The 56,365-nt window shown below is 72.7% G+C and carries 50 protein-coding genes (1 of these 50 cut by a window edge); 24 read left to right on the top strand and 26 right to left on the bottom strand.

All coding sequences use genetic code 11. From position 1 onward, the window contains the following. The 3 genes from L3K22_RS10675 to L3K22_RS10665 form a co-directional block, all read left to right on the top strand. On the top strand, nt 1-622 hold the 3' portion of the coding sequence (locus tag L3K22_RS10675) for a thiamine phosphate synthase (protein ID WP_263311371.1). 41 nt of this gene lie to the left of the window's left edge; only the last 622 of its 663 coding nucleotides appear in the window; the start codon falls outside the window, past its left edge; it ends in the stop codon at nt 620-622. 42 nt (nt 623-664) lie between these two features. Next, nucleotides 665-2,116, top strand: a complete 1,452-nt coding sequence (locus tag L3K22_RS10670) for a dihydrolipoyl dehydrogenase family protein (RefSeq protein ID WP_263311370.1) — start codon at nt 665-667, stop codon at nt 2,114-2,116. A 128-nt stretch (nt 2,117-2,244) separates the two neighbouring features. Further along, complete coding sequence (locus tag L3K22_RS10665) at nt 2,245-2,940, top strand: hypothetical protein (protein WP_263311369.1); 696 nt, start codon at nt 2,245-2,247, stop codon at nt 2,938-2,940. An 89-nt stretch (nt 2,941-3,029) separates the two neighbouring features. Here the strand turns inward: L3K22_RS10665 and L3K22_RS10660 are convergent, their stop codons facing one another. From L3K22_RS10660 to L3K22_RS10640, 5 genes are all read right to left on the bottom strand, one after another. Further along, complete coding sequence (locus tag L3K22_RS10660; protein WP_263311368.1) at nt 3,030-3,689, bottom strand: SRPBCC domain-containing protein; 660 nt, start codon at nt 3,687-3,689, stop codon at nt 3,030-3,032. 1 nt (nt 3,690) lies between these two features. Further along, complete coding sequence (locus tag L3K22_RS10655) at nt 3,691-4,161, bottom strand: ArsR/SmtB family transcription factor (RefSeq protein ID WP_263311367.1); 471 nt, start codon at nt 4,159-4,161, stop codon at nt 3,691-3,693. A gap of 346 nt (nt 4,162-4,507) precedes the next feature. Continuing rightward, nucleotides 4,508-5,884 (bottom strand): APC family permease, encoded by a 1,377-nt coding sequence (locus tag L3K22_RS10650; RefSeq protein WP_263311366.1) that lies wholly within the window; start codon nt 5,882-5,884, stop codon nt 4,508-4,510. Beyond that, a complete protein-coding gene (locus L3K22_RS10645) occupies nt 5,881-8,958 on the bottom strand; it encodes an ExeM/NucH family extracellular endonuclease (protein ID WP_263311365.1) in 3,078 nt (1,025 codons plus the stop codon). Before L3K22_RS10645 ends, L3K22_RS10650 begins: the two co-directional genes overlap by 4 nt. A gap of 121 nt (nt 8,959-9,079) precedes the next feature. Beyond that, entirely contained in the window at nt 9,080-11,704 is a 2,625-nt protein-coding gene (locus L3K22_RS10640) for a bifunctional metallophosphatase/5'-nucleotidase (RefSeq protein WP_263311364.1), read from the bottom strand. A 530-nt stretch (nt 11,705-12,234) separates the two neighbouring features. On the opposite strand from L3K22_RS10640, the gene L3K22_RS10635 reads away from it, so the two are divergent. After that, a complete protein-coding gene (locus L3K22_RS10635) occupies nt 12,235-13,674 on the top strand; it encodes an NAD(P)/FAD-dependent oxidoreductase (protein WP_263311363.1) in 1,440 nt (479 codons plus the stop codon). A 16-nt stretch (nt 13,675-13,690) separates the two neighbouring features. Here the strand turns inward: L3K22_RS10635 and L3K22_RS10630 are convergent, their stop codons facing one another. The 3 genes from L3K22_RS10630 to L3K22_RS10620 are packed head-to-tail and all read right to left on the bottom strand — an operon-like array spanning nt 13,691 to nt 18,653. Beyond that, the gene (locus L3K22_RS10630; RefSeq protein WP_263311362.1) at nt 13,691-16,279 is read right to left on the bottom strand and encodes a transglutaminase TgpA family protein; all 2,589 of its coding nucleotides are present in this window, start codon (nt 16,277-16,279) and stop codon (nt 13,691-13,693) included. Then, nucleotides 16,276-17,625, bottom strand: coding sequence for a DUF58 domain-containing protein (locus L3K22_RS10625; protein ID WP_263311361.1), 1,350 nt, complete (start codon nt 17,623-17,625; stop codon nt 16,276-16,278). Before L3K22_RS10625 ends, L3K22_RS10630 begins: the two co-directional genes overlap by 4 nt. Continuing rightward, the gene (locus L3K22_RS10620) at nt 17,622-18,653 is read right to left on the bottom strand and encodes an AAA family ATPase (RefSeq protein WP_263311360.1); all 1,032 of its coding nucleotides are present in this window, start codon (nt 18,651-18,653) and stop codon (nt 17,622-17,624) included. The genes L3K22_RS10625 and L3K22_RS10620 overlap by 4 nt, the downstream gene beginning before the upstream one ends. Before the next feature lie 274 nt (nt 18,654-18,927). On the opposite strand from L3K22_RS10620, the gene L3K22_RS10615 reads away from it, so the two are divergent. After that, nucleotides 18,928-20,058, top strand: a complete 1,131-nt coding sequence (locus L3K22_RS10615; RefSeq protein ID WP_263311359.1) for an MSCRAMM family adhesin SdrC — start codon at nt 18,928-18,930, stop codon at nt 20,056-20,058. A 237-nt stretch (nt 20,059-20,295) separates the two neighbouring features. On the opposite strand, the gene L3K22_RS10610 is transcribed toward L3K22_RS10615, so the two are convergent. Beyond that, on the bottom strand, nt 20,296-21,528 hold the full coding sequence (locus L3K22_RS10610; protein ID WP_263311378.1) for an MFS transporter: 1,233 nt from the start codon (nt 21,526-21,528) through the stop codon (nt 20,296-20,298). Nucleotides 21,529-21,856: 328 nt separating this feature from the next. Here L3K22_RS10610 and L3K22_RS10605 point away from each other — a divergent pair, with 328 nt between their 5' ends. Then, nucleotides 21,857-23,149: a Fic family protein gene (locus L3K22_RS10605; RefSeq protein ID WP_263311358.1), complete on the top strand. Its 1,293-nt coding sequence runs from the start codon at nt 21,857-21,859 to the stop codon at nt 23,147-23,149. Between the two features lie 16 nt (nt 23,150-23,165). On the opposite strand, the gene L3K22_RS10600 is transcribed toward L3K22_RS10605, so the two are convergent. After that, nucleotides 23,166-24,161: a formylglycine-generating enzyme family protein gene (locus L3K22_RS10600; RefSeq protein WP_263311357.1), complete on the bottom strand. Its 996-nt coding sequence runs from the start codon at nt 24,159-24,161 to the stop codon at nt 23,166-23,168. Between the two features lie 52 nt (nt 24,162-24,213). Continuing rightward, on the bottom strand, nt 24,214-24,978 hold the full coding sequence (locus tag L3K22_RS10595) for a TetR/AcrR family transcriptional regulator (RefSeq protein ID WP_263311356.1): 765 nt from the start codon (nt 24,976-24,978) through the stop codon (nt 24,214-24,216). Between the two features lie 162 nt (nt 24,979-25,140). Between L3K22_RS10595 and L3K22_RS10590 the strand changes: the two genes are divergently transcribed. The 4 genes from L3K22_RS10590 to L3K22_RS10575 all read left to right on the top strand — a co-directional run bounded on the left by L3K22_RS10590 (nt 25,141) and on the right by L3K22_RS10575 (nt 29,104). Further along, entirely contained in the window at nt 25,141-25,965 is an 825-nt protein-coding gene (locus L3K22_RS10590; RefSeq protein ID WP_263311355.1) for a sugar phosphate isomerase/epimerase family protein, read from the top strand. Further along, on the top strand, nt 25,962-27,098 hold the full coding sequence (locus tag L3K22_RS10585; RefSeq protein WP_263311354.1) for a Gfo/Idh/MocA family protein: 1,137 nt from the start codon (nt 25,962-25,964) through the stop codon (nt 27,096-27,098). The genes L3K22_RS10590 and L3K22_RS10585 overlap by 4 nt, the downstream gene beginning before the upstream one ends. A gap of 522 nt (nt 27,099-27,620) precedes the next feature. After that, nucleotides 27,621-28,748, top strand: a complete 1,128-nt coding sequence (locus L3K22_RS10580; protein WP_263311353.1) for a patatin-like phospholipase family protein — start codon at nt 27,621-27,623, stop codon at nt 28,746-28,748. Between the two features lie 176 nt (nt 28,749-28,924). Then, entirely contained in the window at nt 28,925-29,104 is a 180-nt protein-coding gene (locus L3K22_RS10575; RefSeq protein WP_263311352.1) for a hypothetical protein, read from the top strand. Nucleotides 29,105-29,214: 110 nt separating this feature from the next. Here L3K22_RS10575 and L3K22_RS10570 read toward each other — a convergent pair whose 3' ends face one another. After that, nucleotides 29,215-29,538: a carbohydrate-binding protein gene (locus tag L3K22_RS10570; protein ID WP_263311351.1), complete on the bottom strand. Its 324-nt coding sequence runs from the start codon at nt 29,536-29,538 to the stop codon at nt 29,215-29,217. Between the two features lie 124 nt (nt 29,539-29,662). Here L3K22_RS10570 and L3K22_RS10565 point away from each other — a divergent pair, with 124 nt between their 5' ends. After that, nucleotides 29,663-29,872 (top strand): ATP-binding protein, encoded by a 210-nt coding sequence (locus tag L3K22_RS10565; protein WP_263311350.1) that lies wholly within the window; start codon nt 29,663-29,665, stop codon nt 29,870-29,872. 116 nt (nt 29,873-29,988) lie between these two features. Here the strand turns inward: L3K22_RS10565 and L3K22_RS10560 are convergent, their stop codons facing one another. Next, nucleotides 29,989-30,459 carry a hypothetical protein gene (locus L3K22_RS10560; protein ID WP_263311349.1) on the bottom strand — a complete coding sequence of 157 codons (471 nt, stop codon included), beginning with the start codon at nt 30,457-30,459 and terminating at the stop codon, nt 29,989-29,991. 99 nt (nt 30,460-30,558) lie between these two features. Then, nucleotides 30,559-31,686 carry a YihY/virulence factor BrkB family protein gene (locus L3K22_RS10555; protein WP_263311348.1) on the bottom strand — a complete coding sequence of 376 codons (1,128 nt, stop codon included), beginning with the start codon at nt 31,684-31,686 and terminating at the stop codon, nt 30,559-30,561. A gap of 471 nt (nt 31,687-32,157) precedes the next feature. Here L3K22_RS10555 and L3K22_RS10550 point away from each other — a divergent pair, with 471 nt between their 5' ends. The 5 genes from L3K22_RS10550 to L3K22_RS10530 all read left to right on the top strand — a co-directional run bounded on the left by L3K22_RS10550 (nt 32,158) and on the right by L3K22_RS10530 (nt 34,548). Continuing rightward, nucleotides 32,158-32,508 carry a phage holin family protein gene (locus L3K22_RS10550; RefSeq protein WP_263311347.1) on the top strand — a complete coding sequence of 117 codons (351 nt, stop codon included), beginning with the start codon at nt 32,158-32,160 and terminating at the stop codon, nt 32,506-32,508. Nucleotide 32,509: 1 nt separating this feature from the next. Further along, entirely contained in the window at nt 32,510-32,893 is a 384-nt protein-coding gene (locus L3K22_RS10545) for a DUF3618 domain-containing protein (protein ID WP_263311346.1), read from the top strand. A gap of 58 nt (nt 32,894-32,951) precedes the next feature. Beyond that, complete coding sequence (locus L3K22_RS10540) at nt 32,952-33,248, top strand: DUF4235 domain-containing protein (RefSeq protein ID WP_133675551.1); 297 nt, start codon at nt 32,952-32,954, stop codon at nt 33,246-33,248. A gap of 50 nt (nt 33,249-33,298) precedes the next feature. Further along, entirely contained in the window at nt 33,299-33,523 is a 225-nt protein-coding gene (locus tag L3K22_RS10535; RefSeq protein WP_263311345.1) for a hypothetical protein, read from the top strand. Nucleotides 33,524-33,699: 176 nt separating this feature from the next. Continuing rightward, nucleotides 33,700-34,548, top strand: a complete 849-nt coding sequence (locus L3K22_RS10530; RefSeq protein WP_263311344.1) for a M23 family metallopeptidase — start codon at nt 33,700-33,702, stop codon at nt 34,546-34,548. Between the two features lie 48 nt (nt 34,549-34,596). Here the strand turns inward: L3K22_RS10530 and L3K22_RS10525 are convergent, their stop codons facing one another. The 3 genes from L3K22_RS10525 to rfbA are packed head-to-tail and all read right to left on the bottom strand — an operon-like array spanning nt 34,597 to nt 37,921. Then, nucleotides 34,597-36,024: a sugar nucleotide-binding protein gene (locus L3K22_RS10525; RefSeq protein ID WP_263311343.1), complete on the bottom strand. Its 1,428-nt coding sequence runs from the start codon at nt 36,022-36,024 to the stop codon at nt 34,597-34,599. Beyond that, nucleotides 36,021-37,034 (bottom strand): dTDP-glucose 4,6-dehydratase, encoded by a 1,014-nt coding sequence (gene rfbB, locus L3K22_RS10520; protein ID WP_263311342.1) that lies wholly within the window; start codon nt 37,032-37,034, stop codon nt 36,021-36,023. The genes L3K22_RS10525 and rfbB overlap by 4 nt, the downstream gene beginning before the upstream one ends. Next, on the bottom strand, nt 37,034-37,921 hold the full coding sequence (gene rfbA, locus L3K22_RS10515) for a glucose-1-phosphate thymidylyltransferase RfbA (RefSeq protein ID WP_263311341.1): 888 nt from the start codon (nt 37,919-37,921) through the stop codon (nt 37,034-37,036). Before rfbA ends, rfbB begins: the two co-directional genes overlap by 1 nt. A gap of 210 nt (nt 37,922-38,131) precedes the next feature. Between rfbA and L3K22_RS10510 the strand changes: the two genes are divergently transcribed. Then, complete coding sequence (locus L3K22_RS10510) at nt 38,132-38,851, top strand: hypothetical protein (RefSeq protein ID WP_263311340.1); 720 nt, start codon at nt 38,132-38,134, stop codon at nt 38,849-38,851. A gap of 58 nt (nt 38,852-38,909) precedes the next feature. Here L3K22_RS10510 and L3K22_RS10505 read toward each other — a convergent pair whose 3' ends face one another. Then, nucleotides 38,910-39,755, bottom strand: coding sequence for a polysaccharide lyase family protein (locus tag L3K22_RS10505; RefSeq protein ID WP_263311339.1), 846 nt, complete (start codon nt 39,753-39,755; stop codon nt 38,910-38,912). A 21-nt stretch (nt 39,756-39,776) separates the two neighbouring features. After that, nucleotides 39,777-41,255, bottom strand: a complete 1,479-nt coding sequence (locus L3K22_RS10500; RefSeq protein ID WP_263311338.1) for an alkaline phosphatase D family protein — start codon at nt 41,253-41,255, stop codon at nt 39,777-39,779. Between the two features lie 204 nt (nt 41,256-41,459). On the opposite strand from L3K22_RS10500, the gene L3K22_RS10495 reads away from it, so the two are divergent. The 3 genes from L3K22_RS10495 (at nt 41,460) to L3K22_RS10485 (ending at nt 43,056) form a co-directional block, all read left to right on the top strand. After that, a complete protein-coding gene (locus L3K22_RS10495; RefSeq protein WP_263311337.1) occupies nt 41,460-42,191 on the top strand; it encodes a GAF and ANTAR domain-containing protein in 732 nt (243 codons plus the stop codon). 261 nt (nt 42,192-42,452) lie between these two features. Further along, nucleotides 42,453-42,590 (top strand): hypothetical protein, encoded by a 138-nt coding sequence (locus L3K22_RS10490; protein ID WP_263311336.1) that lies wholly within the window; start codon nt 42,453-42,455, stop codon nt 42,588-42,590. Between the two features lie 88 nt (nt 42,591-42,678). After that, on the top strand, nt 42,679-43,056 hold the full coding sequence (locus L3K22_RS10485; protein WP_263311335.1) for a hypothetical protein: 378 nt from the start codon (nt 42,679-42,681) through the stop codon (nt 43,054-43,056). A 42-nt stretch (nt 43,057-43,098) separates the two neighbouring features. Here L3K22_RS10485 and L3K22_RS10480 read toward each other — a convergent pair whose 3' ends face one another. Further along, nucleotides 43,099-43,815 (bottom strand): TetR/AcrR family transcriptional regulator, encoded by a 717-nt coding sequence (locus L3K22_RS10480; protein ID WP_263311334.1) that lies wholly within the window; start codon nt 43,813-43,815, stop codon nt 43,099-43,101. A gap of 495 nt (nt 43,816-44,310) precedes the next feature. Here L3K22_RS10480 and L3K22_RS10475 point away from each other — a divergent pair, with 495 nt between their 5' ends. Both L3K22_RS10475 and L3K22_RS10470 read left to right on the top strand, forming a co-directional pair. Continuing rightward, nucleotides 44,311-44,502: a hypothetical protein gene (locus L3K22_RS10475; protein ID WP_263311333.1), complete on the top strand. Its 192-nt coding sequence runs from the start codon at nt 44,311-44,313 to the stop codon at nt 44,500-44,502. A gap of 14 nt (nt 44,503-44,516) precedes the next feature. Further along, a complete protein-coding gene (locus L3K22_RS10470; protein ID WP_263311332.1) occupies nt 44,517-45,293 on the top strand; it encodes an OBAP family protein in 777 nt (258 codons plus the stop codon). A gap of 32 nt (nt 45,294-45,325) precedes the next feature. On the opposite strand, the gene L3K22_RS10465 is transcribed toward L3K22_RS10470, so the two are convergent. Further along, a complete protein-coding gene (locus L3K22_RS10465) occupies nt 45,326-46,822 on the bottom strand; it encodes a sodium:solute symporter (RefSeq protein WP_263311331.1) in 1,497 nt (498 codons plus the stop codon). 406 nt (nt 46,823-47,228) lie between these two features. Further along, nucleotides 47,229-49,199 (bottom strand): RNA polymerase sigma factor, encoded by a 1,971-nt coding sequence (locus L3K22_RS10460; RefSeq protein WP_263311330.1) that lies wholly within the window; start codon nt 49,197-49,199, stop codon nt 47,229-47,231. A gap of 220 nt (nt 49,200-49,419) precedes the next feature. Between L3K22_RS10460 and L3K22_RS10455 the strand changes: the two genes are divergently transcribed. After that, complete coding sequence (locus L3K22_RS10455; protein WP_263311329.1) at nt 49,420-49,887, top strand: hypothetical protein; 468 nt, start codon at nt 49,420-49,422, stop codon at nt 49,885-49,887. A gap of 128 nt (nt 49,888-50,015) precedes the next feature. Then, nucleotides 50,016-51,170, top strand: coding sequence for an adenosine deaminase (locus L3K22_RS10450; RefSeq protein WP_263311328.1), 1,155 nt, complete (start codon nt 50,016-50,018; stop codon nt 51,168-51,170). A gap of 81 nt (nt 51,171-51,251) precedes the next feature. Here the strand turns inward: L3K22_RS10450 and L3K22_RS10445 are convergent, their stop codons facing one another. The 4 genes from L3K22_RS10445 to L3K22_RS10430 form a co-directional block, all read right to left on the bottom strand. After that, entirely contained in the window at nt 51,252-52,517 is a 1,266-nt protein-coding gene (locus L3K22_RS10445; protein ID WP_263311327.1) for a glycosyltransferase family 4 protein, read from the bottom strand. A gap of 128 nt (nt 52,518-52,645) precedes the next feature. Continuing rightward, nucleotides 52,646-53,899: a GHMP family kinase ATP-binding protein gene (locus L3K22_RS10440; protein ID WP_263311326.1), complete on the bottom strand. Its 1,254-nt coding sequence runs from the start codon at nt 53,897-53,899 to the stop codon at nt 52,646-52,648. After that, nucleotides 53,896-54,693, bottom strand: a complete 798-nt coding sequence (locus L3K22_RS10435) for a sugar phosphate nucleotidyltransferase (protein WP_263311325.1) — start codon at nt 54,691-54,693, stop codon at nt 53,896-53,898. Before L3K22_RS10435 ends, L3K22_RS10440 begins: the two co-directional genes overlap by 4 nt. 370 nt (nt 54,694-55,063) lie before the next feature. Beyond that, nucleotides 55,064-56,365 (bottom strand): ROK family protein (locus L3K22_RS10430; RefSeq protein ID WP_263311324.1); only part of this gene is annotated, 1,302 nt, incomplete at its 5' end.

Here is a 56,365-nt window from a genome sequence, read left to right as displayed (position 1 = left end):
CTCCGGCACGGGCCCGCGCACCGTCGAGATCGCCGCCGAGGCCGCGGCGGCCGGGGCCGGGGTCGTGCAGGTGCGGGCGAAGGAGGCGAGCACGCGGGAGCTGCTCGAGCTCGTCCTCGCCGTCGCCGAGGCCGTCCGCACGGCGAATCCCACGACGCGGGTGCTGGTCGACGATCGGGCCGACGTCGCCGCGGCGGCCCGGGCCCGCGGGGCGCACGTGCACGGGGTCCACCTCGGCCAGGACGACCTGCCCGTCCCCGACGCCCGCGCCCTGCTCGGCCACGACGCGGTCATCGGGCTGACCACGGGCACGCTCGACCTGGTCCGCGACTCGGCCGACGTCGCCTTCGACCTCGACTATCTCGGCGCCGGGCCGTTCCGCCGCACCCCCACGAAGGACTCCGGCCGGGAGCCGCTGGGCGTGGACGGCTACCCGGCGCTGGTGCGCGCGACGATACTGCCGATCGTCGCGATCGGGGACATCACCCCGGCCGACGCCCCGGCGCTCTCCCGCACGGGCGTCGCCGGGCTCGCGCTGGTGCGCGCGGTGATGGACTCCCCCGACCCCGCCGCGGCGGTGCGCGAGGTGCTCGACGGGATGGGCAGCCGGACCCGGCGCTGACGAGGCCGTGACAACGCCCGGGCTCCGGCGTAGCGTCGGACCATGACTGCTGATGCTCCCGCCCCCGATGCTGCGACCTCCTTCGACGTGATCGTTCTCGGCGGCGGGGCGGTCGGCGAGAACGTCGCCCAATACGCGACCGAGGGCACCGACCTCACTGCAGCGGTCGTCGAGGGCGAGCTGCTGGGCGGCGAGTGCTCCTACTACGCCTGCATGCCCTCGAAGGCGCTGCTGCGCCCCCTCGCCGTCGCCGACGCCGCCGCGCACCTGCCGGGCATCACCACCCCCGAGGTCGACGCCGAGGCGCTGCTGGCCCGGCGCGATACCTGGGTCTCCCACTACTCCGACGAGGGCCAGGTCTCCTGGGCCGAGGGGGCGGGGCTGCACGTGGTGCGCGGGCACGGCCGGCTCGTCGGCGAGCGCGAGGTCGAGGTCAGCGGGGCCGACGGACGCGCCCCGCAGCGCCTCGTCGCCGAGCGCGCCGTCGTCCTGGCCACCGGATCCGTGCCCAGGATCCCCGCGGAGCTGCGGGACCTCGCGCCGTGGACCTCGCACGATGCGACGGGCGTGGTCGAGGTGCCGGACGAGCTGGTGATCGTCGGCGGCGGCGTGGTCGCGGTCGAGGCCGCGACCTGGATGGCCGCGCTCGGCACCCGGGTCACGATGCTGGCGCGCGGGGACGCGCTGCTGCAAGGACTGGAGCGCTTCGCCGGCCGTCACGTGCTCGAGGCGCTGCGCGGCCTCGGCGTCGACGTGCGTCTGGGGGCCTCCGTGCACTCCGGATCGCGCGAGGGCGCCCGGGAGACGGGGCTGGGACGGGTGCACGGCGGGCGGGTGCAGCTCGAGGTCGAGTCCGACGGCCGTCGCGACACCCTCGAGGCCGACGAGGTCCTCGTCGCGACCGGGCGCCATCCGCGGCTGGACAACGTGGGCCTCGAGACCGTCGGTCTGTCCCCCGAGGACGTCACCGGCGACGGGACGCTGCCGGGCTGGCTGCACGCGGTGGGCGATGCGAGCGGGGAGGCGCAGCTGACCCACTGGGGGAAGTACCGCGCCCGCGTGATCGGGCAGCGGATCCTCGCCGCCGCGACCGGGGAGGCGGCGGAGCCGGTGCCCGACCAGGTGCCGGTGCCGCAGGTCGTGTTCACGGATCCGCAGGTCGCGGCCGTCGGCCTCACCGAGGCGGAGGCCCGCAAGGCCGGACACCGGGTGGTGACCGCGCAGGTGCCCTTCGGCGGGGCGGCCGGCTCCGCGCTGCTGCGCGACGACGTCACCGGCACCGCGCAGATCGTCGTCGACCTGGAGACCCGCACCCTGGTGGGTGCGACGTTCGTCGGCCCCGAGGCCTCCGAGCTGCTGCACGCCGCGACGATCGCGATCGTCGGCGCGGTGCCGGTGCACGTGCTGCGCCATGCGGTGCCGAGCTACCCGGCCGCCTCGGAGCTGTGGCTGCGGCTGCTCGAGGAGCTGCCGCGGGAGATGCGCGCCGGCTGAGCCGAATCCTCTCCCTTCCCCGCCGGCGCAGCTCCTCCCTTCGGAGGAGATGACAGATCGCACTGGCGTCCGGTGCGCCGAGTCCGATGGGATGGAGGCCATCGACGCCCCACGGCCCCGGGAGGACCATGTTCCAGCGACTACGCCGACAGCGGCAGCTCGGTCGCGCGAAGCCCGGCGACGGCAGCGCGCTGAAGGACCTGCGCTGGTGGCAGACGCTCACCCGCACCCAGTTCGCCCTGGACCCCGATGACAGGGCAGGCCGCGAGGCGTCGTACATCGTGGACGTGCGCTATCTGGCCACCGAGCTCGAGGGCGGGAAGATCGCCGAGGGCGCGCGGCACGCGCCGATCGCGATCTACCGCGACGGCCGACAGCTCCACATCGCGAACTCGCCGGTCGCCTTCGAGGTGCCGGGAGGGACGGTCGAGGTCGCGATCGGCAGCTACGGCCCCTCCCGGATGCACCTCGTCCCCTCGGACGACGGCCCGGCCAGGACCCTGCGCCCGCACCCCCGCTCGCTCGAGGGACTGCGCGCCCGCTTCGGCCGGCGCCACCCGGGCGCGAGCCGCATGCTCGGCGCGATGGCGATCGTGGTGCTGCTGATCGGGCTGGTGCTGATGGTGCCGCAGGCCGCGGAGTTGATCACGAGCATCCCGCCGGTGGCCGAGCGGGTCGGGACCTTCACCTCGCCGATCCAGCTGCCCGCCTGGCTGAACGTCACGGTCACCGTCGCCGGTGTGCTGGCCGCGGTCGAGCGCGCGCTCACCCTGCGCAACCACTGGCTGATCGACGCCGACACCACCTGGACCTCGTTCGTGTGACCGCTGCGGAACGCTGCCGGGACGCGCCGGACCGCCCGGGCAGGGAGTTCGTGGTGATCGCCCGGGCGGTCTGAGCAGGGCTCCGGGGATCAGGCCTCGGTGCCGGTGTAGAAGCCGTAGGTCGCGTCGGCCCGCTGCTGGGCGACGGCGGGATCCTCGCCGGAGGCCGCATGCGCGACGGCCCAGCCGTCGGCCGCTCCGCGGTAGAAGGAGCGGCCCTCGTCGGTGCCGGCCCAGGCCTCCGCCTCGGCCGGGGAGAGCGAGCCCTCCACCCCGCCGAGGTGGAGCGAGAGACCCAGCAGGCCGCCGTCCCAACCCACCCCGGTCGCGCCCGGGCCGAAGGTCTCCCACATCTCGGCGGGGACGTCGGCGACGCGGCTGATGTGCTCGAGCTCGAAGCTGGTGCGCTCACCGTCGACCTCGGCCAGGCGCACGGTCAGCCACGACACGGAGCCCATGGCCTCCCAGGTCGCGGAGAACTCGGCGGCACCGGCCGACGGCGGCTCGCAGGCGGTGATCTCGCCGCCCGCGTTGCCCTCGAACTGGTAGCGGCCGCCGAGGCGGAGGTCGCCGCTGACCGGCAGGAACCAGCGCTGGATGCGCTCGGCCGAGGTGACGGCCTCCCACACGTCGGCGAGGGCGGCGGGGTAGGTCTGCTCGAGGGACTGGACGTGCATCTGCTCGCCGCCGCGCTCTTCGGTGCGATAGGCGCGGGTGACGGACTGCAGCTGGGCGGGGACGTCGACCATGTCAGGTCTCCTTCTCGGTGGTGGGGGTCGTCGCGGCGGGCCGGGCTCCCGTCGCGGGGTCGGTGTGGGCGGGCGGGGTGCCCGTCGTCGCAGTGTCGGTGGAGTCGGCGGCGGGGCCGGAGGTCTCAGCGCGCTCGGCATCGAGGCGGCGGGTGCGCTTGCCGCGGGCGAGCTCGGTGCCGAGCGCGTCGAGCTTCGGCAGCCAGAACCGCTCGAACGGGGTCAGCCACTCCCTCGCCTCGCGCGGGCCGCGGGGGTCGAGGGCGTAGAGGCGGCGTCGGCCCTCCGGCCGGACGGTGGCGAAGCCGTGCTCGCGCAGGACGCGCAGGTGCTGGGAGACGGCCGGCTGGCTGATCCCGAACTCCTGCTGCACGATCTCGCCGATCTCGCCCGCGCCGAGCTCCCCGTCGTCGGCGAGCCGCTCGAGGATCCGCCGCCGCACCGGGTCGCCGAGGACGTCGAGCGCGTGCATGCGCCCATGCTCCACCGTCGCGGTCATATAAGTCAACTCTTATGCGACAAGGAGGTCGGCGGCGGCCCGACCCGGCCCAGCCCTGTTCCGCTCTGCCCGCCCTGCTCCGCGATGCCCGCCGCCTTGCAGGCCACACCCGGCCAGCTGTTCGACCTCCGGTACCAGAAAAGCGGTACCGCGCGTCGAGGAACTCGACGGCCCGAGGGAGGTCGAGCAGTTGATCGACGTCCGGTACCAGAAAAGTGGTACCGGACGTCGAACAACTCGGTGCTTCCGGGCCGCCGGGAGGCGGAGCGGCGGGCGGGGCAGCACGGTGCGGTGCGGTGCGGCGCGGCGGCAGCGCCGGTCAGCGGCGTCGCGCCGCGAGCACGAGTCCGCGGTAGGCGAGGCCGAGAGCGACGAGCACCAGGCCCGCCACGATCGTGCGACCGGGCAGCGCGGCGACGAGCAGCACGCAGCCGGCGAGGCCGAGCCACTGCATCGCCTTCGGGAACAGCCGCCACTGCCCGGTCTGGGTGAGCGCGGCGAGGTTCGCGACCGCGTAGTAGAGCAGCACGCCGAAGGACGAGGCGGCGATCGCGACCAGCACGTCGGAGGCGAGAAGCACCAGCAGCACCACCGCGATGCCGGCCACGGCCTCCGCCCGCTGCGGGACCGAGAAGCGGGGGCTGACGTGCGCGAGCACGGGCGGCAGGTCCCGCTCCCGCGCCATGGCGAGCACGGTGCGGGAGATGCCCGCGACCAGCGCGAGCAGCGCACCGGAGGCCGCCGCGACCGCGCCGATGGTCACGACCACGGCCCAGACCCCGCCCGCGCCGACCGCGTCCAGCGCCGCACGGAAGGGCGCCGGGCCCCAGCCCTGCTCGCCCGGTGCCGGACCCACCAGCACGAGGATCACCGACAGCACCAGGTAGAGCGCGCCGACCGCGGCGAGCGCGAGCAGGATCGCGCGGGGGATGGTGCGGCGCGGCGCGACGACCTCCTCGCCGAGGGTCGCCACCCGGGCGTAGCCGGCGAAGGCGAAGAACATCAGCGCCGCGGCCTGCGCGAGGGCGAGGACGATGCCGAGAGCGCCGCCCTCCCCCGCGCCGGCGACGGCCGCGAGACCGCCGTCCCACAGCCCGACGGCCTGCCCGGCGAGGGGACCGGGCACCTTCCACAGCCCGGCACCGGCCCCGTCGCCCGCGCCTCCCGTCGGCCCGCCCGCCACGACCCCGGCGAGCAGCCGCACCCCGGTCAGCACGAGCGCGGCGAGCGCGACCGTGACCAGCACCCGGGCGAGCACCGCAGTGCGGGTGATGCCGACCAGGTTCACGGCCGTCAGCACCACGACCAGGAGCGCCGCGACGGGTCGCTGGAACGGCTCGGGCACGAGATACGCGGCGACGACCAGCGCCATCGCGGCGCAGGAGGCGGTCTTGCCGATCACGAAGCACCAGCCGGCGAGGAACCCCCACCACGGTCCGAGCCGCTCCCGGCCGTAGTGGTAGGTGCCGCCCGCGGCGGGGTGCTGCGCGGCGAGCTGCGCAGTCGAGGTCGCATTGCACAGCGCGACCACGGCGGCGACCAGCACCGCCGCCGGGGCGAGCGATCCGGCGAGGTCCTGGGCGGCGCCGAGGGAGACGAAGGCACCGGCCCCGATCATCGAGGCGAGGCCGATCACCACCGCGTCGCGCAGTCCGAGGCGGCGGGAGAGTGCGGCGGGCACCGCCCCCGCGCTCACAGGCGGTCGAGACGGTACAGCCAGGCGGCGGTCTCGGCGCGGTCGACGCGGGCGTTCGGGCGGAGCTCGTCCCCGTCCACGATGCCCTCGTCGAGGCCCTCGGCCTGCAGCCACGCGATCGCGTCGGCCTGCCCGTCACCGCTGGGCGACCCCACCGCGGGCGAGCCGGCTGCGGCGTACAGCGCCTCGGCGACCATGCCCCGGCTCAGCGCCGCGCTCGGGCGGAACGCGCCGCCCTTGTTGACGGTGAGCACGCCCTCGGACTCGGCCCACAGCATCGCCTCGTAGTGCGGGTGATCGGCCTTCACGTCCTTGAACGGCGAGCTCGCGGGGACCTCCACCTCGGGACGGCCCGCCATCTCGTACAGGGCCGCGGCGAGGGTGACGCGGTCCGCGGCGCGGGTGGGACGGAAGGTGCCGTCCTCCCCGCCCGGGACGATGCCGCTGCCGGCCGCCCACATGATCTCGTCGTAGTACGGGTGGTCGGAGCGCACGTCGGTGAAGTCCGGGAGGGTCGGCGCCTCCTCGTACCCGGCGTCCAGGCCCACGATCATCGGGTCGTGGTCGGAGGAGGCGAAGGGGCCCTTCTCGTAGAGGTCCACCGCGTTGTTGTGGTACCGGCCGTACTGGGCCATCACCGACTCGGGGCCGTTGATCTGCCAGTCGGTGGCGCCGGTGACGCGCTCGGCGGCCGACGGGGAGGCGATGACGTGGTCGAGCGAGCCGACCATGCCGCCGAAGCTGTAGGACCAGCCCTCCGGGTCGTGGGTCTCGCCGAGGTTGACGAAGCCCTGCTCGTAGAACGTCTGCAGGGGCTCCTCCTGGGTGTAGGAGTTGAAGTCGCCGCCGTGCAGGACGTCCTTCACGCCGAGCTCGGATGCGGTCTGCTCGCCCCAGGTCAGCAGCGCCTCGGCCTGCTGGAGGCGGGAGGTGCGGGCGTTGCCCTGGACAGGGTCGGCCGGGAGGCCGGAGTCCTCGGCATCGGCCGAGCCCTTGGACTTGAAGTGGTTGATGGTGAAGAAGAACGGCTCGCCCTCGACCTGCTGGGCACCGTCGCCGTCGATCGGCACGAACACCTGGCCGAGCGGCTCGCGGGCGTTGTCGAAGGCGGGGTCGTCGGCCAGGATCTGCATCTGCCCCTCGGGGCGCACCTCGGCGGGCTTGAAGATGATCGCGTTGGTGATCACGTCCTGGCCGCCGTCCAGACCCTGCGCGGCGTAGGCCTCGCCGGTGGGGACGTAGGCCCAGGTGCCCTCGCCGTCCTTCTCGTTCAGCGCGGCGACGAGGGTGGTGGTGGCCTCGTCGGCCTCCTCCCCGAGGCGGGCCGAGTTCTCGATCTCGGTCAGTCCCACCACGTCGGCGCCGGTGCCGGAGATCGCGTCGACGATCTTGGACTGCTGGCGCTCGAGGTCGTCGGCGCCCCACGCGCCGCGCAGGTCGCAGCCGCCGCGCACGGTGGTGCCGTTCCCGTCGATGTCGGTGTAGGGCTCGCAGCCGGGGGTGTCCTCGCCGAGGGTGGTGAAGTAGTTCAGCACGTTGAAGGTGCTGACCTGCAGGTCACCGCCGACGGGGTCGGGCGTCACCTGGCGGGTGTTCTCGAAGTCGACGCCGTCGGTCGAGGCCGACTCCCACGGGGTGGTGGTGTTCAGGCGCCACTGGTCGAAGGAGTAGGCGACCACGACGGGCTCGGTGAAGGAGGGGGTGGCCCCGACCCGGACGGGCTCCTCGGTGGTCAGCCAGCTCATCGGCTGGGTGGGGTTGTTCTGGAAGTTCGTGGTGCGGCCGTCGTCCAGCAGCACCTTGAGCGCATCGCGGCTCTCGTAGTAGGCGGTGGCCTCCGCGCCGGGGCGCATGATGTCGCCGGCCTGCTGCAGCGGCTGGTCGCCGATCGCGAGGCCCACCTCGCCGAAGCGGTTGGTGCTGTACACGTCGGTGACGGTGAACTCCTCCGCGCCGGGCAGGTAGAGCATGTGCTCGATGCTCTCGCGCTGCGCCTCCTCGGTGGGGAAGCCGCCGACGAGGGTCGCGGGCCGGGCGGGCTCGAGCGCCTGATCGAGCTGCTCGAGGCCCTCGGCGCCGACGGAGATCTGGGTGGAGTCGTAGTACTCGGAGACCTCGCCGGTCACGCGCACCGAGTCGCCGATCGCGACCTGGGAGGCGGTCTCCGGGGAGTGCACGAACACGGCGGTGGAGCCGGTGTGCGTGGAGAAGTCCAGCGCCCCGCCGGTGCCGCCGGTCTGGATGACGTAGCCGTTCAGGCCGCCGGTCGCGTAGACCGCGGTGACCACGCCCTCGGTGACCACGTCCTTCCCGACCATCGGGCTCTGCGCGCCGGTGCCCTGGATCTCGGCGATGCTCGCCTCGACCGTCTCGCCGGGCTCTTCCGGCTCCTCCGGCTCCTCGGGATCGGCGCCGTCGCCGCCGGAGTTGGTGGGCGTGGGCTCACCGGCGACGAAGTCGGTGGAGTTCTCGCCGGTCGCGGCGACGCGCGCGACGGAGGTCGCGTTCGTGGTGCGCGGGGCGGGCGCGGTGCCGGAGAAGGTGGTCGCGCCGCCCCAGCCGACGAGGTCGACGACGGCCGGGTCCTCGGCGCAGGTCGCACCGGTGCAGACCAGGTGGCCGTCGGAGTCCGAGAGGGCGAAGACGCCCTGACTGCCGGAGACGGCGGTGGTGCCGATGAGGTCCGGCTCGGGCAGCGCCTCGGTGCCGCCGGCGCCCTTCGCGAGCTGGATCAGGAAGGTGCCGCCGGCGGGGACGGTGCCCTCGAGGGCGAGGACGCCCGACGAGTTGAAGGTGCCGGTCGCGGAGGCGTACTGGAGGGACCAGCCGGCGAGGTCGATCGGCTGATCGGAGGTGTTCACGAGCTCGACGAAGTCGTGGGTGAAGGTCGAGCCGGAGTTGCCGCCGCCGCCGTAGATCTCGTTGATCTGCAGGTCGCCCGGGGCGACGACGGCGGCGTCGGCGGCGGGGGTGAGGCCGGGCAGGGCGGAGGCTCCGAGGGCGAGAGCGGCGACGGCCACCCCGACCCGCGTGAAGCGGATGCGGAGGGCGTCGCCCGTGGTGCGCGGTGACATGCGGTTCTCCTTGGTGGGAGGGCGGGGAGAGGGAGGTAGGAGGGCGGCGGGACGAGGGGCGGACAGGAGAGGAGGGGCCGGGTCTCCGAGGAGGTCCGGCCCCTCCGTGGTCAGGAGCTCATCAGCGTCGGCCGACGCGATGTCGAAGGCCGATCGCGCCCGCTCCCGTGAGGGTCAGCGCGCCGGCGATCGCGGCGAGGACGCCCGCGTTCGTGCCGGTGCGGGCGAGGTCGGAGGGGCCGTCAGCGGTGGTGGGGGCGTCGCCGACGGGGTCGCCCGCGGTGGAGCTGCCGGAGGAGGCGCCTGCCCCGGTGGAGCCGCCGGTACTGGTGCCCTGGCTGTCTTCCGAGCCCTGGTCGTCAGAACCCTGGTCGTCAGAGCCCTGGTCGTCAGAGCCCTGGTCGTCAGAGCCCTGGTCGTCAGAGCCCTGGTCGTCAGAGCCCTGGTCGTCAGAACCCTGGTCGTCAGAGCCCTGGTCGTCAGAACCCTGGTCGTCGCCCGCGCCCTGGTCGTCATCTGAGCCCTGGTCATCATCCGAGCCCTGGTCGTCGCCCTCGTCGTCACCGGGTGGCGGGGTGGTGGTGTCGTCCCCGTCGTCGCCGTCGCCCGGGGGCGGGGTGGTCGAGCCGTCGTCGTCGCATCCCTCGGGGGCGTCGCCGGTGATCTCGGTGTAGGTGTCGAAGACGATCTCGGTGCCGGTCTCGGGGACGGCGGTGATGGTCAGCGGGACGACGGTGCCCTCGGCGGTGTCCGCCGGGACCTCGCAGTACCAGTCGGTGAGCGTGACCTCGGCGGCGAGGCCGTCCGAGGCGGCCATGGTGGAGGGCTGCTCGCCGTCGGCGGCGGCCTCGACGGGGCCGTAGGGCGCCTCGAAGGTGCCGTACTCCCCCGCGTCGACGGTCACCGAGGTGATCTCGGGGGCGCCGAGGCTCTGGGACTCGAGGCCGGAGAGGAGCAGCGTCGGGGAGCGCTCGTCATCGCCCTCGAGGAACTGCACGTCGATCTGGCGCTGCGAGTAGTCGGGCTCGAGCTCGGGGTTCGCCTCGAGATAGGAGATGAACGCGTCGCGGTCCAGCACGCCGGTGTCACGCACGTCCTGCGCCTCGGAGAGCGCCCACATGTTGTCGCCGCCCTCGAAGAGGAAGCTCGCGGTGACGATCGTGTAGGTCCCCTCGGGGTCGATCGGCTCGCCGTTCACGCGCACGTCGAAGACCCGCTCGTCCTGCGGGGCGCTGCTGTCGAAGGCGTACTCGACGTTCTCGGAGACGGAGAAGGCGAGGAAGGACTCGTCGCCCTCGTCCACGCCGCCGCCGTCGGCCGTGCGCTGCCACTGCTCCTCGAGCATCTGGGCGAACTGGGCGCCGGAGACCTCGCCGGAATTCAGGGTGTTGCCGAAGGGCACCATGCCGTTCGCCTCGGCGTAGGTGACCACGCCGTCGCCCTCGCCGGTGGGCGAGGAGGCGTCCCACAGCTCGGCGCGGATGCCGCCGGGATTCATGAACCCGATGACCTCGTTCTCCCCGTCCAGGCCCGCGTCCTCGAGGTACCACTTCATGGAGTCGGCGAGCATGTTGCCGGCCGCGGAGTGGCGGAAGCGGTTGTCGCCCTTGGTGGTGGCCTGGTTGGTGACCGGGTCGTTCGCGACGCGCACGCCATCGGTGTACGAGGCCTTGGAGTCGTCCCACGAGGTGGTGATGTCACCGGCGATCGAGCCGACGGGCTCGGCGCCGACGACGGCGGCCTCGTCGATCGCGGTCTGCGCGATCGAGGTGACCTCGGTGGTGACGTCGGTGGTGGTGCCGCACTCCTCGCCGGTGGGGCGCAGCGCCGGCTCGACGGCGACGTCCCAGTCGGTGTCCTCGCCCTCGCCGCGCTGCAGCGTGACGGTTCCGAGGTTCGCGGCGCTCGATCCGGTCTGGAGGATCGGGCGGGTCTCGCCCTCCTGGCCGGGGACCGGGGCCTGGTAGGCATAGGTGCGGTGCGAGTCGCCGTTGAAGATCGCGTCGACCTCGGGATCGGTCTCGGAGACGATCTTCTCGAAGATCGGATCGCTGTTCGAGGGGGCGGCACCGGGCTCGCCGCTGCCGGAGGCGCCCTCGTGGTAGAGCGCGACCGCGGCGTCGTACTCGACGCCCTCGGCCTCGAGCTCGTCCATCACGTCGTTGACCGCGTCGACGGGATCGCCGAACTCGAGCCCCTCGATCGCGGCGGGGCTGACCTTGCCGACGGTCTTCGTGGTGACAGCGCCGATCACGGCGACCTTCACGCCGTCGCGCTCGACGATCTGGTATGCGTCATGCGCCCGATTGCCCTCGGCGTCGTAGACGTTCGCGGCGAGGTCGGCGAACTCGGTGCGCGGCTCGATGCGATCGAAGAGGTCGTCCTGCCCCTGGTCGTACTCGTGGTTGCCGATCGCGGTCGCGTCGACGCCGAGGGCGTTGAGCACGTCGATCGTCGGCTCGTCGTTCTGCACCGCGGACTCGAAGGCGGAGCCGCCCACGTTGTCGCCGGCGGAGAAGAGGAACGAGGTGTCGCTCTCCGCCCGCACGGTCTCGACCTGGCAGGCCAGGGCCGAGGCGCCGCCGAGCGCGCCGTGGAAGTCGTTGAAGCCCATCAGGGTGATCTGCTGGCCGGGCTCGGCGGCGACCGCGCCCATCGGGACGAGGGCGCCGGAGACGGCGAGGGCGGCGGCGCCGAGGCCGACGGTCGCACCGCGGACGGCGCGGCGGGCGGGGTGGACACGCATGGAGGAGGCTCCCGGGGACGAGGCGGAGTCGAGGAGGGCGCACGTGTGCGCCATGTCATCTCACCCCATCGGGAAGCTCTAGAACCGGTTTTCCCGGAACCGGTATCGAGCCGTCACCGAAAGTTCATCAACTCCGCCCCTCTGCGCTGGCTTCTTGACCTGCATCGTTGCCGTGCTTGACGAACCCTTTGCCAACGGCGGAGACCGCTGCGTGCCCGTCGTCGGCGGTGTCGAGCAGAGAGACCGCGGCCGCCGAGAGCTCCGGGCAGGATGTGAGTCGTGACGACCTGTGCGGCGCTCGGCCGTGCTGTCGGGCGGGGAAATGGGTAGCATCGGTGAGGACTCTGGACGGACCGGGTCGCCCGCATTGCGGCATCGGCCCGACGATCTCGGACCGGCCGACGGGCATCCCGCCTCCGCCCGAAGCCCGCTCACTCCGCCGCTCTCCCTCTCGATCAGACGCGGTGCACGACCCGGCCGGCCACCGCCGCGCCCCGTCGGCCGATGCGTCGCCCCTAGGAGTCCTTCCCATGTCGCTGCCCTTCCTCACCCGCCGTCCCACGGTCCCCGCGAAGGACGGCGCGAGCTGGCCCCACGTGGTCATCGTGGGCGGTGGATTCGCCGGTGCTAACGCCGTGCTGGGCCTGCGCGACGCCCGCGTGCGCGTCACCCTGATCGACCGCAACGTCTACAAGACCTTCCAGCCGCTGCTGTACCAGGTGGCGACCGCTGGTCTGAACCCGGGCGACGTCACCATGTTCCTGCGCGGCCTCTCGTTGAAGGTCCCCAACATGCGCTATCGCCAGGGCGAGGTGGTCGGCGTCGACCCCGAGCGGAAGGTCGTCACGCTCAACGAGGGCCAGCGCGGCGATCAGGAGCTCTCCTACGACTACCTCGTGCTCGCAAACGGCGCGACCACCACCTACTTCGGCACCCCCGGCGCCGAGGAGCACGCGATGCCGATGTACACGCGCGCGCAGGCCCTCGCCATCCGCGACCGGGTCTTCTCCGAGCTCGAGCGCTCCAGCCGCGAGGCCGGCGTCACCCACGACAAGCTCCACGTCTGCATCGTCGGCGGCGGGCCGACGGGCGTGGAGATCGCCGGCGCCCTGGCGGACTTCCGCATGCAGGAGCTGGACATCCTCTATCCCGAGATGGATCCGGGGACCCTGCAGCTCACGGTGCTGCAGCGCGGCGACGAGCTGCTCAAGGAGTTCAGCGACAAGTACCGCCAGTACGCCGCCGACGAGCTGCGCGACCGCGGGGTCGTGCTGCGTCTCGGCCACGGCGTGAGGGAGGTCGGCTACGACCACGTGGTCCTCGACGACGGTTCGATCCTCGAGTCCGACATCACGATCTGGGCCGCCGGCGTCGCGATCCCCGAGGCGGTCTCCCGGTGGGGCCTGCCGCAGGACAGGCGCGGCCGCATCGCCGTGGACGACCATCTGCAGGTCGAGGGCATGCCGGGGGTGTACGCCGCCGGCGACGTCGCCGCCCAGGACGAGGCCCTCCCCCAGCTCGCGCAGCCCGCGATCCAGACCGGCGCGGCGGTCGCGAAGTCCATCGCCGCCGACGTCGGGGGAAGGGCGCGTCCGAAGTTCTCGTACACGAACCTCGGCACGATGGCCACGATCGGCCGCCACGCCGCGATCGCGGAGATCCCGGTGCTCGGCGGGCTCTCCGGATCGCTCGGCTGGGCGGCCTGGCTCGGCGTGCACATCACGAAGATGCTCGGCCACCGCAACCAGCGCGCGGTCGCGATGAACCTCGTCTCGCTGTACGGCGGCACCCGCGGGACCCACCAGCCGAACCCCGTGGTGGGCGAGGTCGACTCGCTGCGCGCGGCACGGATCTTCGAGGAGCAGGCCCCGCACCGCCTCTTCGGCCTGAATGCCGGGGCGCGGGAGAACAGGGCAGCGGCCGAGGACGCTCCCGGCGCGGCCGACGTCGCCGCCCCCTCCCAGGACTGATCCGGCCCCGCGCGGCTCAGCGCGCGGTGCGGATGAGCCCGACGATCCGGTCGGCGTCATGCCGCAGGGGGTGCTGAAGGCGCTCCTCCGCGGGGGCGGTCTCGGCGTCGCCCCTGGCCGCCGTGCCTGCCGGCGTGGCCCTCGCGCCGTCGTGCCCGGTCGTTCTCGCGGCTGCGGGCAGCGGTGCGGCGTAGGCGGCGGCGGTATAGGCGTCGGCGAGGCGGGCGGCGGCGGCGCGGTCCTCGGCGGTGACCTCGGGCGTGCCCTCCGCGATGCGTTCCAGCAGCTGCTCGACGGCGCGGTGCGGGGGCAGCGCCGGGTCCATCGCGAGGCGCGTCGGCGGCCTCCCCCAGGCGCCGGTGAGGCCCAGCCAGCGGATCGCCGTCGCCCGCACCTCGAGCTCGTGGGTCAGCTCCGACCAGGCCAGCTCGCCGGCGACGCGGCGCAGCCGCTCGGCCTCGAGCGCGGCGACGGAGCCGTCGCTCGCCGTACGGGACGGGCCGCCCCCGCTCTCCGCAGCGGGCTCTCCGCTCCCGCCGTCTCCTGCGCCGCGCTCCCCCGCTCCGCCGCCGAGCGTCGCCCAGCGCTCCTCGCGATGTCGGATCCGTCGGCGCCGGATCACCAGCACCACGGCGGCCGCGGCGGCGGTCAGGAGCGCGCCGAGGCCGAGCACGCTCACGGTGCCCCACTCGATGCGCTGGACCGTCTGGGGTGAGGGGCCCTGCTCGGCGGTCTCGTCCTCCTCGGTGCTCGCGCTGCTCTGCTCCTCGGTGGTGCCCTCCTCGCTGCTCGCGCTCTCCTCGTCCGCGGTCGGGGTGTCGGGGGTCGTCTCGGGGGTCTCGACGTCCTCCTCGCTCGCGGAGAGGTCGGTGACCTCGGGGGTGCGCACGCCGTTGTTCGCGGCGGCGGGGGTGGGCTCGAACTGGACCCAGCCGTGCTCGGGGCCGAACCACACTTCGGGCCAGGCGTGGGCGTTGCGGGCGCTGACGGTGCGCTCGTCCCCGTCGGAGTCCCCGGCGGTGAAGCCGATGACGACCCGTGTGGGATATCCCTGCGCGGTCATCATCAGCGCGAAGGTCGAGGCGAACTGCTCGCAGTAGCCGATGCGGTCCTCGAGGAAGGACTCCAGCGGGTCCTCCCCCGGCGGGGTGTTCACGGTGAGGGAGTAGGCGAAGGCGGTGCGGAAGTAGTCCTGGAAGGCGACGGCCGCGTCGAAGCCGTTCTCCGCCCCGGCGTCCTGGACGAGCTGCTCGGCGAGGTCGGCCGCGACCTGCGGCACCTCGGCGCGGTCGGTGTAGCCGGTGTCGAAGGGGGCGCTCGCCGCGGCGGGCGTGACGGCGCGCAGCTGCTCGGGGGTGGAGGAGCGCGGCTCGGAGAGCACGGTGTACTGCTGACCGGTCAGGCCCTCGGGGACGAACTCGAGCTCCGCCTCGCCGTCGACCGGTCGCAGGGTCAGCGCACGCTCCAGCGCCGGGGTCGGGGAGCTCACCTCGCGCACGTTCTCCGGCATCGGCAGTCGGTCACCGCCCAGGCTCATCACCTCCACGTCGGTCTCCTCGAGGTCTCCCGTGCCGTCGCTGACCGCCCTGCCGTCGTCTCGGGCGTCGGAGAAGGAGGAGGCGAGGTCCGGCTCCTCCCCGTCGCCGGCGTGGAAGGTCTCCCCGTCGAAGCGGTTCAGGGTGCGCAGGCGCAGGTAGGAGGGGTCCTCGGCGGTGGTGGTATAGCGCAGCACCTCGGTGTCGGACTGCTCGAGCAGGGAGCGGCGCACGGAGACGTCGTCGTCGATCATGACGGGGCCGAGCTGCGGGGTGTCGGGGTCCTGCCAGCGGTTCAGCACGTCGACGTTCAGCGCGATCCGCGGCGGGACCAGCTGGGGCAGGGCCGCGCCGAGCACGGGGGCGCCGGCGGCGACGAGCGCGACGCACAGCACTGCGGCGCCGAGGGTGCGACCCGGAGTGGGGACGGGCCCGGCCTGCGGGCGGCGGTCCCCCTCGAGATAGCGGGGGTCCCCGTGGACGGTGCGGACGGCGAGGACCGCGGCACCGGCGGCGACCGGCGCGGCCACCTGCCACCACGCCCCGCCCGAGGGCTGCTGCAGCGCGGGCACGAGCACGGTGCCCATCAGCAGCAGAGCGGTGGGGGTGTGCCAGCCGAGGTCGAGGTACAGCAGGTCCAGCAGCAGGGCGAGCAGCGCGACGAGCACGACGATGATCACGGTCCCGGGCGCGCCGAGGACCAGCGGCGGCAGGCCGGAGGCGAGCTCCTGCACGCCGAGCCGCAGCACCTCGGGCTGGGAGGCGAGGACCGCGACCGGCCCCTCGGACCACGGGGCGAGCCCCTGCGCCTTCTCGACGACGAGCATCAGCACGAGGATCAGACCCAGCTGGAGCAGCGGCACCAGCACGGTGCGGGAGAGCAGGTGACGCAGCACGATCCCGCCGAGGATCACGGGGGCGGCGCCGGTCAGGGTCAGCACGAGCCAGGAGGTGCCGGCCAGCAGCTGGGAGGTGGGCGCGGCGGCGAGCAGCAGCGCGATCAGGAGCAGCAGGGCGCGGCCGGTGAGGTGGGGGCCCTCGAGGGAGGGGCGGCCCATCAGCGGGCTCATCGCTGCTCCTCCACGGCGGTGGTGAGCAGGTCGTCGAGGGTGTCGGCGGAGGAGCCGCGCACGAGGGCCCAGGTGCCCAGGCGCGAGCGACGCGGCGGCCGCTGTGAGCGCGCGGCGGCGAGCTGCTCGGCGTGCTGCTCGTGGGCGTGGCCGAAGTCGTCGCCGTCGGCGGGGCCGACGCGGCGGGCACGACGGGGCGTCTCGGGCTCCTCCTCGGGCAGCGCCGCCTCCAGCGCGATCGCGGTGCGGCGCGTGGCGCGGCCGGCGAAGCGGTCCAGCTCGAGGCCGGCGAAGGGCTCGCCCAGGTCGGCGCCGAGCGCGATGGCGAGCTCGGCATGACCGGCGGCGTGGTCGCGGCCCACGCCGTGCTGCTCGTCGTCGTCGAAGTCGACCTCGGCGAGCGCGAGGAGGGAGGCGCGGCGCTCGAGCGCGTCGGCCTCGCCGCCCAGCAGGGACGGGCCGGGGACGCCGCGTCGGCGCTGGGTGCGGGTGATCTCGTCGCCCGAGGCGTCCACGATCCGCACCTCCCAGCCGTTCCGACCCAGGGAGTCCAGCACGGTCGCGGCATGGGAGACGAGCGCCTCCTCGACCTGCCCCTCGAGCCCGTCCCGCCGGGTGGTGTCCAGCACGACCACGGCGCTGCGGCCCGCGGTCGGCTCGTCCTCGCGGGTCATCAGCGTGCCGGTGCGGGCGCTGGCCCGCCAGTGGATGCGGCGGATGTCGTCGCCGGTGGCGTAGGGGCGGGCGATCGGGCCGATCTCCCCCACCCCCGCGACGGGCGCCGCGGCGGCCACGGCGCTGTCGGCGATGCCGGTGGAGCGCTCCGCGGCGGTCGACATCTCGGCCACCACGGGCAGGCCGGTGATCCGCAGGCCGTCCTCGACGGTGCGGCAGAGGTGGAACAGCCCGAACACGTCGCGCACCAGGACCGAGTACGGGCCCAGCGCATGGCCGCCGCGCCGACTCACGCGCAGCACGTGCGGCATCCGCCTCGCCAGCGGCAGGTCGCCCTGGCCGCCGAGCTCCTCCGGAAGGTGCTCGCGCACCACGCCCCGGCCGAGCGGCACCACGGTGATCCACGGGCGGTCCCGCATCTCGAGCATCACGCGGGCGGAGCCGCCGACGGGCACCGCGTCGTCCACGACCCGGCGCCGCGGGGAGATCCCGTGACTGACGACGAGGATCCCGATCGCTCCGACGGCGAGGACCAGCACGAGGCCGGCGGCGAGCTGCCGGGCGGGCTCGATGCGGGTGAGGTCGCCCAGCAGCCACAGCGCCGCGCAGGCCACGAGCACGACGACGCCCCGCCCGGTGGGGCGGAGGATCGTGCGTGCGCGGCCCCTCACGTCTGCGGGGTGCTGCGCAGGACCTGGTCCACGAGCTCCCCGGCGCTCGCGCCGCGGGAGAGCGCCTGCGGGGTCAGATGGAGCCGGTGGCGCCAGACGGGGAAGATGACGTCGGCGATGTCCTGGGGGGTGACGAAGGTGCGGGCGGCGAGCGCGGCGTTCGCCTTCGCCGCGCGCACCAGGTGCACGGCCGCGCGGGGCGAGGCGCCGAGGGTGACCTGGGGGTGGGAGCGGGTCGCCTCCGCCAGGCGCACCACGTACTGCAGGATCACGGGCGAGGCGTAGACGCTGCGCACCGCCCGCACCTGGGCGGCGATCCGCTCGGGGCTGGTGCGCCGGCGGACCGCGTCGACCACGTCCCGGTCCCCCTCGGCCACGGGCCCGGCCTGCGCCTCGAGCATCCGCGCCTCGGCGGAGGCGACGGGATAGCCCATCGAGGTCTGGGCGAGGAAGCGGTCGCGCTGCGCCTCGGGGAGGCGGTAGGTGCCCTCCATCTCGACGGGGTTGGCGGTGGCGACGACCATGAACGGCTCGGCGAGCGCGTAGGTGGTGCCGTCGACGCTGACCTGCCGCTCCTCCATCGCCTCGAGCAGGGCGGACTGGGTCTTCGGGGAGGCGCGGTTGATCTCGTCGGCCAGCAGGATCTGTGTGAACACGGCGCCGGGACGGAACTCGAACTCGCCGCTGGCCTGGTTGAACACGCTCGCGCCGGTCACGTCGCCGGGCAGCAGGTCGGGGGTGAACTGGATGCGGTGGCGGTCCGCGCCGAGCGCGGCGGAGAGAGACTTGGCGAGCATCGTCTTGCCGACGCCGGGGATGTCCTCGATCAGCAGGTGCCCGCCGGCCAGGAGCACCAGCACCGCGATCCGGGCCACTTCCTCCTTGCCCTCGACGACGGTCGCGATCTCTCTCACCACCGCGGAGGCGTCCTCGGCGATCTGGTGGGCCCACTGCTCCGACAGGACCTCGGGCGGCTCGCTCCCCTGCAGGTCAGGGGCGATTCCGGCGCCGAATTCTTCCAGGATCATCACAGGCTCCTCCGATGCGCACCCCAGTGGTGTTCGTGAAAAGTTTGCCGGGGGATGAATTCATCGAGGTCCCCCGGGGCGCCGTCGCCTCTTACAGTATGGCTGGTCCTCCCCGTTCACCCGAAGGGTTCCGATGTCTGTCCGCCGTACCGTCGCCCAGTCCTCTGCCGGGCTGCTGCTCCTCGCGGCGTTCGCTGCCGGACCCTCGGCGGTGTATGCCGCGCCTGGTGATCCGTCCGATGGCGGCGGTGGTGAACAGCCGAGCAATTGCGAGATGGACCCCGATTACGTCCCGGTCCTCGCCATCTCAGCGAGCGAAGTCGCACCCGGTGACACCGTCACGCTGACCGTGACGTGCCTGCCCGAGCGTGGACCGATCACCGCGAAGGTCGTTCCGCCCGGCGGCGCCGGAGAAGACGACCCCGAGGGCGGTGGAGATGCGACCCCGGGCGGTGAGCAGACGTGGACCTATACGGTTCCAGAAGACGCCGAGAACGGAGACATCTACAGCTTCGTTCTCTCGATGCAAGACGGGTGGAATGACAACCGAACTTTCACCGTCGTGGTCGAGGACAACGGTGAAAGCGGCGGAGACAATGGCTCCGGCGGGGACGAAGGCGGCGGAGACAACGGCTCCGGCGAGAGCGGCGGCTCCGACGACAGCGAATCAGGGTCCGGCGAAGGCGGCGACGGAGGCGACGACTCCGCGGAGTCCGGTGAGAACGGCGACGGCTCGGAAGACACTGGCCAGGAGCAGGGCGGCGACGACCAGAACTCGGACAACGACGAGGTAGTCGACGGCGGCTCCGACACCGAAGACTCCGGCTCCGACGACGACCAGAAGCAGGACACCGAGGACAAGGGCAGGTCCGACGACACCGAAGACTCCGAGGAGGAGCAGGAGGGCGGCGACACCACCGCGTCCGACTCCCCCACCAAGCACGTCCCCGGTGATGAGGAGGACGGCGACACCTCGGCATCGGCCGCGAACGGCAACGCCGCGAGCAGGGGCAGCGCCCCTGCCCAGCCGCCGGCCGCCCCCGGCTCGGCGACCAACGACTTCCCGGCCGCCCCGCAGGAGACGACCGCGGACCATAAGCAGTCGGCCGCGCTCGCGGTGCTGATGACCAAGCTCTTCTCAAGCGGCGTGTCCTCGGGCTCGGTCGGCACGACTCCCGACCAGGCCCGCACGGTGATCGACCCGTCGGCCGACGCCTCCGAGATCGAGGTGCCCGCAGGCTCCGACAACGGCGGCTCGAGCGACGACGGCTCGGGCTCCGAGTCCTCCGACGGCGATGCGCTCGCCGCGACCGGATCGAACATGCTGGTCCCCGCCGGGATCGCGGCCGCCGCGATCCTGCTCGGCGTAGGGCTGAAGATCCACCAGATCCGCCGCGGACGCTGAACCGTCGGCCGGCGCCGACCCGCACCGCCCCACGGTGACTGCTCGTTCACCGGGCCGAGTGCCTCGACGACGCAGGTTTTGTGGCCTGGAGGACCGATGTCGGCCGCCGCATGAGTCGTGGGCCCACAGAACGTGTGCTCCGCGCTGGTCGGGCCGAGCGATGCGGAGCCGGCGCCGGTCGGAACGCCCGATGCGGGGACCGGCCCGTGGAGGGGCGATGGTTCGCCGGAGCCCGCGTCAGGCGGGGGCGCCGCGGCGGGTCTGCAGCGCGATCAGCACGCCGATCAGCAGCGCGCCGACCACGAGCGCGAGCCCGCCCACGGCGACGGCGCCGCTGACGCCGAGCAGCGCGCCGAGCCAGCCGATCGTGATGCCGTTGCCGGTGCGCATGCCGCTGCCGATCATCGAGTAGACGCCGACGACGCGGCCGCGCTGGTCCTCCGGGGCGCGCAGCTGAACGAGCGCCTGCCCGATCGCGGTCGCGGCGAGATTCGCGACGCCGCCGATCACCAGCGCGATCAGCGCGATCGGATAGCTGGTCGTGGTCGCGACGATCAGCGAGGTCAGCCCGAACATCACCGCCGCGATCACCGCACCGCGCACGTCGACCTTCAGGATCCCGGTGGCCTCGAGCAGGAAACCGCCCACCACTCCCCCGATCCCGTTGGCGAACAGCAGCGCTCCGTAGCCGAGCCCGCCCTCGTCCCCGGCGCCGAGCACCTGGGCGAAGTTCGGCATCGCCACCTGCAGCGACGCGCCGACGCACACCGCGATCAGGCCGGCGAGCGCGATCATGCCCACCAGCACCCTGTCGCTGCCGACCGTGCGCAGCACCCGCGGAGTGTCCAGGATCGAGACCCGCTCGCGGCGCACGAAGCCGCTGCGGGAGTGGCCGGTGAACGGAGTGCGCAGCATCAGCAGCGTCATCGGCAGGTAGAAGACGATGTTGGCGAGGATCCCCCACGTCGGCCCCAGGAGCAGCAGCAGGAGCGAGCCGACGACCGGCCCCGCGAGCACGCCGAGGGACTTGAACGTCGCGTTCAGCCGCACCGCGCTGGGCAGCTCGGCGGGCTCGGCGAAGTCGTGCAGCATAAGCTGCTCGGCCGGGCCCCACAGCGCCCCGGCGCAGCCGTGCAGCACCAGCAGCACGCAGGCGCTCCACATCTCCAGCGTCCCGGTCAGGAACAGCAGCCCCCAGCTCAGCGACACGAACGCGAAGAGGCCCTGGGCGATCTGGATGATGCGTCGGCAGTCGTACTTCTCCGCGAGCCCGCCGAACAGCACCGAGAACAGCAGGAACGGCAGCCAGTGGCTGATCACCTGGAAGCCCACCAGCCAGGGCGAGGCGAACACCTCCCACAGCACCCAGTAGGTGATCACGTGCTCGATGTTGTCGCCCATCATCGACAGGCCGGCGGTCATCAGATACGGGCGCGAGTGGCGGTCTCGGAGCGGGCCGAAGCGGCGCAGGGTCGGCGTGGCCGTGGGGATCGACCTTCTTCGTGGGTCTCGTGGGCGGGACAGGCCTGTCGTGCGGAGCCCGTCTGCGCCGGAGAGGCGCTGGTCAGAGGGTCGGGGTCGGGCTCAGCCTATGGTCGGGCGCCGACAGCGGACCAGGGCGGCCCGATGGGAGAGACCCCGTGGGCCGACTGATGTCGGAGGTCGAAGAGAGCTGCCGAGTCGCTCGGCGGCGATCGGCGCCGAGATAACTCCTAAGGCGGCCCCCGTCGGCCATTCATCCAACTTTAAGGGTTATCCTTGGCTCCTTGAGCTCTACCCACCACCTTAGGGACTATCCATGGGGCACTACTCGAGCCACTACTGGGAGAACCCGCACGACTCCGGCATCCCTCGCTCCGATCGGCGTTCGGGCGACTACCGCGCCTACACGCCCACAGCGCTCGCGGGCATGCGCCTCGCCATCAGCCCCGCGGTGGACGCCGAGGTCGCCGCGGCCGAGCGGGCGGTCCGCTCACTGAACCGTGGCTCGCATGGAGATCTGGGACTGGTCTCGCGGTTCCTCCTGCGCTCGGAGGCGATCGCGTCGTCCTACATCGAGGGGATCACTCCCAGTCCGCGGAACGTCGCCCTGGCAGAACTCGCGCTCGACGAGGACGTCCGGGGCCTGACCGAAACGGCCCAGCAGGTCGCGCGGAACATGACGATCGTGCGGGCCGCCTCCGACGCGCTCTCGACGAAGGACGCGCTGACCATCGGCGATCTCGAGACCCTTCAGTCCTCCCTCATCACCGACCCCCCAGATCTGCAGGGGGTGCGCACCACACAGAACTGGATCGGCGGCTCGCGCTACCACCCCCTCGACGCGGCGCATGTACCGCCCCCTCCGGAGCAGGTGCGGAGCCTGCTCGAGGACCTCGTGCTGTACATGGCCGGCGCCGCTCATTCACCGATCGTGCAGGCCGCACTGGTCCACGCGCAGTTCGAGACGATCCACCCCTTCCCCGACGGGAACGGCCGTGTGGGCCGCGCACTGATCCACACCGTGCTCACCCGTCGCGGGCTCACCTCGGAAGCGATCCTCCCGGTGAGCTTGGTGCTCGCGACCCTCCACGAGGAGTACATCGCCGGCCTCGGCGCCTTCCGGATCGAGGGAGGGCCGGGATCCCCCGAGGTCTTCGCCGCGTACGATGCCTGGATCAGCACCTTCGCCCATGCCGTGCACATCGCTGCCGAGCAGGCAGCGGACCTGGAGCGGCGACTCGCGGAGCTGCGTGAGGAGTGGTCGCGGATCATCAGCGACGCACGGCACCGCGAAGGCAGGGTGCGCGCCACCCGTCGGGACTCGGCCCTGTCAACCATCCTCGATGCCCTGCCCGGCACGCCCGTGCTCACCACCTCCACGGTGACACGGATGCACGGGGTGACGACGACTGCGGCCCAGAACGCACTGGCACGCCTGGCGGAGTACGGCATCCTCGACCCGATCTCGATCGGGCGGGCGCAACGCGCCTATGTGTCGCTCGACGTCCTGGACCTCATCACGCACAGCGAGCGGGCGATGGCGAGCAGGGACTTCGACACGGCGAGCTCACCACCAGTGCGTGCGGCGCCCGCTCGCCCTGAGCGATGAGTGCGCCGCGTCGCGATCACGCCTCGCCGCGCCGCCGGCCGAGGGTGCGGAAGCCGCCGTTGCCCATCGACGAGTCGGGGGTGTTCTGCGAGCGGGCGGAGTTGCGGTAGCGGTTGCAGTAGGAGAGGTGGCAGAGGTAGCTGCCGCCGCGCATGACGCGGGCCTGCCCGGTCTCGGGACCGACGGGATCCGTGACCAGTGTGCGCTTCTCGGCGGTGATGCCGCGGCGGTAGGCGGCGGGGTGGAACCAGTCCTCGCACCACTCCCACACGTTGCCGACCATCTGCCACAGGCCGTAGCCGTTGGGCTCGAAGCTGCGCACGGGCGCGGTGGTGAGGTAGCCGTCCTCGCAGGTGTTCCGGCGCGGGAACTCGCCCTGGAAGATGTTGGCGCGCCAGCCGCCCTCGTCGACCTCCTGATCGCCCCAGGGGTACTTCGCCCCGTCGATCCCACCACGGGCCGCGTACTCCCATTCGGCCTCGGTGGGCAGTCGGCGCCCGGCCCAGTCGCAGTAGGCGATCGCGTCGTTCCAGGAGATGTGCACCGCCGGGTGGTCACCGCGGCCGTCGAGGTCGGAGTGTCGACCGCCGGGGTGGCGCCAGTCCGCACCCTTCACGCCGGCCCACCACGGGGTGCCGTCGGCCGGCCCCATCACGTCCTCCTCGGGCGCGGAGAACGCGAGGTGGAAGACAGCGGAGAACCCGAAGCTCTCGGCCTCGGTGACATAGCCGGTCTCGTCGACGAAGCGGGCGAAGGCATCGTTGGTGACGGTCGTGGCGTCGATGTCGAAGGCGCTGAGCGCGACCTCGTGGCGCGGCGTCTCCCCGTCGGCGCGGTTCTTGTCGCCGGAGGAGTCGCCCATGATGAAGGCGCCGGCGGGGACGGTGATCTGCTGGATCTGGTGGCGGCCTTCGCCGGCCGAGGGCGCCGGGCCGGCAGCCGGAACGTTCAGATCCCCGAGCAGCTGCTCCCGGCTGGGCGTGCCGCAGCCGCAGCCGCATCCGCTGGTCATCGGTGATTCTCCTGTCGTCGATGCGCGTCCCCCGTACTGCCCCGTCAGCCCCTCACGGCTCCAGCAGCACCGCGAACAGCTCGAGGGTCTGCTGCAGCTGGATCGAGGGCTCGAGCAGCCATTGGATCTGCAGGCCGTCCGAGGCGGCGACGATCAGGGCCGCCATCTGCTCGGGGTCGACGTCGGCTCGCACCCGGCCCGCTGCCTGGTCCTCGCGCAGGCGGGTCGCGAGGCTGCCGCGCACGTTCTCGAAGCGGGCGGTGAAGAATTCCTTCGCCGGTCCGCGCTCGCTCTCCAGCGAGGTCGCCACCAGCGTCGAGTAGAGCTGGACGAGCCCCGGCACCTCGAGGTTCGCCATCGCGGCATTGGCCATCACCTCGACGGCGAGCTCGTCGTCGAGGGCGGTGGGACCTTCCCGCTCGAGACGGTCGAGGTCGCGCCTGCGCTCGGCATGCTCGTAGACGGCGACCAGCAGCTCCTCACGGGAGGAGAAGTAGTGCAGCAGCGCGCCGTGGGAGACGCCGATGGCCTCGGCGATCCGGCGCAGCGAGGTGCCGTCGGCCCCGCGGTCGCGGAACACCTCGATCGCGCGGTCGAGGATCTCCCGCCTCCGCGCGATGCCCTTGGAGTAGGAGCCCTGACGGCCGATGCCGCGTGCCCGCGCCGCTCTGGCGGCCGACGGACCAGCCGGTCCGGCGGCGTCGTCGGCAGGGGTCGCGGGGCGGTCTGCCGAGGTCGCGGAACCCCCGGCGGGGCTCGATTCGGAGCTCGCGGCAGGGTTCGCAGGGTCCTCGGCGGGCTCGTCGTCGGTGCTCATGGCGCCACAGTATGCGCCGTCGGCCGCCGATCCCAGACAAAACCTCCAACTGGTGGGATCCGGTGCTACGCTGTCGCCCACGCACCGCCCCACCCCTCGCGCGCCGCGGGCCGGCGAGTGCGACCCGCCCTCTGACGACGACGTACCGAAAGCAGGTCACCCGTGGCATTGCCCCTCGCCTCCGTCCAGCTGTACACGCTGGCCGCGGAGTTCTCCGCAGACATGAACGGCTCCCTCGACAAGCTCGCCGGCATCGGCCTGAAGAACGTCGAGGCCTTCGACTTCGTGCGCCGCCCGAAGGAGATCCGCGCGGCACTGGACGCCTCCGGCCTCGCCTCCCCCACCGGCCACGCCCCGCTGCTCTCCGACGAGCTGTGGACCCCGGACGGCTCCATCCCCACCCCCTCCAACGAGGTCGTGTTCGAGGCCGCCGCCGAGATCGGCATGAAGACCGTCATCGACCCGATGGTCCCCACCGAGCGCTGGCTCACCGAGGACGGCGTGAAGGACATCGCCGAGCGCCTCAACGCCGCCTCCGAGAAGGCCAAGGAGTTCGGCCTCGCGGTCGGCTACCACAACCACGCCCAGGAGTTCCTCGCGGACTTCGACGGCCAGACCGCCTACCAGCGCTTCCTGTCGCTGATCGATCCGTCGGTCGAGATCGAGCTGGACCTGTACTGGGCCCTCGTCGGCGGACAGGACGTCGTCGCGCTGGTGCAGGAGCTCGGCGACCGCCTCGTCGCTATCCACGTCAAGGACGGCATCAAGCCCGAGTCCAACCCCTTCGCCCCCGGCGCCCCCAAGTTCAGCTCCTCGAGCCTGGACCAGCGCCACGCCGGCCAGGGCGAGGTGCCCACCGTCGAGGCGATGAAGGCGGCGACGAACGTCAAGTACGCCGTCATCGAGTACGACAACGCCCCCGGCGACGTGTTCGAGGACGTCGAGAACAGCTACCGCTTCCTGATCGACGGAGGACTCGCAGCATGAGCACCCCTTTCAACGGCCCCGTGGGCGTCGGCTTCATCGGCACCGGAGTCATCTCCGACCAGTACCTGACGAACCTCACCACCTTCCCTGACCTCGAGGTCCTGATCCTCGGCGATCTCAACACCGAGGTCGCCGCGGCCCAGGCCGAGAAGTACGGCATCCCCGCCTCCGGCACCGCGCAGGACGTGCTGGACCACCCGGGCGTGCAGGTCGTCGTGAACCTGACCATCCCCGCCGTGCACACGGAGATCTCCTCGCAGGCGATCGCCGCAGGCAAGCACGTGTGGACCGAGAAGCCGCTGGGCCTGGACCGCGAGTCCACCGCCGCGCTGCTCAAGCAGGCCGACGAGGCCGGGCTGCGCATCGGCTGCGCCCCCGACACCGTGCTCGGCGCCGGCGTCCAGACCGCCAAGCGCGCGATCCTCGACGGCCTCATCGGCCGCCCGCTGTTCGCGCAGACCTCCATGCAGTGGCAGGGCCCGGAGGTCTTCCACCCGAGCCCCGCCTTCCTCTTCGCCAAGGGCGCCGGCCCGCTGCTGGACATCGGCCCGTACTACTTCACCACCCTGGTGAGCCTCTTCGGCACCGTCGAGAAGGTCGCCGCGATGGGTCTGAAGGCGCAGGAGGAGCGCGAGATCCTCGTCGGCCCGAACAAGGGGCAGAAGTTCCCCGTCGAGCCGCCGTCGACCATCTCCGTGCTCACCCAGTTCGAGGGCGGCCAGACCGGCACGTCGCTGGTCAGCTTCGACTCGCCGCTCGCGCGTCAGGGCATCGTCGAGATCCACGGCACCGAGGGCTCGCTCTCGATCCCCGACCCGAACATGTTCGAGGGCCGCATCGCCTACGTGCGCCCCTTCGAGTCCTTCGGCGAGGCCCCGCCCGTGCAGGAGTGGATCGAGATCCAGCAGGAGGGCCCGGTCACCGGGCGCGGCCTGGGCCTGCTGGACATGGTCCGCGCCATCCAGGACGGTCGCCCGCACGTGGCGAGCGGCGAGGTGGGCTACCACGTGCTGGACATCATGCTCTCCGCGGAGGAGTCGGCCGAGCGCGGCGAGTTCGTCACCGTCGAGTCGTCGGTAGACCCCGTGCCGGTGCTGCCCGAGGGCTTCGACCCGCTGGCGAAGACGCTCTGAGCAGGGGGTTCTCAGCAGAGCGTCCGAGCAGGGCGCTCTGACCAGGGCCTCCGCAGGATTCTGACCCGCCGGGGTCGGTGCGAGCGATCGCATCGGCCTCGGTGGGTTGTTGCGTGGGTGGGGGCAGGACGGGACGGCGCGGGGTGCGGGCTGGACGGGGCAGACCGGGCAACACGCGATCGAGACCTGAGTTTGTGACGGTATGAGGCCCAATACCGTCACATCGCCACGTCTCGGCGGCGGGAAGCGACGTCGTGGACCCGGCCGGCGCGGGGCCGGTGAGCTTTTGTGGCCGTGAGGACTCATCTGCGGGCTCGCATGAGTCGCCGCAGGCACAAAACTTTCGGCCCGAGCGAGGTCCTGCATGACGCGCCGTCGCAGGTCGGCCGGTCAGCAGACATGGGCTTTCGAGCACGCCATTCGCCCATGTTCGCTATCCCTGCGTCGTGGATCTGTCCACCGGCCTGCCCGCGGTCGGGCCGCGTCGGCTCGGCGTCGGACCGCTCCCCTAGCCTGGGCGCCATGACGTCCCCGCAGCCTGCCGTCTCGCCCGACACCCCGCCGAGCGCCGCCCTGCACTCGAGAGATGAGGGCAAATCTGCGCACGTCGGGGCTGAGGGCAAATCTGCGCAGGGCGGGGGCGAGGAGCTCTCGCGTCGGGTCGACCTCGTGATGGAGGGCGGCGGGGTCAAGGGCATCGCCCTGGCTGGCGCCATCGAGGTGCTCGAGGAGCGCGGCTACCGGGTGAACCGGGTGGCGGGCTCCTCCGCCGGCGCGATCGCGGGAGCGCTGGCCACCTCGGGGATCTCCGGCACGGAGATGGTGGAGATCCTGCGCGGAACGGACTACCGCGAGTTCGAGGACGGCCCGTGGTGGACCCGGACGATGCTGGGCAAGGGCCTGGCGATCCTCGCGCACCTGGGTGTGCATCGCGGGGACGCGCTCGCGGCCTGGCTCGAGCGGCAGCTGGAAGAGCACGCAGGACCGGACTGGACCGGCACCTTCGCGGATCTGCGCTATCGCGACCCGGACCCGGCCCAGCAACTGAGCGGAGCGCAGGCCTTCCGCCTGGTGGTGACCGCCTCGGATCTGAGCGCGGGCCGCCTGCGCTATCTGCCGACGGACGCTGACGCCTTCGGCACCGGGCCGGAGCAGCTGCGGGTGGTGGAGGCGGTGCGGGCCTCGGCCTCGATCCCGCTGTTCTTCCGCCCCGTGCGGTGGAAGAACACCCACGGCAGGACGTCCGTGCTGGTGGACGGTGGGATGCTCTCGAACTTCCCGACCTCGGTCTTCGACCGCCCAGGCGGCGAGCCGCCCCGCTGGCCCACCTTCGGCCTCAAGCTCTCCGCGAAGCCCGAGGCGGATTTCGGGGTGCGCAACCACATCCGGGGCCCGCTCTCCTTCGGCAAGGCGGTGGTGGACACCGTCACCGGGTTCTACGACCGGATGCACATCGACGCCTCCCACGCCGTGGCGCGCACGATCTTCATCGACACCGCCGCGGTGCGTCCCACCCAGTTCGACCTCTCCGAGGCCGAGCGTGAGCTGCTGTATCGCAAGGGTCGTGAGGCGGCGACGACGTTCCTCGACGGGGACGATGCCCGCGAGGCATGGGACTTCGAGCGGTATGTGGAGCGGTTCCGGGCATAGGCGCCGGAGCCAGCCGCCGCTTGCCGCCATGCACGCCGGCTCGGGGCGAGCGGCATCGAGTACGCCGTGTCCGGGCTGCTCGCTGTGCCGGAGGATCGCACCGCTGCGACCTCCCTGGGTCCCTCCTGCGCGGAAGCATCCTCCTTCCCGCGGCATCGTTCCCGCACCGCCCGCTCATGCGGTTCTCGATGGCCGCGGTGCGCAGCCAGGTGACGGTGGCGATCCAGGTGGCGCTCGAGACCAGCCCCGCATCGGCGGAGGCCATGATTCCGGAGAAGAACGTCAGCCCCCTCAGCACCGCGATGCTGAGGTGCGTGCCGAGCAGGATGATCAGCTGGGCGAGGATCTCGCGGTAGGGCCACCAGCAGTGGGAGCCGAGTCATCACCTGGTTCATCGCCGCCGACACTCCGACTACGGGGTCGCCATCATGCGCATCGCCACCGGAGAAGCACGGGCTCCACCGACTCAGTCGCCGCCCCCGTCGGAGGGGGCCGAGGTTCTCGCGGCGACTCCCCCTGATTCGACCAGTTCAGTCACCTCGTCCTCGTCGAGGATCCGCCAGGGCGAGGCGCTCGCGTCGACGTGAGCGCTCTCGGGGCTGTCGCCCTGGGTCCACCAGCGGGCCTGGTAGAGGGTGCCGTCGAACAGCACGATCTCTCCGCCTTCATAGGTGGCGGATCCGGTCCATGCGGGCGCGATGTCGTCGGGCACCTCGAGGGTGGGGGCGGGGGTCTCCCCTGCGAGAACCGGACCGATCAGGGTCCATGGCGTCTCGGAGTCCTGGAGCACGGGGTTGTCAGGCGCTCGCCCTCGTTCCACCACTTGGCGATGTACACGTTGCCCCGCCACACCACCTTGATGCCGGCGGTGTAGGCGTTGCGTTCGCTCCAGAACTGGTAGGGGCTGAATCGGGATGACAGAGCAGGAGCGCGGGCACGTGTTCGAGAACTTCTATCGCACCGAGCATGTGCGCAACGCCGCGGTCCCCGGCACCGGGCTGGGGCTCGCGATCTCCCGCGGATTCGTGCGCGCCCACGGGGGCGACATCACGGTCGCCTCGGAACGGGGCGTGGGTTCGAGCTTCACGGTGCGCCTGCCCGTCGAGGGGCCTGCCGAGCAATGACCGCCGCCCGGAACTCCTGGCCTCTGCCGTAGTGCATTCCTCGATGGAGGTCGACGTCGCCTCCATCGCCACTCCCACTCCTTGCACGGGGTGCGCTTTCCTGCTCTCGGACGTCGTCACCGCACACGCGCCGAGACCCGCACTGCGGAGCCGCATGGGTTCTCGGAGATGTCCTCCACGAGTTCGAGCGAGAGCAGACGGTGGTGCCTGTAGAGATCGATGCGATCGCGAGCCGTCGTCTCTGCACCAAGGACATCGCAGACGGCCCCGTCGGTGTCGAGCAGATCGGCACGAATCCGGGCGCTGGTGATGCTGCCCTCCTCGTCCAGCGCACCCTCGGCACACCAGGCGCGACCGTCCTTGCGAGAGCCGTTGGCGATGGTGCAGGTGGTCAAGTGAAGGGATGCGAGTGCTCGCACTTCGTCATCGGCATCACCCAACGGCATCTGCGCCACCAGGACTGCCTCGTCGGAGCCGTCCGCGAGAGTGCGCGGAAGGCCTTCCTCTTCGGCGGCGAGCGCACGGCCATGCACCGGTTCCGCGTGCCAGCTGGAGCACCCCTGGGACTGACGGCGCGCATCGCGCATGAGCGCCGCGCCGCCGCGAGAGCTGACGTTCGCTCTGACATCTACGGTCTGCGCGATCTCCGTGCTGCTGCGGCGCTCTCGCACTCCGGTGCCCGCGGCTCAGGAGCGCCGGTCGGTCTCCGCGGAAGGATCGGCCGACGGGCTCGAGGGACCGGCGGCGGGGTCCTCCTGGCTGCGTCCGGCGCTCTCGCGCAGGTTCCGGCCGCGCTCGACGTCCGCCGCGTCCTTCTTCGCCTTCTTGTCGCTGGCCTTGGTGTCGCGCGGCGGCAGCTGCAGCTCCTCCTCCGCGGGTATGCCGGCCTGCAGCTCGCGGCCGCGCTCGATCTCGCTGTCCACCTCGGCACCGAACAGCAGGATCACGTTGATCAGGTAGATCCACAACAGCAGGATGATCACGCCGGCCAGCGCGCCGTAGGTGGCGTCATAGCTGCCGAAGTTCGAGACGTAGAGGAAGAAGCCGACGCTCGCGAGCACGGCGACGGCGATCGCGATCAGCGCACCGAGGCTGATCCAGCGGAACCGGGGCTGCTGCACGTTGGGCGTCGCGTAGTAGAGCAGCGCCACCACCAGCACCACGATCGCGGCCAGCACGAACCACTTCGCGATGTTCCACACCGTCACGGCGACCGAGCCCAGGCCGATGGCGCTGCCCACGGCCTCGGCGACGGGCCCGGAGAGCACAAAGATCAGCAGACCCACCGCACCGAGGATCAGGAACAGCGCGGTCAGCAGGTACATCTGCAGGTTGAGTGTGATCGCCCCGCGCCCCTCGGGCACGTCGTGGATGATGTTCATCGCGCGGCCGAAGGCCTTGGTGTAGGTCGAGGCCGACCACAGCGCCGTGATCAGGCCGATGATCAGGCCGAGCCCGGCGGCGGGCGCGGTGAGGATCGATTCGAGCGCGGGGCGCACCGTCTCCCAGGCGTCGGGCGGCACGATGCCCTCTGCCTGGTCGAGCACCGAGGTGACCGACTGCTCGTCCTGCCCGAAGAGGCTGAGGATCGACACCAGCGCGATCAGGGCGGGGAAGATCGACAGGACAGCGCGGTAGGTCAGACCCGCGGCGAGGTCGGTGCAGGCGTCGGCCGAGAACTCTCGGATGGTGGTGCGCAGCACGTACTTCCATGAGGGTGCGGTCACCTCCGTCGGCGAGTCCGGCTTGCGGGGATCCTCCGGGTCGGGTGCGTCGGCGGGGTGGGCGTCGGGCTCGGTGCTCTTCGCGGTCATGCTCGCTCCTCTTTGCTGCTCGCGAGCGCGGGCCGAGCCCTGGCGGGACCCGCACAGGCCCCTCGAGGCCCGCAGCGGGGCGCCCGCACTCCTGAAACGATCAGACCACGCGATCGGCGCTGCGGGCACGTCCTGGGCGACGCCACGGCGTGCAAGCGAGCGCACCCGCTGGTGGGGCGCGGTGCGACCACCGTGACCGTCCGGTCGGGTTCCTTCACAAGATGCCTGCGTTCGCCGCAGCGTCGCAGGTGAGCGCCGGATGGTGTGGATCCCTGCGGCCCGTCCCGGCCCGCTCCCGGCTGAGCGGACCGTGACGTCCCTAAGCTGTGGCCAGTACCACGGACGGGCCGGGCGCGCCTCGCCCCGGCCCCCCACCGCGGCCCCCGCTCCGGGCGGGCGCCGCGGACACTGCGAAGGGAGCACGTTGTGACCACCTCTCGACCCCCCGGGGAACCATCCGTCGCCGACCTCGTGGACCGATTGTCGGAGCAGACCGCACGACTGGTGCGGGACGAGCTGAAGCTCGCCCGCGCCGAGTACACCGAGAAGGCCAAGCAGGGCGGGACCGCCGCCGGACTGTTCGGCGCAGGCGCGATCCTCGCCTGGTTCGGCGTCGGCACGCTCCTGGCCACGCTGATCCTGGTCCTGGCGCTGTTCCTGCCGGCCTGGGCCGCGGCATTGATCGTGACCGTCGCCGTGTTCATCGCGGCGGGGATCGCCGCGCTGCTCGGCAAGAAGAAGGCCGAGGGCCTCACCCCCGCGCCGGAACGCACGGTCGAGACCGTGCGCCGCGACGCCCGAGAGATCAAGGAGCGGATCTGACATGTCCCCCGCAGCTGCCACGCCCGGCCAGGACGAGAACGCCCGCGTGAACCCCGGCGCCGGCGAACCCCGCGAACCGGCCGACGATGCGAGCCCCGACGAGATCGAGGCCGACATCGCGCGCACCCGCCGCGAGCTGGGCGAGACGGTCGAGGCCCTCTCCGACAAGCTCGACCCGAAGGCGCAGGCCGATGAGCAGATCAACCGGCTCACGCACCGCGCCCGTGAGCAGGTCGACCACGCCCGCGAGAGCGCACAGTCCACGCTCGCCCACGCCCGGCACACAGCCACCGACCCGGACAGTCCCGTCCCGGCGCTGCTCGCCGCGGTCGCCGGCGCGAGCGTGTTCGCCGCCGTCGGCCTGCTGATCACCCGTCGGCGCTGACCCGGCCCCTCCCGGCCGCACCCGCCACACTGCACTGCACTGCGCGAAGGAGCACCTCATGGCCCATCGGAAACCCACCAGCACGTCCGCGAAGATCCTCTACCGGCCCGTCGGCCTGGCGAGCGGGATCCTCAGCGGCGCCCTCTCCGGGGTGCTGTTCAAGCAGCTCTGGAAGGTCGCCTCTCCCTCACGGTCGAAGGACACCCCCAAGGCGCTCGAGTCCGAGTTCCCGCTGCGGGAGATCCTCATCGCCGCCGCGCTCCAGGGCGCGATCTACGCGACGGTCAAGGCGCTCGTGGACCGCGGCGGAGCCCGAGCCTTCGAGAAGACGTTCGGGGAATGGCCCGGCGACTGACCCGTCCGGAGACACCACCGGACCGATCGACCAGGAGACGAGGAACCGAGATGACCAGCACACCGATGCAGCACCCTGACGACGAGGCGCGCCCCCACCCGGAGGACCAGGGGGAGGAGAGCTCGTCGACGGACGAGATCGAGGACCTCGTCGACGAGCGCACCAAGAGGCTTTCCCGCGAAGAGGCCGAGCAGCACGACGACATCATCGAGGCGCAGCAGGACGAGATCGATGCGGAGGAGCGGACCGAGCCGGGAAGCGGCTACGGGCACTGACCCGTCGATCAGCGCGGCGCCGTCGGGCCGGCCGGGGGTTCGTGCCGGCTGAGCCCGACGCTGCGGGTCCAGGCGGCGAGGCCCCTCTGAGCGGTCGCGGAAGACCCGGGACGGACCAGCCCGGCAGTGCGTACTGTGGGTGCATCTCCGCCCCCCCTCACCGGCAAGGTTCCTCGATGTCCTCCGTGCTGCGACTGTCCGGGCCGGCGCTCGCGCTCGGTGCGCTCCTGATCATCGCGACGGTCTCGCTGGGGCGCGGGATCGGCCCGCTGTACCTGCTGGGCGTGGCGCTGGTGGTGCTCGGGGTCGCAGGGCAGCTCCTGCAGGGCCGCCGTCAGCACCCCGCGACGGACCGGGAGCCGATCCCGGTCGCGCTGCCCGTGGCCGGGCGGTGGCGGGGCCTGAACTCGCCCGCCTCGAAGGTCCCCTCGCACACCCACAGGCTCGGCCAGACCTTCGCCATCGACATCACCTACGAGCCCGAGGGCGCCTCGCCCCGCGCCCTGGATCCTCTGTGGGCGCCGATGCGTCGGCCCGAGGGGTTCCCGTCCTTCGGGCAGGAGGTGCTCTCCCCGTTCGACGGCGAGGTGATCGCCGTGCACGGCACGAGCCGCGACCATCTCAGCCGCCTCTCCCTGCCGGGCATCGCGTACATGGTGCTCGAGGGGTTCGTGCGTAGCCTCGGCGCGCCGAGGCACCTGCTGGGCAACCACGTCATGGTCCGCGCGGCAAGCACCGGGGCGGCCGACGGGACGGTCGCGGTGCTCGCCCATCTCCGGCGCGGCTCGCCCACGGTGCGGGCGGGCGAGCGGGTGCGGGCCGGGCAGGTGCTCGGACAGTGCGGGAACTCCGGGAACTCCTCCGATCCGCACGTCCACTTCCAGCTCATGGACGGGCCCGACATCACCACTGCGAAGGGTGTGCCGTTCACCTGGCGCTATCTCGACGAGGAGGGCGCGGTGCGGACCGGGGTGCCCACGAACGAGGAGCTGTTCACCGCAGTCGCGGAGGAGGCCGCCCGCTGATCCCCGCGCGGCGCCCGTCAGTCACGGCTCGTCGCCCATGGCGCCAGCTCAGCGGCCGATGACTCCCAGGTATGCGGCGAGCGCCTCGGCCTGGTCCCTCACGACGAAGCCCGTCGCCTCGATCTTCGCGAGGTCCAGCACCGAGCTGCGGGGGCGCGGCGCGATGGTGCCGTCGCCCTCGGCGCGCCCCTGGGCGGCGTAGTACTCGGCCGTCGGCACCGGGGTGACGCGCTGCGGGTCGTGGCCGGTCAGCGCATAGACCTGGCGCGCGATCCCGGCCCAGCTCGTCGGCTCCCCGCCGGCGCTGAGGTTGTACACCCCGGGCTCGGGCCGCACCGTGAGCAGATGCTCGATCGCGGCGGCGAGGTCGGTCGTGAACGTGAGGCGGCCGACCTGGTCGTCGACCACGCTCGGGTCGATGCCGCGCTCGGCGAGGCTCGCCATGGTCGCGATGAAGTTCTTCCCCTCCCCCACCACCCAGCTGGTGCGCAGCACGAAGTGCCCCGGCAGGGTCGCCACCAGCCGGTCGCCGGCGGCCTTGGTCTGCCCGTAGACGCCGAGCGGGGTCAGCGGCTCCGCCTCGTCATGGACCTCCGCGGTGCCGTCGAAGACGTAGTCGCTCGAGACGAGCACGAGCGTCGCGCGCTGCGCGCGGGCGGCCTCGACGAGCCGGGCGACGCCGTCGACGTTCACGGCCCAGGCCTCGGCCCGGCCTTCCGGGGTTTCGGCGGCGTCGACGGCGGTGTGCGCGGCGGCGTTGACGATCGTGCCGTACGGGGTGAAGTCGAACCCCGCGACAGATTCCTCCGACGCGATGTCGAGCCGGTCGCGGCCGACGAGGTCCACGTCGGCCCGCCCGTGCCAGCGCGCGGCGAGCGCGCGGCCCAGCTGCCCGTTCGCGCCGACGACGAGGGTGCGGCGCGGCGGGACCGGGACGACGTCCGCCAGGCGCGGATGGGCGAGGTCCTTCTCGGAGAGCTCGGCCTCCGCGAGCGGGATCGGCCAGGGGATCGCGGCGGTCTCGTCGCCGAGGTTCAGGAAGGTGTACTGCGACTGCGCGGCCGCGGACCAGTGGTCGTTGACCAGGTAGGTGTAGGCCGAGGGCGCCTCGAGGGTCTGGAAGGCGTTACCCACTCCGCGCGGCACGAAGATCGCTACCTCGGGGGTGATCTCGTGCCAGTACACGGCGCCGAAGGAGTCGCCCTCGCGCAGGTCCACCCAGGCGCCGAAGACGCGCCCGGTGGCGACGGAGATGTACTTGTCCCAGGGCTCGGCGTGGATGCCGCGGGTGACGCCGGGGGCCTGGTTGAAGGAGATGTTGTTCTGGACGGGGCCGAAGTCCGGCAGCCCGGCGGCGAGCATCTTCTCGCGCTGCCAGTTCTCCTTGAACCAGCCTCGCGCATCCCCGTGGACGGGCAGGTCCACCACCAGGAGGCCGGGGATCGGGGTCTCGTGGACGACGGGCAGCGCGGTCACTGGCCCACCTGCGCGTACTTCGCCTCGGTCGCGGCCTTCTGCGGGCGCCACCAGTCCTCGTTCTCCCGGTACCAGTCGACGGTCGCGGCGAGGCCGGCGGCGAAGTCGCGGTACGCAGGCGCCCAGCCGAGCTCCTCGCGCAGCTTGGTGGAGTCGATCGCGTAGCGCAGGTCGTGGCCGGGACGGTCGGTGACGTGGTCGAAGTCATCGGCCTCCCGCGCCATCAGCTGCAGCAGCATCTGCACGACCTCGAGGTTGTTCCTCTCCCCGTCGGCGCCGATCAAGTAGGTCTCCCCGATGCGGCCCTTCTCCAGGATCGTCAGGACCGCGGAGGAGTGGTCGTCGGCGTGGATCCAGTCGCGCACGTTCTCGCCCTTGCCGTAGAGGCGGGGGCGGATCCCGTCGATCAGGTTTGTGATCTGGCGGGGGATGAACTTCTCCACGTGCTGGCGGGGGCCGTAGTTGTTGGAGCAGTTCGAGATCGTCGCTCGCACCCCGAAGGAGCGCACCCAGGCGCGGACCAGCAGGTCGCTGCCGGCCTTCGTCGAGGAGTACGGGCTCGAGGGGTTGTACGGGGTGCTCTCCGTGAACCGTTCGGGATCATCGAGCTCGAGGTCGCCGTAGACCTCGTCAGTCGAGATGTGGTGCAGGCGCGTGCCGTGCTTCCGCGCGGCCTCGAGCAGTGTGTACGTGCCGATGAGGTTCGTCTGCAGGAACGGGCTCGGGTCGTCGAGCGAGTTGTCGTTGTGAGACTCGGCGGCGTAGTGCACGATCGCGTCACCCTCGCCGGTGAGACCAGAGGCCAGCTCGTCCACGAGCGTGGCATCGGCGATGTCGCCCTGGACCAGGCGCACCCGATCCTCGGGGAGCCCGGCGATGGAGGCCGCGGAGCCGGCGTAGGTGAGCTTGTCCAGCACGGTCACGCGCGCGTCGGTATGCGCGAGGACGTGGTGGACGAAGTTGGAGCCGATGAAGCCGGCGCCGCCGGTGACGAGCAGGTGGGGGGACATCAGCGGGAACCTCCGAGGACGCGTTCGCGGTCGAGGACGTCGAGCAGGTAGCGGCCGTAGCCGGACTTGACCAGGGGCTGCGCCCGCTCGCGCAGCTCCTCGTCGGAGAGGTGGCCCATCCGCCAGGCGACCTCCTCGGGGGAGCCGATGGACAGGCCCTGCCGCTTCTGGACGGTGGCGATGAACTCGCCGGCCGCGGCGAGGTCGTCGAAGGTGCCTGTGTCGAGCCAGGCGGTGCCGCGGGTGAGCACCTCGACCTGCAGCTGGCCGTCCTCGAGGTAGCCGCGGTTCAGGTCGGTGATCTCCAGCTCGCCGCGGGCGGAGGGCCGCAGCGCCTTCGCCCGCTCGACGACGGTGTGGTCGTAGAAGTACAGGCCCGGCACGGCGAGGTTCGAGCGGGGCGCGGCGGGCTTCTCCTCGAGGGAGAGCGCACGGCCGTCCTCGCCCATCTCCACCACGCCGTAGGAGCGCGGGTCGCTGACCCAGTAGCCGAACACCGCGGCGCCGTCGACCTCCGCGTAGCGGCGCAGCTGGGTGCCCATGCCCTGTCCGTAGAAGAGGTTGTCGCCGAGGATCAGCGCGCAGCGCTGCCCGTCCAGGAACTCCTCCCCGAGCACGAACGCCTGGGCGAGGCCGTCCGGGGAGGGCTGGACGGTGTACTCGAGCTCGATCCCGAAGCGGGAGCCGTCGCCGAGGACGCGCTGGAAGGCGGCCTGGTCCTCGGGGGTGGTGATGATCAGGATCTCCCGGATCCCCGCGAGCATCAGGGTGCTCAGCGGGTAGTAGATCATCGGCTTGTCGTAGACGGGCATCAGCTGCTTGGAGACGCCGAGCGTGAGCGGGTGCAGCCGGGAGCCCGTGCCGCCCGCGAGGATGATTCCGCGCATGTGCTCATGATGGCAGGCAAGAGGCGGAATCCTTCGTCCGTTCCGCGGGATGTGGCCGACACGGCAGGGCGGCCGCGGCAGGCGGGCGCCGACGCCTTCGAGGACGTCGTGGGGGCGCCCCGCCGGTGCATCGCCCGGGGGCTTCCCCCACCCCGGTCCGTGCAGGTCGTCCGGTCGTTCCGGTCCCCGGCACCTCATACGCTGGCCTCCATGACCTTCGCCGGCCTCCTCGCCTTCCTCGGCCTCGCCGTGGTGACGATGGACGTGCTCGGCGGCGTGCTCGCGATGGGGATGCTGCTGCGCGGCGGCACGATGCGGCACCTGCTGGCCTTCGCCGCGGGGTACGGCGCGGTCGTGGTCGCGGCGACGCTGGTGCTGCACCCGCTGCTGACCCTGCTGGGACGCTGGCTGCATCCCGTGCTGGAGTCGAACGGCGCGATCGGCGCGGTCGAGGCGGTCGTGGGCCTCGCGCTGATCGGGTTCGGCGTGCACCAGTTCCGCGCCGCCTCGCAGCCGCCCGGACCGCACGGCGCGCTCGAGGAGAGGGCCGCTCCGGCGCGTCTGGCCACCGTCCCGCTGGTCCTCGGCGGGGTGGCCTTCGCCGGGACCGCGCTGGCCGATCCGGCGTTCACGATCGCCGTCGGGATGGCGTCCCAGGAGCAGCACCTCACGCTGCGGATCGCGCTGCTGGTGGTGTGGAACCTCGTCTACCAGCTGCCGCTGGTGACGGTGGTCGTCGCCGCCGCCGTCGGCCGCCACGAGCAGGTCGTGGCGCGGCTGCTCGAGATCTTCTCCCCGCGCCGCCGGATGCTGCAGACAGTGCTGGCGACCGTGCTCGTCCTGGCCGGCCTCGCCGTGCTGGCCGACGGCGCGGTCGCCCTGCTGGGCGGGCACGTGCCGTGGCTGCGCCAGCTGATCATGCTACGGTGAGCGGGGCCGGGCGCTCGGCAGCGGAGCCGCCGCGGACGACGCCCCGCCCCGCCCGGTCTCATCCCCGCGCGAACAGCCCCAGCGCGTCCCAGGCGACCCAGCCGCCCTCGGCGAGCTCGAGCTCGATGACGTTCTGCCCCTCCTGCAGCGCGGCGGCCGGGACGGGCAGCTCGAGCAGGGCGCGGCGCAGCGGCGTGCCGGGCACGGTCGCGTCGCCCTCGCGGGAGCCGCGGGTCGCGCCGACCGGCAGCTCGAGCTCGGTGACGTGCTCGCCGTTCGCCGCGATGCGCAGCAGGCCGCCGAGGCGGGTGGTGTCCACGAGCCAGAGGGCCAGGTCGTGGTCCTCGCTCGGTGCGCTCTCGAGCGTGACGGTCCAGCGGGCGCGGTAGGCCTTGCTCCCGGCCCAGGCGTCTCCTGGGCCGGGCAGGAGGTAGGGCCAGGCCTCGCCGGGTGCGTCGGTCCCGTCCACGTACTCGATCAGCGCATCGGGGAACCGCTTGGGGATCTGCGCGTAGGAGGCGGGGGCGAGGAGGTGCTCGAGGGTGCGGCCGTCGAAGTCCCCGATGGTCGCGACCGGGGTCCCGGTCGCGGTGACCGAGGGCTCGGAGGCGGCGGTGACCGGGGCGGAGGGCTCGCCCCGCTCCCCCGCGTCGGTGACGGCGAGGACCGCGTAGGTCCAGGTCTCGCCGGCGACGTCGAGGCCGGTGTGCCGGAAGCGGGGGTAGACGGTCTTGGCCAGCAGCGCGGACTCATCGGCCGTGTCGGGGGCCGTCCCGCCGGGCAGGCCGTAGATGCGGTAGTGGTCGATCAGCGGGTCGAAGCCGAGCGAGTCCCAGGAAAGGGAGATCGCGACGAGGGCGGGCTCGGCGGCGAGGCCGGTGACGACGGCGGGGCGCGGGCTCATGGCGGTGCTCCTTCGTCCGGCTCAGGCCGGGATCAGGCGGGGCTCGCCCGCGGGGGTGGTGAAGCGGGCGGTGAGCTGCTTCGGGGCGGTGTCGTCGGCCTCGATCCAGTCGACGACGTGGAAGCTGGAGACCATCTCCTCGGGGGTGAGGCGCACGTGGACGTAGCCGCGTCGGCCGTCGTAGAGCTTCACGTGGTCGTGCCGGGTCCAGGTCTCGGGGCTGCCCGCGTCCTCGGCGCCGTCGCCGTCGGAGGCGACCGAGGTGCACACCAGCTCCACGCCCAGCCGCTCCTCGCCCGGGTCGTCGGGGTCGGCGGGGATCTCGGCGGCGACGTGCTTGTGGATGTCGCCGGTGAGCATCACCGGGTTCTGCGCCTGGGCCATCTGGGCGAGCAGACGCCGACGGGCCGCCGGGTAGCCGTCCCACATGTCGGTGCGGTCCTCGGTGATCGGGACCAGCACCACCCCGTTGGCGAGCACGTTCCAGGTCGCCTCCGAGCTCGCGAGCCGCTCCCCGACCCACTCCTCCTGCGCGGCGCCGAGGATGGTGCGGTCCTCGCGCTGCTGCTCGGCGGCGTCGGCCGGCTCCGCGTCGCGGAACTGGCGGGAGTCCAGCAGGGAGAAGCGGGCGAGGGCGCCGACGTCGAAGCCGGCGGTGATGTCGGTGTCCGGGCCCTCGGGCAGCGCGGCGACGTCCAGCGGCATGTTCTCGTAGAACGCGCGATAGGCGACCGCGATCCGGTGGGCGAAGTCCTCCTCGTCGATGCCGGTGTCGGAGAGGCGGCCGGTGTAGTTGTTCTGCACCTCGTGGTCGTCCCAGACGGCGACCGCCGCGGCGCGGGCGTGCACGGCCTGCAGGTGCGGATCGGACGTGAACAGGGCGTAGCGCAGGCGGTACTGCTCGAGCGTCTCGATCTCGACCCGATGCGCCTCGCCCACCTCGGCCCCCTGGCGCCACAGGTTCGTCTCCGTGATGCCGTACTCGTAGATGTAGTCGCCGACGAAGACGACCAGGTCGAGGTCCTCCTCCGCCGCGAGGTGGCGGTGGGCGGTGAAGTGGCCGTGGTACCAGGCCTGGCAGGAGACGAGCCCGAAGGAGAACGATTCCGGGGTCTCGCCCGCGGCGGGCAGGGTGCGGAAGCGGCCGACGGGGCTGAGCTCGCGACCCACCCGGAAGCGGTAGAAGTGCTCGGTGCCGGGCTCGAGCCCCTCGACGCGCGGGTGCACGGAGTGGGCGAGGCCGGGCTGGGCCAGCGCCCGGCCGTGGGCGACGATGCCGCGGAAGTCCTCGTCGGTCGCGACCTCCCAGCGCACCGTCACCTCCTTCAGCGGCATCCCGCCGTGGCCGTCCTCGGCCAGAGGCTCCGGGGCCAGGCGGGTCCACAGCACCGCCCCGTCGGGGCGCGGAGCGCCGCTTGCGACGCCGAGCGAGAACATCCCCTCGGTCCCCGGCGGCGGGGCGGCCTCGACCGAGGGGGCGTCGATGCCGAGCGCGATCACCCCGAGAGAACTGTCCGCAGAGAGGAATCGTCCGGCGAGCGCTGACCACTCGGCCGAAGCCGCTCAAGCCGCCCGCGCACCCTCTCGCTCCCCCTGCAGCGCCGCCCCGGGCGGGTATGCCTCGCGCGAATGTACCGTTGATGTCAAGACCGTCGGTCGCCCCGGGCCACGGCCGATCACCCGCACGGCAAGAACGGAGCCGAGATGACCGATGACGTAGTCGCGATGGATCGACAGGAGCTCCAGGATCTTCTCCTGCACAGCGACGACATCTCCGCGTTCCTCGAGGACTTCACCGCGATGCTCGCTCGGGAGATCTCAGATGGCGACGCCCCGGCGTGGTGCGCGGTGACTCTGCTGCGGAAGAGGAAGGCGAGCACCGCCGCGGCCTCCGGGCTCGAGGCGCAAGCCCTCGACGAGCTGCAGAACAGCTACACCGACGGGCCCTGCATGACGGCGATCCGGGAGGACACCGTGATCAGAGTGGGCGACGTGCGCGAGGACACGCGGTGGCCGGACTATCTCCCCGCGGCCGCGGAACAGGGCGTGCGCTCCATCCTCGGCGTCCCTTTCGACTTGGACGACGATGCCTGGGCCGGCCTGAACGTCTACTCCCCCGCACCCCACCATTTCGAGGCGGACGTGATCGCGAGCATCCAGCAGGAGGTCGACCGGGCCTCGGGCGCCCTGCGTCTCGCCATTCGCCTGGCCTCTCATCGCGAGGCCGAGCACGACCTGCACGCGGCGATGAGCTCCCACACGGTGATCAGTCTCGCGGCGGGGATCATCATGGGTCAGAACCGCTGCACCCACGCCGAGGCGATGCGCATCCTCAAGGACGCCTCCAACCACCGCAACGTCAAGCTCCGCGAGCTCGCGGACGACCTCGTCTCCTCCCTGGACCCGGACTACCTCCAGAACCACTTCCGCGCGTAGGACGGCTCCCGCGCGTGCCCGAGGGACCCGGACGGCATGCGGTTCCGGACCGGGCACCATGTCGTGGTCGACCGCACGCTCGATATCCATACGATCGGTCCAGCCCCTTCTGGCCGGGGCCCGAGCGTGCCAGGGTGGGACGAACACACCGAGATTCCGAACATCGCCTCCTCGAGGAGGTGGGCGTGATGGCGAACCACATGTACGCCGCCGGCCTCGTCTCCATCGGCCTCTCCCTCGTCCACATGGGAGAGGCCAGCGATGAAGGCCGAGGCCTCCCGCGCACAGGCCGACCAGTGGGGCCTGTTCGTCGGCGAGCGGGCACCGATCTCCTTCGCCATGGGCAGCGCGCTCAGGCTCGAGGAGCAGGGAGGCCTGCCGCACCGCGACAAGCGCTGATCGCAGGCGCTCATCGTCCCGTGCCGGAAGGCAGGCCTACCCCTCCGAACGTCCGCGCGCCTCTGGACCGGGGAGAGTGGAAGCCTTCATGACACTTCACAAGCACCAGAACTCCGAGATCTTCCCGCGCAGATGCGAGGTCCGTCGATGCACGGCACCACCGCAGACGTGGTACTCCGCCGGGAGCTTCGAGTACGAGATATGCGGCAGGCATGAACTCGAGCTGCGTGCCGGCGAACCCTACTCGGTCGACGAGGGAGAGATCCTGGTGGGTCAGGACGCCACCGGCGAGCTCCTCGCTGTCGAGGTGGATCGGACGGCGGGCAGCGTTCTGCTGCGCCTCGGCCGGTTCGGTGCGGTGAACCAGGTGGTGCGCCTCGACATGCCGTCGGGGCTGCGCTCCGCCCTCGATGCTCTCGGCGCCGACGAGAGCGCCCTCTCCGACCGCTATCGCGACGACCGCTGAGTCACGTGGTCGAGGGCAGGGCGGCCCAGGAGCACACCGCCGTCAATCGGCCGAGAGCTGCTCCTCGAGGAAGAAGATGTCCACCTGCATGGCCAGGTCCTTCAGCGGCGCATCGTCATGGGAGCGGTGCTGCAACGGCTGCACGGTCTTCTCACGAACGGCGAGGTTGAGCACCTGGGCGAACAGGGCGCGGCCCGCGAAAGCCGGATCCGTTGCGGCACGCAGGAGCCCCTGCTCGGCGAAGCTCGTGAAGCAGTCCTCCAGGATGTGCTCGTGCACCTTCCGCAGCCTCGCCATCCGGTAGCGACCGGGGTGGTCCTCGCTGACGGATTCCGCGTCCAGCGTGGCGAGCAGACGAATGGGAAGAGCAGCGGGGTGCCAGAGCTCGACCAGCCCCTGCAGCAGCGCACGCCGGCTCGCGCGCAGCTCCGGAGCGCGGTCCAAGGCGCTCTGGGCATGCTCCTCGAGCCGGTCGATCACGCCGTCGAGCAGCGCCGTCTTGCTGTCGAAATGGTGCAGCATCCCGGAGTGGGAGATACCGATGTGCTTCGAGATCTCGCGCAGGCTGGAGCCGTGATAGCCGTGGTCCGCGAACATCTCCGCCGCGCCGTCGATGATCTCCTCGCGGCGTCCTCGAGCACCGGTGCGGATCTCAGGGGGTTCCTCCCCTGCCGGTCTCGCCGACGTCGTGGCGCCCGACCCTTTCGCGATCGGCGGCGAGGCCTCCGGACTGTCGACCGTGCATCCTTGTGCAGACATCGTTCTCCTCATCTGTGGTCCCGCGGGGCCGAGGCGGCAGCCGACGACCTGGCTGCAGGCGCCGACCGCGGTCGATGTCATGACGCCGTGACTGAAGATTACTGCATATCCGTCCGGACGCATCCCGTTCTCCGCGATCACCTGCACGGACGCTCGCGACTCCCGGGGTCGATGACCGGTTGCGCCCACTCGCCGTCCACGCCGGTCCTCCCTGCGCACGTCCGACCCGGTCACGATCCGATCGGTCCGTGCCCTTCTCAGCGACCGAGTGCATGCGTAGCGTGCGAGACAGCGCACAATTCCGCGAGACCCGGCGGAGGTCGGGCCGACCGGCTCCATACCGCCCCCCCTCCGCCTCACCACCGATGTCGACGCGCTGAGGACCAGCGGACACCGCTCGGGGGCGATGCTGCTGGGCCTGCACCGGGTCTCGGGCGTCCACAACGCCCCGCCCCTGCCCGACACGACCACCCGACACCGACAGGAGTCAGCACGATGACCGAGAACCAGCACGAGCACATCGACCCGAACCCGGCCCGCCCCTCCCAGGCGGAGGGCGAGGCGCAGGACGAGGAGAAGCCCTCGAGCGGCGCCGCCGAGGAAGCCGACGCCCTCCAGAACGGCACCGAGCCCGACGATCCGAGCTCCCGCCGGCCCTCCCAGGCCGAGGGCGAGCCGAACGACTGAGGAGAGGAGGACCCATGGGCATCGGCATCCCTCACCGGCCCCCACCGCTGCGTCCCCCGGGGACCGCCAAGGGCCCGAAGTTCACCGCACTCCAGCTCGGCGCCAGAGCCCTCCAGTCCGCCGCCCCGCTGCGCGGGTTCGACGCCTACCTCGTCGGCTTCCATCCTGCGAAAGACTCGCCGGACATGCAGATGGAGGCCCATCACTACTGCAAGGTCGTCCACGACGACCTCATCCAATGCGTCCTCTTCGACGGCAACACCTCCGAGGCGAACCTGATCGGCATCGAGTACATCGTCTCGGAGTCGCTGTACGACACCCTCCCCGAGGAGGAGCGCGGGTACTGGCACCCCCACAACTACGAGATCCTCTCCGGCCAGCTGATCGCTCCGGGCCTGCCGGCGTTCGCGGAGCAGCAGCTGATGGCCGAGCTGGTGAACTCCTACGGGAAGACCTGGCACACCTGGCACACGGGACGGCATGACACGGGAGGCGGGCATCCGCTCCCCCTGGGCGACCCGATGCTGATGTGGTCGTTCAACCGCGACGGAGAGAGCGACCCCGACCTCGCCTCCGATCGCGCCCGGGTCCTGGGCCTGGACCCCGACGCGACCCGGGAGCGGCGGCAGCAGCTGCTCGACCGAGCGCATCCTCAACGCGGCGTCGACGCCCTCGCGTCCGAGTTCTCCGGCACGACCCCGATCCCCGGGGTGCGGGAGGCCGCGCCCGGGCACGGCCGCGACGAAGCACCGGACGCGTCACCGGCTCCCCGGCCCGATCGGGACGGCTGACGCCGGCGCGATCCCCGCGACGCCCATGCCCCTCACGACCGGAGGCTGCCCGCCGTCTCCGGCGACTGCGCACCCCGGTGCCGCAGCGACAGCGCGCCGCCGACCGCGAGGGAGACGAGCACGCCCAGCAGCGGGTACCACTGCCAGGCCACCCACACCTCGCCGATCACGTACTTCTCCATCACGAAGAAGAACGCATTGACCGCGACGGCGAGCACGAAGGCGATGTTCGCGTCGCCCGCCCGAGCCCGCCCGTTCACGATCCCGAGCACGAAGGCGCCCAGCAGCCCGCCGTACGTGATGCCGGCGACGCCGAGGGCGAGCACCACGATGCTGCCCTCGTCGGAGCGGAAGATCGTGGCCGGGGCGATGAAGGCCAGGCCCCAGCAGATCGTGGCCCAGCGGCCGATCCGAAGGCCCTCCGCGTCGCTGAGCGGGGTGCGACGCAGCTTCGCGACCACGTCGGTGACGGTCGAGGAGCTCAGCGCGGACAGCGAGGAGGACAGGGTCGACATCGCGGCGGCGAGGATCCCCGCCAGCAGCAGCCCGGACAGCCCCGTCGGCATCGCCTCGACGATGAACAGCGGGAAGATCTCGTCGTCGCGGGTCAGGCCCAGCTCCGCCGGGGCGGTGCCGCCGTACCAGCCCCACAGTGCGAGTCCCACCAGCAGGAAGACCCCGAACTGCACGGTGACGATCACGCCGGAGACGATGATCGCCTTCTGCGCCTCGGCCTTCGAGCGGCAGGCGAGCAGGCGCTGGACGACCAGCTGGTCCGAGCCGTGGGAGGCCATCGCGAACACCGCGCCGCCGAGCACCGAGACCAGGAAGGTGTCATCGCCGCTGAGCGGGCTGCCGGACCACACGAGGACCTGGGTCTTCCCGACCTCGGCCGCCTCGCCCAGCCATCCGGTGCCGATCGAGGAGACGACGACCGCGATCGCAATCAGCCCGCCGACCACGTAGAGCAGCATCTGCACCACGTCCACCCACACCACGGCCGTGATACCGCCGATGAAGGTGTAGAGGATCGTGACCACGGAGAGGATCACCGTGATCGCGAAGTACGAGAGGTCCACGCCCAGCCCGTCGAGGATCACCTTCAGCGGGATCACCGCGGCGAGCACCCGGATCCCGTCGGCCATCAGACGGGTGATCAGGAAGGTGACCCCCGCGGTGGTCTGGGTGCTCGTCCCGAACCGCTTGCCCAGGTAGGCGTAGGCGGTGACCATCTCGCCGTCGTAGTAGCGTGGCAGCATGAAGAAGGCGACCACCACCCTGCCCAGGATGTAGCCGAGCCCGAGCTGCAGGTACGAGAGGCTGCCCAGGTAGCTCATCACCGGGATCCCGATGACGGTCAGGGCGCTGGTCTCGGTGGCGACGACGGACAGGCACACCGCCCACCACGGCAGATCCCTCCCGCCCAGGAAGTAGTCCTTCAGCCCGGTCTGCTTCCCGCTCAGCTTCAGGCCGAGCCAGGCGGTGGCGGCCAGATAGGCCGCGATCACCAGCAGGTCGATCGTCTGCATGTCCGCTCTCCTTCGAGGTCCGCTGTCGACGGCGGCCCCGCGGTGTCGGGCGGTCGGCGGACGATCCGTCGGCGCGAACGACGCGGGACACGGCCGTCTATTGGTTCACACCCGGGCCGACGGGGCAAGCCCGGGACGATGCCGGGTCCGCGGCCCCCGACGGCCGAGCGCCCGGCTACTGTCCGACGGGCACCCGGCCTCACGCGGCGGGGCACCCCTGCCCTCCTGAGCTCGCCGTCCTCGACATCACCGCCGACGGACTCGTCCGCACCCGCCCCCGGCGTCACCGAGGACGAGGTCCGTGAGGTCACCCAGCCGTTGTCCATCCTCCGCCTCGCCGGCTGAAGGCCGCCGCGCGCCCGGACCGGTCCTTCGCACGGGCTCGACCGACGGGGCCGGACGCGGCTCAGCCCTCCACGCGCGCCTCACCGCCGCCGGTCTCCCCGCCGCCGTCGCTGGGCGGCGGGGAGTCGCTGGGCGGCGTGGTCGGGAGCGGTATCAGCACTCCCGGGCCCTGGGACGCCGGCGGCAGCATGGGCCCGGGACGGGGCTCCTGCTGCGGCGGCATCGGCCTGATGATGATCTGCCCGCGGCTGCCGCCGGTGCCACCCCCGGAGCCGTCCTGGACGGTAGTGCCCTCCGCCGAGGTGCCGCCGCCGGGCCCGCCGGCGGCGCCCTCGCCGACCACGATCTCGGGGTCCGTGTCCCCGGGCGGGAGGGTCGGCCGGGGCAGGCCCGGCAGCGGGACCTGCGCGGGACGATCCGGCGGGGTGGGGCGGGTCTCCGGGTCCTTCTCCGGGTCGTCCGTCGTGCCGCCGCCCGTCGGGGAGCCGTCCGTAGGCGTCTCGCCGCTCGAGGAACCGTCCATCGGGGCATCGCCGGTCGGCGGCTCACCGGTCGTGGGGTCGCTCGTCGGAGTGCCGCCCGTCGCGGAGCCCCCGGTCGGGCCGTCACCGTCGGCGGCGTCCGGGGAATCGGTCGCGCCCGCCGCACCGTCCTCGCGCGCATCGCCCGTCGGGGCCTGCGGCACGTCGGGGTCGCCGGTCTCCTGCCCCGCCCCGGACGGTGCGAGACCGGTCGGCGAGTCGGGCAGGGCGGGATCCTCGCCAGCGGTCCCGGCCGCGGTCGTCGTGGCGCCTGCCTGGTCCTCGCCGACCGCAGGGACCTGCACCGGGGTCGTGGTGCCGTCGGCCGTGGCGGGCGTTGCCCCCGCCGTTCCCGTGCCACCCTGGGAGGACGGGGAGGCGGTCGTCACGGCATCGTCCTGCGCCTGGCCGGCCGCGGCCCCCTCGCCGTCCTCGGGCTCAGCCTCGTCGGTCCAGGTCGCCGCGGTGCCCAGCACCGGGCCGCTCACGCTCGTAAGGTCCAGCAGCACCATGCCGCCGCCGACCGCGGCGGCGATGGCCCCGGCGGTCGCGAGCGCTCCCGCGTGGGCGGAGACCGCGGACCGGAGAGCGCCGAGACCGCCGCCCCCGGCCCCGACCGGCTCGAGGGCGCGCAGCGCGGTGCGCGGTGCGGGCGTGCCGTCGGCCGCGGGGCCGACGGCGGTCACGTCGGAGGTGAGGTGCTCGAGCAGCAGCGGAGAGCCGAGCACCACCGGCAGCAGCACCGAGCGCATCTGCACGGCGAGGCCGCGCAGCTCCTCACGCGCGGCGGCGCAGCGCGGGCAGGCCGCGAGATGCCGCTCGACGCCCCCGGCCCGGGCGCGCGTGAGACGACCGCGCTCGAGGTCGTCGAGATCCCGGGCGGTGCTGCGGCAGAGCGGGGACGCGTCGGCGGTGTCGAGATGGGCCTCGAGCCAGGCGGCGCGCAGCCCCTCGCGCGCCCGGCGCGAGAGCTGGGAGATCGCGTTCGGGCTGCGACCCAGCTGCGAAGCGAGGGCGCGGGGCGTCTCCCCCTCGACCTCGGTCAGCCACAGGATCCGCTGCCAGGTCTCGGGCAGGCGGGCGAAGGCGATGCGGACCAGCTGGCGGTTCAGCAGCTCGTCCACGCCGTCGGAGGAGACGAGGCGGCCCGGCGCGGCGCGCTCGAGGTCCTCGACCGCGTCCTCGTGGGCGCGGCGACCGCGGTCCACGGCCTCGTGGCGCACCACCCGCATGAGATAGGGCGCGAAGCCGCGGCGCGGGCCCGCTCCTCGCAGGATCGACTTGAGGATCTTCAAGAACGCCTCCTGCGCGACGTCGTCGGGGTCGTGATGACCGGGGAGGCTCCGCGCCAGGCGCAGCGCCTCGTGATGATGGCGGTGGTACAGCTCCGCATAGGCGCCCGTGTCGCCTGCGCGCACGGCGTCGAGCAGGGCGTCCTCGGAGAGCGCCTCGGAGGCGCCGCCGCGGCGGCGAGGACCAGGCTCCGACTCCGACTCCGACTCCGTCATCATTCGGCCCTTCCCTTCTCGGAGCCGCGACGTGCGGCTCCACCGGTGACGTCGCCGACGACCCTCGCTGAGGACCACGGACGACTTGTCCCAGTATGTCCTCTTTGTGTAGAAGATCACCAGTTGGTCACGAATCCGGCGACGCGCGTCATGAACCGGGTGCCGGCGCGTGGAATGGCCGGGCGCCCACCGGGGGCGCCCGGCCCTGAACCTGCGGAGAGTCATGAGCAATATCGAGCTGACGGATGTCGACGGGGACGCCCTGACGATCTACATCCGCGACGAGTCGACGTGGATCACGTGCACCAGCGGCGCCGAGGAGGTGACCGTCGGCCCCTTCCCCACCCATGTGGTGCGGGCCGTCGTGGACCGCGGCTTCGAGGTCGAGGGCGGGACCCTCTCCGCCCTGGTCCGCCGCACCTCGCAGGCGGGCATGCGCCTGACCGACGAGATGCGTGAGAGGGCCTGGGAGGCCTTCGCCCAGGAGAACGGCCTGCCTGGCGAAGCGGATCCCGCGACCCGCGAGGCGCTGGACCGGGCGCTCGAGGCCGCGCTCGCACCGCCGGTCCGCACCCCGGCGGCGGAGGCGCTGGTCGGCGACCTGCGCCGCGCCGCCGTCACGATCACGGACGTCGAGGGCCTCGCCGATCACCTGATGGCGAACGGCTACCGCAAGGGCGCCGCCTCCTGACGGGCGATTCCGCACCGGAGCGTCGACCCGGCCTCTGGATGGGGATCCGCCGGGGTCGCCGGGAAGGGCCGGCCGGGCCGCCACAGGGGTCCGGCGGGCCCGCTCCCCGCGCCGCGTATCCTGCGGGGATGCCGCTGCCCCGTGACCTCGTCCGCTCCCTGCCCAAGGTCGTCCTGCACGACCACCTCGACGGCGGGCTGCGCCCCGCGACCGTGATCGACCTGTGCCGCGAGCTGGGGATCGACCCGCCGGGCGCGGGCGCGCAGCAGGTCACCGAGCAGCAGGTCCCCGGTGAGCAGGTCACCGAGCAGCAGGTCGCGGACTGGTTCCACGACGCCGCGGACTCCGGCTCGCTGCCCGAGTACCTCTCGACCTTCGAGCGCACCGTCGCGCTCATGCAGTCCGCGGCGCACCTGCGCCGGATCGCGCGCGAGTTCGTGGAGGACATGGCGGCCGACGGGGTCGTGTACGCGGAGACCCGCTGGGCGCCGCACCAGCACACGGAGGGCGGACTGTCCCTCGACGAGGCGGTCCAGGCCGTGCAGGACGGGCTCGACGAGGGCGTCGCCGCGGTCGAGGCCCGCGGCGGCCGGATCGTGGTCGGCCAGCTGCTGTGCTACCTGCGCCATCTCGAGCCGAGCGACGACCTGGTGGAGATCGCGCTCGCGCGGCGCGCCGACGGCGCGCACCCCGGGGCACCAGTCGCCTCCGCGGGAGTGGTGGGGCTGGACCTCGCCGGCCCCGAGGCCGGCTTCCCCGCCTCCCGCTTCCGCGCGCAGTTCGCTCGCGCCCGGGCCGAGGGGCTGCGCGTCACCCTCCACGCCGGGGAGGGCGACGGCCCCGCCTCGATCGCCGACGCGCTGGAGACCGGTGCCGAGCGGCTCGGCCACGGGGTGCGTCTGGTCGAGGACCTCGACGCCGACGGCGGCGACGCCCTCGGCCCCGTCGCCGAGCGCGTCCACCGGGAACGGATCTGCCTGGAGGTGTGCCCGAGCTCGAACCTGCAGACCGGGATCGCCCGGACGATCGCGGAGCATCCCGTCGGCCGCCTCCACGCGGCCGGCTTCGCGCTCGCGCTCAGCAGCGACAACCGGCTGATGAGCCGCACCGGGACCACCCGTGAGACGGCGCTGGTCGCGGAGGCGCTGGACTGGGGCGTCGACGAGCTCGAGCAGGTCGCGCTCACCGCGCTCGACAGCGGCTTCGCCCCGACGGCTCAGCGGGAGGCGCTGCGCGAGGAGGTCCTGCGTCCCGCCAACGCGGCGGCGCGGCGAGCGGGCTGACCGGACCGCATCAGTCCGCGACCACCTCGCGCAGGATCTCCAGATAGGTGCGTGCGAGCCCGTCGTCATCGGCATGCTCGCTCACCCAGTCCCGCTCGCCCGCACCGCGGTGCGGGAGCGGTCCGCGGCAAGTCCGCGCCACAGCTCCACCAACGCCGCCACGTCCTCGGGCGGCAGGACGTCACCGGCCCCGGAATCGCGGACGATGTCCGCGGCCTCCCCCTCCAGAAGCGCGGTGACATGGCGGCCGGTCGCGAGGATCTCGTACAGCTTCGAGGGGACGGTCCAGGCGAACGGCGCCCACGACCGCAGCGACACCACGACCGAGTCCGCCCAGGCGTACTGCGCGCCGACCTCGCGGTGCGGGATCCGAGGCAGCACCTCGACCGGGGCCTCCAGCTCTCGGGCGAGTGCTGCGAGCGCGGGAGCGGCCACCCCGTGCCCTACCAGACGCACTCTCAGCGAAACGCCCTCGCGCGCGAGCACCGCCGCCGCCCGGACCACGGTCTCGAGCCCCTGGGAGCGGCCCATGTTCCCCAGGTACAGGCAGCGCAGCTCGGCGTGGTCGCCGGGGGAATGGTCCCGCTGGGCCCGGACGCGCGAGAGCTCGGTGCCGTTGCGGACCACGTGGACAGTCGAGACCCCGCGCTCGCGCAGCACCTCAGCGAAGCGGGAGGTGGTGGTGACCACCGCATACGCCTCGGTCTGCCAGTCGGTGACCTGACGGTGCACTACCCGCTTGGCGAGCGCCACGGCGCTGCTGCGCAGACGACCGAGGGAGATGACGCGGGCCGCTCCCTCACGCCGTCCCGGCCGCTCTCCGGCGTCGCCGGCGGCGCGGACAGCGGCCACGACCGCCCCGGGCACGACCCGCTCAGCACCGCCGACCTGCGTGACCAGGTCCGGCCAGGCGTCGCGCATTTCCACCACCAGCGGCACACCCCACCGTGCGGACAGCAGTCTCCCGACGAGGAGGGTGGGGATCGCGGGGGCGGTCGCGACGATGACCTCCGGCCGGTCCTCCGGGCGGCCGAAGCGTCGACGCAGACGGCACAGAGCATCGAGGGCGGCGACCAGGTGGTCCGCGGTGCGGGTCCCGATGTCGCCTCGATGCGGCAGGTAGGCGGTGCGCAGCACGGTCTCGCCGTGCGCGCCGTGCTCCGCTCCGCCGACCCGGTGGTCACGCCGCTGCTCGACCGTCGGGCGACCGGAGGGATAGTGCGGGACGGGGGCGGCGACCGTGACGCGATGACCCGCTGCGATGAAGCGGCTGACCAGCGCGGACCAGCGGCGCTGGGGAGCCCCGTACTCGGGGGCGTAGTAATGGGTCAGGACCAGGATCCTCATCCCGCTCCTGCACCTCGGAGCTCTCCGCGCACAGCCACGACCACGGAGTCTACTCATCGTTCGGGCAGCCTCTGCGTCGGCACCCCGTCGGGCGCCCGGCTCAGCCCGCTCGTCCCGCCGAGACCGACTCAGCCCGCGACCGGCTCGACTCGTCGACCGGGAGCACCGGGCCGCGTGACCAGCGCGCTCGCCGCCGATGGGGCCGTGCCCGCAGCGCGGTAGCGGTCCATCCAGTCCGCGGCGAAGCCGCCTGCGTCGGCCGTGGGGACGAGCGCCCAGACGCTCCCGCCGAAGCCGGCGCCGAAGGAGGAGGCGGCCCGGGCGCCGAGCGCGGTCGCGTGCCGGACCAGGGCGATCGTCTCGGGGACCTGGTTCCCGAGGTGGGTCACGGCGAGGCGCTGGGAGACGTCGACCGCGGCCGCGAAGGCGTCGAGGTCGCCGCCGCGCAGGGCGCGATGGGCGCGGGGCACGAGCACCGCGGACTCGAGCAGGAACTGGTCCAGCCGGTCCCGCTCGGCGCCCTCGGGGGCCAGGCGGCGCAGCGGCTCCCAGCGGGTCTCGTCCTCGGCGAGCGGGGCGGCGAGGTCCGCCCCCACCAGGGAGCGCAGCGCCCCCTGCAGCGAGTCGTCGGCCCGGCCGGTCTCCCGGTTCCAGCGCTCGAGGATCTGCCCGAGCAGGGCGGGGCCGCGGTTGTAGGAGGCCTGGGCAGTGCCGGTCTTCTCGGCGAGCACGCCGGAGACGGCGACGACGAAGGACCAGCCCTCCGGCAGGGCGACCTGGTCGAGGATCTGCATCGGGTCGAACTCGGCGTAGGAGATCATGCCGTCGTGGCCTGCGAGCATGCCGGTGTGGTCCAGCGAGCCGCCGCTGGTGCCGACGCCGGGCCGTCCGGCGAGGGCCCCGAAGGTCTTCCCGTTCTCGATCGAGGCGGCGTAGCCGGCCAGCGCCACCCGGTCGGGGATCTGGGAGGTCCAGGCCTCGGTGGCGGGCAGGTCCGCGAGGTCGGCGAGCGCGAGCGCGGTGCCGGTCAGCAGCGCGGAGGAGCTGGACATGCCGGAGGCGTGTGGGAGGTCCGAGGTGATCGTGAGCCGCGCAGCGGGCAGCGGGCCGAAGTTCGCCCCCAGCCGCTCGATCACGGTGTGGACGTAGCGGCCCCAGTGCCCGGCTGGCAGGTCCGGGGCGGTGCCGGCGGCGAGGTGGAGAGTGCCCGGGTAGGCGTCGGTGCTCGCCCGGAGGGTTCCCGTCGACCCGTCGACCCGCTCGGCGTGCACGGTGACGCCGCGGTCCACGGCGCAGACCAGCACGCGGCCGCCGCCGTAGTCGGTGTGCTTGCCGAGCACCTCGATGCGGCCGGGCATGGTCCAGCGCGCCGCTGCGCTCACAGGGCGACCTCGACGCCGGCCAGGCGGCGCTCGACCTCGTCGATGTCGTCGCGGCGCGAGAGGTCCAGGACCCCGCCCGCGAAGGGCAGCACGCGCACATCGGGCAGCGCGCGGACGGCATCGACGATCTCGAGCTCCCCGCGCGCCGAGGGCTCGATCGAGGCGCAGGCCTCGAAGATCTCCGGCTGGAAGGCGAAGGCGTTCATGCTGACCAGCGCGTCGGGGCCGGCGGCGGCGAGCTGCTCGGCCGTCGGCTTCTCGAGGATCCGCCGCAGCGCGCCGTCCTCGTGCTCGACGATCGCGAAGGCCGCGACCCGGTCGGCGGCGATGTTGGAGTGCTCCACGAGCGCGGTCCGCTCGAAGCCGAGCAGGGTGGTGCGCTCCTGCTCGAGCAGGGCCGCGATCCCGTCGCGGGGGTAGAGGTTGTCGCCGTTGACCATCACGAAGGGGCGCTCGCCCACGGCCTCGCGGGCGGAGGCGACGGCGTCGGCCGTGCCGCGGGGCTCCGCCTGGACGGCGAAGCCGATCTCGAGCCGGCGCGGCGCGAGCTGCCGGGCGTGGCGGGCGAACTCCTCGTGCTCCGGGGCGACCACCAGCACGGCGCGACGGATGCCGACGTCGGCCAGGGCCGAGAGGGAGTAGTCGATCAGGCGGTGGGAGCCGATGGGCATCAGGGCCTTGTGGCCGGAGGCGGCGGCCGCGGCCTGCTCCGGGGTGAGGGCGCCGGCGCCCTCCTTGCGCATGCGGGAGCCGAGCCCCCGGGCCAGGACCACTGCGGTGTCGATCATCGTCATGCCCCCAGACGGTAGTGGTCGGCGACGGTGCGGGAGGCCGAGCTGCTCGATGATCGCGTCGAGAGACCAGGTGAACCAGGACTGCTGGGTGACGAGCTCCGAGCCGCGCCCTCCTCGGAGCGCCGAACGTTCACGCTGCGAACAAAATAGGCCCGCGCGGCCGACGCGTCAACCGCGGGAGCTGGGCGGGCCGCCCTACGGACGGGTCGCGCACCGGCTTGGCCGCACGTCGGCCGGGCCGCTCGCCAGCTGGGCCACCCGCCGGCAGGAGCGCCCGGCCGCCCAGTTTTGTACCGCCACGACTCATGTGGGAGCCCGGATGAGTCGTCAGGGCAGCAAAACCTGCTGCCGGCTCCCGCGCGACGGGGGTTCAGCGGGAGGCGCCGGCGGGGAGGATCGGGGCGAGGAGCGGGTCCGCGAGCACCCGCTCGAGGGCCATGTCGGCGCCGCCGATCGCCGCCGCGTCGAGGCCGAGCGCGGAGGCGCTCACCTCCACCCGTCCGTCCGGGGTGAGCAGCCGCGCGTCCAGCGCCTCCTGCACCGGCTGCACGAGCACGTCGGCGAAGGCGCCGAAGAAGCCGCCCAGCACGATGGCCTGCGGGTTCAGCACGTCGACGAGCACCCCGGCCCCGCGCGCGAGATCGCCCGGCAGGGCCCGGAAGCGCTGCACGAGGCGCTCGTCCCCGGCGTCGAGCAGGTCGCGGAGCCGGCGGAGCCGCTCCTGCAGGGGCAGGTGACCCGACCGCGCGGGATCGTCGGGGTCCAGCACGGCCAGCACGGTGTCGAAGCCGACGAGGGTCTCCCAGCAGCCGCGCCGCCCGCACCGGCACGGCACCCCGGCGGGGTCCAGGCCGATGTGGCCCACCTCGCCGGAGAACCCGGACCAGCCGCGGATCAGCCGTCCGTCGGCGATGATGCCGGCGCCCACGCCGATGTCGCCGATGAGATAGACGAGGTCGGTGATCCCCTGTCGGGCCAGGCGCGGTGCCTCGGCGAGCGCGGAGAGCTTGGCGTCGTTCTCGATCGAGAGCGGCGGCATGTCGGGGCCGAGGCGCCTCGCGAGCTCCTCGCCGAGGGGGACACCGGACCAGCCGAGGTTCGAGGCGAAGCGGACGGTCGCGCCCGCGTAGTCCACGGGACCGGGCGGGGAGATGGTGGCCCCGGCGACCCAGAGGCCCTGCCCGGCGGCGGCCTCGAGCGTCTCGCGCAGCTGCTGCGCGACGAGGTCCAGGACGGGGGCGACCGGGTGGGAGCGGCCGTCCTGGCCGTCCACCACGGGCATCGGCACGGAGGAGCGGAAGCGCACCTGGCCGCCGAGGTCCTGCAGGCTCACCGCGAGATGGTCGACGTTGAGCTCGAGGCCGATGCCGGCGACGTGGCCGGGGTCGATGCGCACCTCGGTGCCGGGTCGTCCCACGGTGCCGCGTCGCTCGACCTGCCCTTCCTGGACCAGTCCGCGCTCGGCGAGGTCGCCGATCAGCGAGGTGACCGAGGCCTTGGACAGCCCGGTCTCCTGGGCGAGGGTGGCGCGGGAGCGGCCGCCGTGGGAGTGGAGGTGGCGCAGCAGCAGGCTCAGGTTCGCCGAGCGCATCGCGGCGTGCCCCACTGGGGCGGCGCGACCGGCCGAGGCGGCCGGCCCGGGCGAGGCGGCGGCGCCGGCCGAGGCGGCGGC

Origin of the sequence: Brachybacterium atlanticum (assembly GCF_025669985.1) — a bacterium.
GTDB classification, from domain to species: Bacteria; Actinomycetota; Actinomycetes; order Actinomycetales; family Dermabacteraceae; genus Brachybacterium; species Brachybacterium conglomeratum.
The sequence above is the reverse complement of the archived record's forward strand: the minus strand, read 5'-3'. Positions and strand labels throughout refer to the sequence as shown.

Coding starts and splice junctions, on each gene's coding strand:
- L3K22_RS10670 (WP_263311370.1), top strand. CDS start 665: ATGACTGCTGATGCTCCCGCCCCCGATGCTGCGACCTCCTTCGACGTG.
- L3K22_RS10665 (WP_263311369.1), top strand. CDS start 2,245: ATGTTCCAGCGACTACGCCGACAGCGGCAGCTCGGTCGCGCGAAGCCC.
- L3K22_RS10660 (WP_263311368.1), bottom strand. CDS start 3,689: ATGGTCGACGTCCCCGCCCAGCTGCAGTCCGTCACCCGCGCCTATCGC.
- L3K22_RS10655 (WP_263311367.1), bottom strand. CDS start 4,161: ATGCACGCGCTCGACGTCCTCGGCGACCCGGTGCGGCGGCGGATCCTC.
- L3K22_RS10645 (WP_263311365.1), bottom strand. CDS start 8,958: ATGTCACCGCGCACCACGGGCGACGCCCTCCGCATCCGCTTCACGCGG.
- L3K22_RS10640 (WP_263311364.1), bottom strand. CDS start 11,704: ATGCGTGTCCACCCCGCCCGCCGCGCCGTCCGCGGTGCGACCGTCGGC.
- L3K22_RS10635 (WP_263311363.1), top strand. CDS start 12,235: ATGTCGCTGCCCTTCCTCACCCGCCGTCCCACGGTCCCCGCGAAGGAC.
- L3K22_RS10630 (WP_263311362.1), bottom strand. CDS start 16,279: ATGAGCCCGCTGATGGGCCGCCCCTCCCTCGAGGGCCCCCACCTCACC.
- L3K22_RS10620 (WP_263311360.1), bottom strand. CDS start 18,653: ATGATCCTGGAAGAATTCGGCGCCGGAATCGCCCCTGACCTGCAGGGG.
- L3K22_RS10615 (WP_263311359.1), top strand. CDS start 18,928: ATGGACCCCGATTACGTCCCGGTCCTCGCCATCTCAGCGAGCGAAGTC.
- L3K22_RS10605 (WP_263311358.1), top strand. CDS start 21,857: ATGGGGCACTACTCGAGCCACTACTGGGAGAACCCGCACGACTCCGGC.
- L3K22_RS10600 (WP_263311357.1), bottom strand. CDS start 24,161: ATGACCAGCGGATGCGGCTGCGGCTGCGGCACGCCCAGCCGGGAGCAG.
- L3K22_RS10595 (WP_263311356.1), bottom strand. CDS start 24,978: ATGAGCACCGACGACGAGCCCGCCGAGGACCCTGCGAACCCTGCCGCG.
- L3K22_RS10585 (WP_263311354.1), top strand. CDS start 25,962: ATGAGCACCCCTTTCAACGGCCCCGTGGGCGTCGGCTTCATCGGCACC.
- L3K22_RS10580 (WP_263311353.1), top strand. CDS start 27,621: ATGACGTCCCCGCAGCCTGCCGTCTCGCCCGACACCCCGCCGAGCGCC.
- L3K22_RS10575 (WP_263311352.1), top strand. CDS start 28,925: ATGCGGTTCTCGATGGCCGCGGTGCGCAGCCAGGTGACGGTGGCGATC.
- L3K22_RS10565 (WP_263311350.1), top strand. CDS start 29,663: ATGACAGAGCAGGAGCGCGGGCACGTGTTCGAGAACTTCTATCGCACC.
- L3K22_RS10560 (WP_263311349.1), bottom strand. CDS start 30,459: ATGCGCGATGCGCGCCGTCAGTCCCAGGGGTGCTCCAGCTGGCACGCG.
- L3K22_RS10555 (WP_263311348.1), bottom strand. CDS start 31,686: ATGACCGCGAAGAGCACCGAGCCCGACGCCCACCCCGCCGACGCACCC.
- L3K22_RS10545 (WP_263311346.1), top strand. CDS start 32,510: ATGTCCCCCGCAGCTGCCACGCCCGGCCAGGACGAGAACGCCCGCGTG.
- L3K22_RS10540 (WP_133675551.1), top strand. CDS start 32,952: ATGGCCCATCGGAAACCCACCAGCACGTCCGCGAAGATCCTCTACCGG.
- L3K22_RS10535 (WP_263311345.1), top strand. CDS start 33,299: ATGACCAGCACACCGATGCAGCACCCTGACGACGAGGCGCGCCCCCAC.
- L3K22_RS10530 (WP_263311344.1), top strand. CDS start 33,700: ATGTCCTCCGTGCTGCGACTGTCCGGGCCGGCGCTCGCGCTCGGTGCG.
- rfbB (WP_263311342.1), bottom strand. CDS start 37,034: ATGTCCCCCCACCTGCTCGTCACCGGCGGCGCCGGCTTCATCGGCTCC.
- rfbA (WP_263311341.1), bottom strand. CDS start 37,921: ATGCGCGGAATCATCCTCGCGGGCGGCACGGGCTCCCGGCTGCACCCG.
- L3K22_RS10510 (WP_263311340.1), top strand. CDS start 38,132: ATGACCTTCGCCGGCCTCCTCGCCTTCCTCGGCCTCGCCGTGGTGACG.
- L3K22_RS10505 (WP_263311339.1), bottom strand. CDS start 39,755: ATGAGCCCGCGCCCCGCCGTCGTCACCGGCCTCGCCGCCGAGCCCGCC.
- L3K22_RS10495 (WP_263311337.1), top strand. CDS start 41,460: ATGACCGATGACGTAGTCGCGATGGATCGACAGGAGCTCCAGGATCTT.
- L3K22_RS10490 (WP_263311336.1), top strand. CDS start 42,453: ATGAAGGCCGAGGCCTCCCGCGCACAGGCCGACCAGTGGGGCCTGTTC.
- L3K22_RS10485 (WP_263311335.1), top strand. CDS start 42,679: ATGACACTTCACAAGCACCAGAACTCCGAGATCTTCCCGCGCAGATGC.
- L3K22_RS10480 (WP_263311334.1), bottom strand. CDS start 43,815: ATGTCTGCACAAGGATGCACGGTCGACAGTCCGGAGGCCTCGCCGCCG.
- L3K22_RS10475 (WP_263311333.1), top strand. CDS start 44,311: ATGACCGAGAACCAGCACGAGCACATCGACCCGAACCCGGCCCGCCCC.
- L3K22_RS10470 (WP_263311332.1), top strand. CDS start 44,517: ATGGGCATCGGCATCCCTCACCGGCCCCCACCGCTGCGTCCCCCGGGG.
- L3K22_RS10465 (WP_263311331.1), bottom strand. CDS start 46,822: ATGCAGACGATCGACCTGCTGGTGATCGCGGCCTATCTGGCCGCCACC.
- L3K22_RS10460 (WP_263311330.1), bottom strand. CDS start 49,199: ATGATGACGGAGTCGGAGTCGGAGTCGGAGCCTGGTCCTCGCCGCCGC.
- L3K22_RS10455 (WP_263311329.1), top strand. CDS start 49,420: ATGAGCAATATCGAGCTGACGGATGTCGACGGGGACGCCCTGACGATC.
- L3K22_RS10450 (WP_263311328.1), top strand. CDS start 50,016: ATGCCGCTGCCCCGTGACCTCGTCCGCTCCCTGCCCAAGGTCGTCCTG.
- L3K22_RS10445 (WP_263311327.1), bottom strand. CDS start 52,517: ATGAGGATCCTGGTCCTGACCCATTACTACGCCCCCGAGTACGGGGCT.
- L3K22_RS10435 (WP_263311325.1), bottom strand. CDS start 54,693: ATGACGATGATCGACACCGCAGTGGTCCTGGCCCGGGGGCTCGGCTCC.